The sequence below is a fragment of the Marinomonas sp. G8-14 genome (assembly GCF_055808935.1).
The window spans coordinates 2,725,616-2,782,159 of sequence record NZ_CM147891.1 but is presented as its reverse complement, the minus strand read 5'-3'; the positions used below and the strand labels follow the sequence as shown (position 1 = coordinate 2,782,159).

The 56,544-nt window shown below is 43.2% G+C and carries 55 protein-coding genes, 9 tRNA genes and 2 pseudogenes (2 of these 66 only partly in view); 47 read left to right on the top strand and 19 right to left on the bottom strand.

Going from position 1 to position 56,544, the window contains the following annotated elements; genetic code table 11:
- The 3 genes from AC0L6V_RS14290 to trmB form a co-directional block, all read left to right on the top strand.
- Positions 1-812 carry the 3' portion of a WD40 repeat domain-containing protein gene (locus tag AC0L6V_RS14290; protein ID WP_265217857.1) on the top strand. It extends 172 nt beyond the left edge of the window, so 812 of the gene's 984 nt are visible here — the last part of the coding sequence; its start codon lies off the left edge, out of view; its stop codon occupies positions 810-812.
- A 3-nt stretch (positions 813-815) separates the two neighbouring features.
- A complete protein-coding gene (locus AC0L6V_RS14285) occupies positions 816-1,232 on the top strand; it encodes a DUF423 domain-containing protein (protein WP_265217856.1) in 417 nt (138 codons plus the stop codon).
- A 154-nt stretch (positions 1,233-1,386) separates the two neighbouring features.
- On the top strand, positions 1,387-2,094 hold the full coding sequence (trmB, locus tag AC0L6V_RS14280) for a tRNA (guanosine(46)-N7)-methyltransferase TrmB (RefSeq protein ID WP_265217855.1): 708 nt from the start codon (positions 1,387-1,389) through the stop codon (positions 2,092-2,094).
- 82 nt (positions 2,095-2,176) lie between these two features.
- Here trmB and AC0L6V_RS14275 read toward each other — a convergent pair whose 3' ends face one another.
- Positions 2,177-2,575 carry an H-NS histone family protein gene (locus AC0L6V_RS14275; protein WP_265217854.1) on the bottom strand — a complete coding sequence of 133 codons (399 nt, stop codon included), beginning with the start codon at positions 2,573-2,575 and terminating at the stop codon, positions 2,177-2,179.
- A 360-nt stretch (positions 2,576-2,935) separates the two neighbouring features.
- On the opposite strand from AC0L6V_RS14275, the gene AC0L6V_RS14270 reads away from it, so the two are divergent.
- A complete protein-coding gene (locus AC0L6V_RS14270) occupies positions 2,936-5,098 on the top strand; it encodes a Tex family protein (protein ID WP_409418694.1) in 2,163 nt (720 codons plus the stop codon).
- Positions 5,099-5,184: 86 nt separating this feature from the next.
- Here the strand turns inward: AC0L6V_RS14270 and AC0L6V_RS14265 are convergent, their stop codons facing one another.
- The gene (locus AC0L6V_RS14265; protein ID WP_265217851.1) at positions 5,185-5,778 is read right to left on the bottom strand and encodes an FMN-dependent NADH-azoreductase; all 594 of its coding nucleotides are present in this window, start codon (positions 5,776-5,778) and stop codon (positions 5,185-5,187) included.
- 157 nt (positions 5,779-5,935) lie between these two features.
- Here AC0L6V_RS14265 and AC0L6V_RS14260 point away from each other — a divergent pair, with 157 nt between their 5' ends.
- Complete coding sequence (locus AC0L6V_RS14260; RefSeq protein WP_265217850.1) at positions 5,936-6,877, top strand: LysR family transcriptional regulator; 942 nt, start codon at positions 5,936-5,938, stop codon at positions 6,875-6,877.
- A gap of 35 nt (positions 6,878-6,912) precedes the next feature.
- Here AC0L6V_RS14260 and AC0L6V_RS14255 read toward each other — a convergent pair whose 3' ends face one another.
- Complete coding sequence (locus tag AC0L6V_RS14255; protein WP_265217849.1) at positions 6,913-7,464, bottom strand: MSMEG_1061 family FMN-dependent PPOX-type flavoprotein; 552 nt, start codon at positions 7,462-7,464, stop codon at positions 6,913-6,915.
- 169 nt (positions 7,465-7,633) lie between these two features.
- Here AC0L6V_RS14255 and AC0L6V_RS14250 point away from each other — a divergent pair, with 169 nt between their 5' ends.
- The 8 genes from AC0L6V_RS14250 (at position 7,634) to ppnN (ending at position 19,760) form a co-directional block, all read left to right on the top strand.
- Positions 7,634-8,299, top strand: coding sequence for a glutathione S-transferase family protein (locus tag AC0L6V_RS14250; protein WP_409418692.1), 666 nt, complete (start codon positions 7,634-7,636; stop codon positions 8,297-8,299).
- Between the two features lie 152 nt (positions 8,300-8,451).
- On the top strand, positions 8,452-8,970 hold the full coding sequence (locus tag AC0L6V_RS14245; protein ID WP_265217848.1) for a sigma-70 family RNA polymerase sigma factor: 519 nt from the start codon (positions 8,452-8,454) through the stop codon (positions 8,968-8,970).
- 5 nt (positions 8,971-8,975) lie between these two features.
- Positions 8,976-9,959 (top strand): DUF4880 domain-containing protein, encoded by a 984-nt coding sequence (locus AC0L6V_RS14240; protein ID WP_265217847.1) that lies wholly within the window; start codon positions 8,976-8,978, stop codon positions 9,957-9,959.
- Between the two features lie 114 nt (positions 9,960-10,073).
- The gene (locus AC0L6V_RS14235; protein WP_265217846.1) at positions 10,074-12,800 is read left to right on the top strand and encodes a TonB-dependent receptor; all 2,727 of its coding nucleotides are present in this window, start codon (positions 10,074-10,076) and stop codon (positions 12,798-12,800) included.
- A gap of 97 nt (positions 12,801-12,897) precedes the next feature.
- The gene (locus AC0L6V_RS14230; RefSeq protein ID WP_265217845.1) at positions 12,898-15,735 is read left to right on the top strand and encodes a M16 family metallopeptidase; all 2,838 of its coding nucleotides are present in this window, start codon (positions 12,898-12,900) and stop codon (positions 15,733-15,735) included.
- 165 nt (positions 15,736-15,900) lie between these two features.
- Complete coding sequence (locus tag AC0L6V_RS14225) at positions 15,901-17,121, top strand: MFS transporter (protein ID WP_265217844.1); 1,221 nt, start codon at positions 15,901-15,903, stop codon at positions 17,119-17,121.
- 7 nt (positions 17,122-17,128) lie between these two features.
- Complete coding sequence (gene zapE, locus AC0L6V_RS14220) at positions 17,129-18,256, top strand: cell division protein ZapE (RefSeq protein ID WP_265217843.1); 1,128 nt, start codon at positions 17,129-17,131, stop codon at positions 18,254-18,256.
- Positions 18,257-18,386: 130 nt separating this feature from the next.
- Positions 18,387-19,760, top strand: a complete 1,374-nt coding sequence (gene ppnN / locus AC0L6V_RS14215; protein ID WP_409418691.1) for a nucleotide 5'-monophosphate nucleosidase PpnN — start codon at positions 18,387-18,389, stop codon at positions 19,758-19,760.
- A gap of 79 nt (positions 19,761-19,839) precedes the next feature.
- On the opposite strand, the gene glsB is transcribed toward ppnN, so the two are convergent.
- The 4 genes from glsB to AC0L6V_RS14195 form a co-directional block, all read right to left on the bottom strand.
- The gene (glsB, locus tag AC0L6V_RS14210; protein ID WP_265217841.1) at positions 19,840-20,751 is read right to left on the bottom strand and encodes a glutaminase B; all 912 of its coding nucleotides are present in this window, start codon (positions 20,749-20,751) and stop codon (positions 19,840-19,842) included.
- A gap of 205 nt (positions 20,752-20,956) precedes the next feature.
- Positions 20,957-21,763, bottom strand: a complete 807-nt coding sequence (gene nudC, locus AC0L6V_RS14205; protein WP_265217840.1) for an NAD(+) diphosphatase — start codon at positions 21,761-21,763, stop codon at positions 20,957-20,959.
- Positions 21,764-21,836: 73 nt separating this feature from the next.
- Positions 21,837-22,862, bottom strand: coding sequence for an L-threonine 3-dehydrogenase (tdh, locus tag AC0L6V_RS14200; protein ID WP_265217839.1), 1,026 nt, complete (start codon positions 22,860-22,862; stop codon positions 21,837-21,839).
- Complete coding sequence (locus tag AC0L6V_RS14195) at positions 22,859-24,070, bottom strand: glycine C-acetyltransferase (RefSeq protein ID WP_265217838.1); 1,212 nt, start codon at positions 24,068-24,070, stop codon at positions 22,859-22,861. The genes tdh and AC0L6V_RS14195 overlap by 4 nt, the downstream gene beginning before the upstream one ends.
- Positions 24,071-24,263: 193 nt before the next feature.
- Here AC0L6V_RS14195 and AC0L6V_RS14190 point away from each other — a divergent pair, with 193 nt between their 5' ends.
- The 9 genes from AC0L6V_RS14190 (at position 24,264) to AC0L6V_RS14150 (ending at position 26,172) form a co-directional block, all read left to right on the top strand.
- Positions 24,264-25,334 (top strand): polysaccharide deacetylase family protein, encoded by a 1,071-nt coding sequence (locus AC0L6V_RS14190; RefSeq protein ID WP_265217837.1) that lies wholly within the window; start codon positions 24,264-24,266, stop codon positions 25,332-25,334.
- A 61-nt stretch (positions 25,335-25,395) separates the two neighbouring features.
- A tRNA-Ser gene (locus tag AC0L6V_RS14185) sits at positions 25,396-25,486 on the top strand.
- Positions 25,487-25,527: 41 nt separating this feature from the next.
- Positions 25,528-25,603: transfer RNA gene (locus AC0L6V_RS14180), tRNA-Asn, on the top strand.
- 1 nt (position 25,604) lies between these two features.
- Positions 25,605-25,681, top strand: a tRNA-Pro gene (locus AC0L6V_RS14175).
- Positions 25,682-25,708: 27 nt separating this feature from the next.
- Positions 25,709-25,784: transfer RNA gene (locus AC0L6V_RS14170), tRNA-His, on the top strand.
- 13 nt (positions 25,785-25,797) lie between these two features.
- Positions 25,798-25,873, top strand: a tRNA-Lys gene (locus tag AC0L6V_RS14165).
- A 41-nt stretch (positions 25,874-25,914) separates the two neighbouring features.
- A tRNA-Asn gene (locus AC0L6V_RS14160) sits at positions 25,915-25,990 on the top strand.
- A 1-nt stretch (position 25,991) separates the two neighbouring features.
- A tRNA-Pro gene (locus AC0L6V_RS14155) sits at positions 25,992-26,068 on the top strand.
- Between the two features lie 28 nt (positions 26,069-26,096).
- A tRNA-Lys gene (locus tag AC0L6V_RS14150) sits at positions 26,097-26,172 on the top strand.
- A gap of 503 nt (positions 26,173-26,675) precedes the next feature.
- Here the strand turns inward: AC0L6V_RS14150 and AC0L6V_RS14145 are convergent.
- From AC0L6V_RS14145 to AC0L6V_RS14110, 8 genes are all read right to left on the bottom strand, one after another.
- A tRNA-Tyr gene (locus AC0L6V_RS14145) sits at positions 26,676-26,759 on the bottom strand.
- Between the two features lie 53 nt (positions 26,760-26,812).
- Complete coding sequence (locus AC0L6V_RS14140) at positions 26,813-27,772, bottom strand: ProQ/FinO family protein (protein ID WP_265217836.1); 960 nt, start codon at positions 27,770-27,772, stop codon at positions 26,813-26,815.
- A 13-nt stretch (positions 27,773-27,785) separates the two neighbouring features.
- A complete protein-coding gene (locus tag AC0L6V_RS14135; protein WP_265217835.1) occupies positions 27,786-27,953 on the bottom strand; it encodes a hypothetical protein in 168 nt (55 codons plus the stop codon).
- Positions 27,954-27,981: 28 nt separating this feature from the next.
- Positions 27,982-28,455: a hypothetical protein gene (locus AC0L6V_RS14130; RefSeq protein ID WP_265217834.1), complete on the bottom strand. Its 474-nt coding sequence runs from the start codon at positions 28,453-28,455 to the stop codon at positions 27,982-27,984.
- Positions 28,452-28,682 (bottom strand): cell division protein ZapB, encoded by a 231-nt coding sequence (locus AC0L6V_RS14125; protein WP_111608127.1) that lies wholly within the window; start codon positions 28,680-28,682, stop codon positions 28,452-28,454. Before AC0L6V_RS14125 ends, AC0L6V_RS14130 begins: the two co-directional genes overlap by 4 nt.
- Positions 28,683-28,791: 109 nt before the next feature.
- Positions 28,792-29,616: a flagella assembly protein FlgT middle domain-containing protein gene (locus AC0L6V_RS14120; RefSeq protein WP_265217833.1), complete on the bottom strand. Its 825-nt coding sequence runs from the start codon at positions 29,614-29,616 to the stop codon at positions 28,792-28,794.
- A 112-nt stretch (positions 29,617-29,728) separates the two neighbouring features.
- Entirely contained in the window at positions 29,729-29,935 is a 207-nt protein-coding gene (locus AC0L6V_RS14115) for a flagellar assembly protein T N-terminal domain-containing protein (RefSeq protein ID WP_418138372.1), read from the bottom strand.
- A gap of 3 nt (positions 29,936-29,938) precedes the next feature.
- The gene (locus AC0L6V_RS14110; protein WP_265217831.1) at positions 29,939-30,565 is read right to left on the bottom strand and encodes an LPP20 family lipoprotein; all 627 of its coding nucleotides are present in this window, start codon (positions 30,563-30,565) and stop codon (positions 29,939-29,941) included.
- 385 nt (positions 30,566-30,950) lie between these two features.
- Between AC0L6V_RS14110 and dinB the strand changes: the two genes are divergently transcribed.
- The 10 genes and pseudogenes from dinB to AC0L6V_RS14060 all read left to right on the top strand — a co-directional run bounded on the left by dinB (position 30,951) and on the right by AC0L6V_RS14060 (position 38,406).
- A complete protein-coding gene (gene dinB, locus AC0L6V_RS14105) occupies positions 30,951-32,012 on the top strand; it encodes a DNA polymerase IV (protein ID WP_265217830.1) in 1,062 nt (353 codons plus the stop codon).
- 74 nt (positions 32,013-32,086) lie between these two features.
- Entirely contained in the window at positions 32,087-33,067 is a 981-nt protein-coding gene (locus AC0L6V_RS14100) for a hypothetical protein (RefSeq protein WP_265217829.1), read from the top strand.
- Between the two features lie 102 nt (positions 33,068-33,169).
- A complete protein-coding gene (locus tag AC0L6V_RS14095; protein ID WP_265217828.1) occupies positions 33,170-33,838 on the top strand; it encodes an alpha/beta hydrolase in 669 nt (222 codons plus the stop codon).
- Positions 33,839-33,870: 32 nt separating this feature from the next.
- Positions 33,871-34,683 carry an inositol monophosphatase family protein gene (locus AC0L6V_RS14090; RefSeq protein WP_265217827.1) on the top strand — a complete coding sequence of 271 codons (813 nt, stop codon included), beginning with the start codon at positions 33,871-33,873 and terminating at the stop codon, positions 34,681-34,683.
- A gap of 158 nt (positions 34,684-34,841) precedes the next feature.
- The gene (locus tag AC0L6V_RS14085; RefSeq protein ID WP_265217826.1) at positions 34,842-35,300 is read left to right on the top strand and encodes a DUF2489 domain-containing protein; all 459 of its coding nucleotides are present in this window, start codon (positions 34,842-34,844) and stop codon (positions 35,298-35,300) included.
- Positions 35,300-35,671: a hypothetical protein gene (locus tag AC0L6V_RS14080; protein WP_265217825.1), complete on the top strand. Its 372-nt coding sequence runs from the start codon at positions 35,300-35,302 to the stop codon at positions 35,669-35,671. The genes AC0L6V_RS14085 and AC0L6V_RS14080 overlap by 1 nt, the downstream gene beginning before the upstream one ends.
- 68 nt (positions 35,672-35,739) lie before the next feature.
- On the top strand, positions 35,740-36,570 hold the full coding sequence (locus AC0L6V_RS14075) for a mechanosensitive ion channel family protein (protein WP_265217824.1): 831 nt from the start codon (positions 35,740-35,742) through the stop codon (positions 36,568-36,570).
- Between the two features lie 111 nt (positions 36,571-36,681).
- Positions 36,682-37,190: pseudogene (gene greB, locus AC0L6V_RS14070) on the top strand (transcription elongation factor GreB).
- A complete protein-coding gene (locus AC0L6V_RS14065) occupies positions 37,187-38,050 on the top strand; it encodes a DUF72 domain-containing protein (RefSeq protein ID WP_265217823.1) in 864 nt (287 codons plus the stop codon). The pseudogene greB and the gene AC0L6V_RS14065 overlap by 4 nt, the downstream one beginning before the upstream one ends.
- Positions 38,051-38,097: 47 nt before the next feature.
- On the top strand, positions 38,098-38,406 hold the full coding sequence (locus tag AC0L6V_RS14060; RefSeq protein ID WP_265217822.1) for a YqfO family protein: 309 nt from the start codon (positions 38,098-38,100) through the stop codon (positions 38,404-38,406).
- Positions 38,407-38,498: 92 nt separating this feature from the next.
- On the opposite strand, the gene AC0L6V_RS14055 is transcribed toward AC0L6V_RS14060, so the two are convergent.
- From AC0L6V_RS14055 to AC0L6V_RS14045, 3 genes are all read right to left on the bottom strand, one after another.
- A complete protein-coding gene (locus AC0L6V_RS14055; protein WP_418138371.1) occupies positions 38,499-38,933 on the bottom strand; it encodes an NUDIX hydrolase in 435 nt (144 codons plus the stop codon).
- Positions 38,934-38,943: 10 nt separating this feature from the next.
- Complete coding sequence (locus AC0L6V_RS14050) at positions 38,944-40,200, bottom strand: HlyC/CorC family transporter (RefSeq protein WP_265217820.1); 1,257 nt, start codon at positions 40,198-40,200, stop codon at positions 38,944-38,946.
- Positions 40,201-40,282: 82 nt separating this feature from the next.
- Positions 40,283-41,050 (bottom strand): cytochrome C assembly family protein, encoded by a 768-nt coding sequence (locus AC0L6V_RS14045; RefSeq protein ID WP_265217819.1) that lies wholly within the window; start codon positions 41,048-41,050, stop codon positions 40,283-40,285.
- Positions 41,051-41,180: 130 nt separating this feature from the next.
- On the opposite strand from AC0L6V_RS14045, the gene ffh reads away from it, so the two are divergent.
- The 10 genes from ffh (at position 41,181) to AC0L6V_RS13995 (ending at position 50,489) form a co-directional block, all read left to right on the top strand.
- The gene (ffh, locus tag AC0L6V_RS14040; protein WP_265217818.1) at positions 41,181-42,557 is read left to right on the top strand and encodes a signal recognition particle protein; all 1,377 of its coding nucleotides are present in this window, start codon (positions 41,181-41,183) and stop codon (positions 42,555-42,557) included.
- 182 nt (positions 42,558-42,739) lie between these two features.
- A complete protein-coding gene (gene rpsP / locus AC0L6V_RS14035) occupies positions 42,740-42,988 on the top strand; it encodes a 30S ribosomal protein S16 (protein ID WP_111608144.1) in 249 nt (82 codons plus the stop codon).
- Between the two features lie 15 nt (positions 42,989-43,003).
- Positions 43,004-43,549: a ribosome maturation factor RimM gene (rimM, locus tag AC0L6V_RS14030; RefSeq protein WP_265217817.1), complete on the top strand. Its 546-nt coding sequence runs from the start codon at positions 43,004-43,006 to the stop codon at positions 43,547-43,549.
- Positions 43,550-43,571: 22 nt separating this feature from the next.
- Complete coding sequence (gene trmD / locus AC0L6V_RS14025) at positions 43,572-44,324, top strand: tRNA (guanosine(37)-N1)-methyltransferase TrmD (RefSeq protein ID WP_265217816.1); 753 nt, start codon at positions 43,572-43,574, stop codon at positions 44,322-44,324.
- 69 nt (positions 44,325-44,393) lie between these two features.
- On the top strand, positions 44,394-44,756 hold the full coding sequence (rplS, locus tag AC0L6V_RS14020) for a 50S ribosomal protein L19 (protein WP_111608147.1): 363 nt from the start codon (positions 44,394-44,396) through the stop codon (positions 44,754-44,756).
- 104 nt (positions 44,757-44,860) lie between these two features.
- Entirely contained in the window at positions 44,861-45,580 is a 720-nt protein-coding gene (locus AC0L6V_RS14015) for a thioredoxin fold domain-containing protein (protein WP_265217815.1), read from the top strand.
- 174 nt (positions 45,581-45,754) lie between these two features.
- Complete coding sequence (locus tag AC0L6V_RS14010; RefSeq protein ID WP_265217814.1) at positions 45,755-47,056, top strand: homoserine dehydrogenase; 1,302 nt, start codon at positions 45,755-45,757, stop codon at positions 47,054-47,056.
- A gap of 12 nt (positions 47,057-47,068) precedes the next feature.
- The gene (thrC, locus tag AC0L6V_RS14005; RefSeq protein ID WP_418138370.1) at positions 47,069-48,454 is read left to right on the top strand and encodes a threonine synthase; all 1,386 of its coding nucleotides are present in this window, start codon (positions 47,069-47,071) and stop codon (positions 48,452-48,454) included.
- 88 nt (positions 48,455-48,542) lie between these two features.
- Positions 48,543-49,262 (top strand): 16S rRNA (uracil(1498)-N(3))-methyltransferase, encoded by a 720-nt coding sequence (locus AC0L6V_RS14000; protein WP_265217812.1) that lies wholly within the window; start codon positions 48,543-48,545, stop codon positions 49,260-49,262.
- 120 nt (positions 49,263-49,382) lie between these two features.
- Positions 49,383-50,489, top strand: a complete 1,107-nt coding sequence (locus AC0L6V_RS13995; RefSeq protein WP_265217811.1) for a GGDEF domain-containing protein — start codon at positions 49,383-49,385, stop codon at positions 50,487-50,489.
- A gap of 77 nt (positions 50,490-50,566) precedes the next feature.
- Here the strand turns inward: AC0L6V_RS13995 and AC0L6V_RS13990 are convergent, their stop codons facing one another.
- On the bottom strand, positions 50,567-51,799 hold the full coding sequence (locus tag AC0L6V_RS13990; protein ID WP_418138368.1) for a sugar MFS transporter: 1,233 nt from the start codon (positions 51,797-51,799) through the stop codon (positions 50,567-50,569).
- A gap of 362 nt (positions 51,800-52,161) precedes the next feature.
- Between AC0L6V_RS13990 and recJ the strand changes: the two genes are divergently transcribed.
- The 5 genes and pseudogenes from recJ to AC0L6V_RS13965 form a co-directional block, all read left to right on the top strand.
- The gene (gene recJ / locus AC0L6V_RS13985; protein ID WP_265217809.1) at positions 52,162-53,889 is read left to right on the top strand and encodes a single-stranded-DNA-specific exonuclease RecJ; all 1,728 of its coding nucleotides are present in this window, start codon (positions 52,162-52,164) and stop codon (positions 53,887-53,889) included.
- Between the two features lie 124 nt (positions 53,890-54,013).
- Entirely contained in the window at positions 54,014-54,856 is an 843-nt protein-coding gene (gene folD / locus AC0L6V_RS13980) for a bifunctional methylenetetrahydrofolate dehydrogenase/methenyltetrahydrofolate cyclohydrolase FolD (protein WP_265217808.1), read from the top strand.
- A 78-nt stretch (positions 54,857-54,934) separates the two neighbouring features.
- Complete coding sequence (locus AC0L6V_RS13975; RefSeq protein WP_265217807.1) at positions 54,935-55,525, top strand: UPF0149 family protein; 591 nt, start codon at positions 54,935-54,937, stop codon at positions 55,523-55,525.
- A 65-nt stretch (positions 55,526-55,590) separates the two neighbouring features.
- Positions 55,591-55,895 (top strand): annotated as a pseudogene (locus AC0L6V_RS13970) (aminopeptidase P N-terminal domain-containing protein); the annotation flags it as partial.
- A gap of 138 nt (positions 55,896-56,033) precedes the next feature.
- Positions 56,034-56,544, top strand: the 5' portion of a protein-coding gene (locus AC0L6V_RS13965; RefSeq protein ID WP_418139093.1) for a M24B family metallopeptidase. It continues 353 nt past the right edge of the window; the window shows 511 of its 864 coding nt (coding positions 1-511); its start codon is at positions 56,034-56,036; the stop codon falls past the right edge of the window.

Genomic DNA, 56,544 nt, shown 5'->3' with positions numbered 1-56,544 from the left:
AGCATGGTGGTAGCTATTGGTTAAATGCTGTTAATGAACGGCGTTTTAATTGGAACCATGCAGCGGGTGAATATTCATCAATTATAGGTGTTGATATTGATCCTAGTGGTCTTTATGCGGCAACAGGTGGCGCTCGCACATTAGTTCTTTGGAATACAACAACGGGTATGTCTGAAGGTTTTTGGGCGACGCCTGGTGATATTCAGTCGTTAAAATTGACCCAAAATGGCAGCAATGCTCTCATTGGTCTGAATGATCAAACCGCTCGTTTTTTTGACATTAAAAATGGCGGTATAAAGCAGACCTTAAGAACGGGGGCAACGGTTCGGGCCGTGGACGTAATGTCGGATGGTACCATTGGAATAACCGGTGATGATTTATCGAATGTTATTTTATGGAATTTGCAAACTGGTGAAAAAATACATCAGTGGACATTAAGTAATGATATTTCCAGTGTTGCATTATCAAGTGACGGGAAATATGCCTTTGGTGCAGCCCAGCTTGGTAACGCAAAAATTTGGTCCACGCGTGATGGCAAAGAGTTGACGAGTATTGACACTGGCGCTTTAAAGTATCGTAAAGTGACGCTTAGCCAAGCCGTATTTTCAAAAGATAATCGGTTTATTCTTGTCGGTGGTGTGAATAGTCAAGTTTCTCTTATTCAAGTCAGTACTGGTGCAATACAGAAAGAATGGCGTATTTATTTACCTAAAGGTCGTCCTGCAGGGGCGAGTGTATTGGCCTTGTCTTTTGCTCCGAGTAATCGTTATTACGCCATCGGAAGTAATGGTTATTTAAACGTTTTGGAATAATGCATGTCTCAATCTTCTGACCCACTTTTGTTATCTAATCAAAGGGAACGCTCAATTTGGGCGGCATTATTTGCTGCGCAAGCGGCTATTGCGGTTGCGGCAGGGGCGTTCGGCGCACATGCTCTTCAGAGTATGCTAGACGTGAAGGCGCTGGGTTGGTGGCAAACTGGCAGTCAATATCTTATGTATCATGCATTGTCTGGTTTGATTGTTTCTACTGTGCTTTTGTCTTTGTCTTCTAGAAAATATATTTTATGTCTATTTTTTATCGGTAATATTTTATTTGCAGGCAGTTTGTACGTGATGGCATTAACGGGCTACCGATTTTTAGGTGCAATCACACCTTTGGGTGGTCTATGTTATATGTTGGCGTGGTGTTTTTTGGTATATCGCTTATGGTGTCTAGGTAGAGGTCAGTAGGTTATCTATGTGGCAAACGCTTTTGAAAAGGAATAACAAAGCAGGACATCGCATGGTTTTTCCGGTAGTATGCGTGCCGAATTAATGATCGATTTAGGCTGAGATGATGGCCTATTTTGGCTTGTCACATAGTAGAATTAAGCGATACGAAACCATGCAAGAACACGATACAGAGGCTCAAGAACCGTTTCACAAACGCACTATCCGCAGTTTTGTTGTACGCGGTGGTCGAATGACGGAAGGTCAACAAAAGAATTATGAAGCAAATTGGGCCGTATACGGTTTGAATCTTGCTGATGGTCGAATTGATTATGCGACAGTATTTGGTCGTGAATCCGATGTTATTATTGAAGTCGGTTTTGGCATGGGATCTTCTCTTGCTGAAATGGCAAAAAACGCCCCAGAAAAAGATTTTATTGGCATTGAAGTACATCCACCTGGGGTGGCAAAACTGATGATGTTAGCAAAAGAGCAGGGCATTACCAATTTACGTGTATATTGTGATGATGCTATAGAAGTGATGGCGAACTGCTTGCCACAGAACGTAGCCAGTGCTTTCCAATTGTTTTTTCCAGACCCTTGGCATAAAAAGAAGCACAACAAGCGTCGTATTGTTCAGCCTTTATTTGCAGAACAAGTGGCCAATGTATTGAAAAATGGTGGGCATTTTCATATGGCAACGGATTGGCAGCCATATGCTGAACATATGATGGAAGTTATGGAAGAGCAGGATTTGTATGAAAATGCCGCCGGAAAGGGCTTATATCATCCACGTCCAGAATGGCGACCGCTTACTAAGTTTGAACAGCGCGGTGAACGCTTAGGTCACGGTGTTTGGGATTTGATTTACACTAAAAAGTAATTAAGCTACATGTCCAGATAGGACAACAGATAATAAAAAAGCGACTCAATTGAGTCGCTTTTTTATTGGTGAAGTGTTGAAATTATTTAATCTCAACGCTCTCACGACTATTGCCAGCATCAAAATATTCTTGGAATACTTTTGGTGTACGTCCACGACCAGTCCATTCATGAACTTCGCCATCGACAGTTAAGCGATATTTTGGTTCAACTGTTTTGCCTTTTGTCGCGCCTGCTTTTGGTGCCGTCAATAAAGCGATTTCTTCCATCGTTAGGCCGCTTTTTGCGATTAAAGTGGCAATTTCTTCTGCACGAGCAGATTTCATTGCTTGCTCAGCTTCGCGCGCAGCTTCTTCTTCTTTGACTTTTTCAAGTGCATTGTTGAAGCCGGCGATTAGGTTTTCTAACTGTGCAACGGTTAGTTCTTTGGCGGCCGCGCGTGCTTTTGCTTTGTTGCTTGCTAATTCTAGTAATAAACTCATTAGTGTCCCCTATTTATCTGTTAAGAACTGGTTGTCTCTTAATAACTGGTTGGTCTTGCACTGAAAAAGAGATCCGTCTTTTACATCCAGTGGCGCGTTTAAATTAATAATTTTAAGACAGAGAAACTTTATTTTCTGTCTGATAATCGACCTAAATCAGATGTGAAAATGAACTTTACCTTGTAATGCTAACTCAATATTAACGTAAACCTGTAAAATCTTGAATGGCTTGCTAATACATTGTGGTGTGATCTTATACTATTTCAAGTTTGAGTTGTGGATTTTAATAAAAAATACTCTAACATGCTAATCAAATAATGCGTTGGAATCGTTAGAAAAGTGTAAACAATAGGATAATACATGAATTCTATATCAGATAACTTAAGTTCAGAGTTTTCTATATTAAAAAAATACAGTGACAATATTATTCAGTTATTTGAAGAGGGGGCAACGGTCCCTTTCGTCGCTCGGTATCGAAAAGAAAGTACGGGCGGTATGAGCGATATAGATTTACGTTCTTTTTACGATAGATGGCAATATCTTGTAGAATTTAAAAAACGTCAAGAGAGCATTCTTGCTATATTATCACAGGACTCAGCGGTTCCTGTTACGGTGCTTAATAAGCTGCGTCAGGCAACGTCCAAAAATGAATTAGAAGATCTTTACTCTCCTTACAAGAAAACACGTAAAACGAAAGCAGATGAAGCGAAAGAGCAGGGTCTTCTGCCTCTGGCTACACTGATTTGGACGGGGCGTCAGGCAGACACTCTTTCTGCGGTTTCAGCTTGGTGTCAGCAGAATGCGATTAGTATGTCTGCTGAGTCTGCATTAGAGGGCGTGACAGAAATATTGAATGAAGCCATTGCAAATGACAGTGACGTTCTGAAAAAGGGGCGTGAAGAACTACTGAAAGACGGCATTTTAACCAGCCGTGTTTTACGTGGAAAAAAAGAGCAAGGTGAAAAGTTTAGAGATTACTTTGATTATCAAGAAGCGATCAATAAAGTGCCTCCTCATCGATTGTTGGCTCTTTTTCGAGCCAAAAAAGAAGCCATTCTTAAACTCAGTGTGTCTTTAAAAGAGACAGTGGGTTATCCCAATAGACTCATTTTTCCTCACCTTAATCAGTTACTTGATGATAAAGCACCTGAGTCTCAACGAATGACTCCCTTGCAGTGGCGCTATTTAAATACGGCGTGGGAGAATAAATTATTGCCGAAATTAGAAGCCGATGTGCTTTCGCAATTGAAAGAGCGTGCTGAGGAGGGGGCTATACAGGTTTTTGCTAATAATCTTCAGGATTTATTGATGGCCGCTCCAGCTGGTGCTCACCGAGTGTTAGGTATGGATCCAGGCTTTCGCAATGGTGTTAAGTTAGCGGTTATTAATGAGCAAGGCTCTTTATTAGATCATGACGTTATTTACCCTCATGGGCCTCAAAATCGCATACAAGAAGCGAATGCCATTCTGTCTAAGCTCATACATCAGCATCGCATTGGTTGGGTGGCAATTGGGAACGGTACGGCTTCAAGAGAGACTGAAGCGTTAATCAAGGCGCTGATAAAAGATTCTAACTTAGAGTGCCGTGCTGTTGTCGTTAGTGAAGCGGGGGCGTCTGTGTATTCTGCTTCACCAATAGCAATAGAAGAATTTCCTGACCTCGACGTCACTATCCGAGGTGCTATTTCTATTGCCCGTCGTTTTCAAGATCCGCTTGCTGAATTAGTAAAAATTGATCCACAAGCGATTGGCGTTGGTCAGTATCAACACGACGTTAAAGTTTCTCAACTGTCCAAATCACTTGCTAATGTTGTGGAAGATTGTGTGAACCGAGTGGGCGTCGATATTAACCTCGCTTCTGTCTCTTTACTGTCTTATGTGTCAGGTTTAACACATCGTTTGGCACAGAATATTATCGATTATCGTCAACAAAAAGGTCGTATAGAATCCCGTGCCGAGTTATTAAAAATTAAAGGTATTGGCGATAAATGTTTTGAACAGTGTGCGGGTTTTTTAAGAATACTAAACGGTAAGGAAGCATTGGATCAGTCAGGTGTTCATCCTGAGTCCTATCCTTTAGTACAAAAAATGGCGGCGCAATTAAAGTTAAAAGCGCATGATTTGCTGAATAATAGCGGCGCTTTACAGCAGTTAAAACAATTAGCGCCAAGTTTGTCCCAAGCGGGAAATTTTACGTATTCGGATATTCTTAATGAGCTTGCTAAACCAGGTCGAGATCCTCGGCCTGAATTTCGCTATGCGTCATTTGATCAAAGTGTGCAAACGTTAGAAGACCTTCAACAAGGAATGGTTCTAGAAGGCGTTGTGACCAATGTGGCAGCCTTTGGTGCATTTGTGGATTTGGGTGTGCATCAGGATGGGTTGATTCATATTTCTCAGCTGGCAGACCGTTTTGTGAAAGATCCACGGGATTTTGTTCGAGTAGGTCAGGTCGTTAATGTGACAGTGTTAGAGATTGATGTACAGCGTAAGCGTATTGCTCTAAAAGCCAATGGGCTTTGACTAAATCTTCAAAAAAACCGATTAGAGGGCTCTAATCGGTTTTAGGGTAGCGTATAACATTAATATAAAAGGGATAACAAAGAATCTTAAACTGCTACTGCGATTTGTGCTTTTGCTTCATTGAAAGCTTCTTCGCCAGGTGCGCCCATTGCTTGACCGCCAGCGATAAAAGTTTCTTTTACATTTAGGCCAATGAAGCCTAGAAATGTTTGGATGTGTGGCACTTGGTGATCAAATGGTTCACCTGCTGAGAAGCTACCGCTTGCACTAAAGATGTAGGCATCTTTGTTTACAAGGCCAACTGGTCCCGTTTCTGTGTATTTAAAAGTACGGCCAGCGCGCGCAATATAGTCAAAATAAGACTTTAAAGTAGAAGGAATGCCAAAGTTATACATAGGAGCAGAAACGATAACCACATCTGCGGCTTCTAATTCGGCAATCAGTTCATCACCAATAGCGACAATGGCTTTTTGCTCTGCAGAACGGCTTTCTTCAGGCGTAAAAAGTGCACCTAGCGTCTCGCCAGTAAAGTGTGGTAGAGGGTTCGCAGTGACATCGCGAGCAACGACTTTACCGTCAGGGTTTTTTGCCAACCATTTTGTAACAAATTCATTCGCCAATTGACGAGATTTTGAGTTTTCGCCAGAAGCACTAGAGTCGATACGTAGTAATGTAGTCATATAAAAATCTCCGTTGTTAAACCAATATGGTGTGTTAATTGATAATGACGGCATCTTATAACCAAATTATTTGATTAAAAAGTGACATTTTTTGGAGATATAGATCGAAAAATGCGATAAATTTATTGTCCACCTAATTAAATCTAAGAGAATTATCTTGAAAGCCCCAAGAGTCACCCTAGAGCAATGGCGTGTGCTGCAATCTGTTGTTGATAAAGGCGGTTTTGCCCAAGCCGCCGAGGCCCTACATAAAAGCCAATCTTCTGTGAGCTATACGGTTGCCAAACTGCAAGAACAGTTAGGTTATCCTTTATTGATTATAGAAGGTCGTAAAGCCAAGCTGACTGAGCGCGGTGAAGTATTATTGCGTCGTTCACGGCACCTTTTAAAAGAAGCGATTGATTTAGAAGAGCTTGCACATACCTTGGGACAAGGTTGGGAGCCAGAATTAGAGTTGGTTGTTGATCAGACATTTCCAACACCGGCTTTATTACGAGCATTAAAGTTATTCGAGCCACAAAGTAAGGGAACACAAGTTCAGCTTAAGGAAGTAGTGTTGAGTGGTGGTTTAGAAGCGTTAAAGCAAGGTCGGCCAGATCTTGTATTAAGCGCGATCGTGCCAAAAGGGTATCTTGCGGATCCTATCGTTGAGGTTGAATTGCTTGCGGTTGCTTCTCCACAGCATCTTTTGTTTCAGGAGGAGGGGTTGATAGATAACGAGCGACTAAGTCGAGAATTGCAGTTGGTGATTCGAGACTCTGCTGTGGAGACGTCTATGGACGCAGGCTGGTTGGGTACTGATCGACGTTGGACTGTATCTAGTGTGCAATCAGCATTAGAAATTGTAGTTAGTGGTATAGGGTTCGCTTGGCTACCTAAAGCTGACATACATGACGAATTGGAAAGTGGTAGGCTACAAAAATTGAATTTGGTCTCTGGCAGTGAGCGTAACTTTCACCTTTATGCCATTTTTGGTAAAGGCGAACGTACTGGCCCTGCGACACGGCTGCTTGTGGAACTACTTCAAGCTGAATGCAACAATTGTCCAAAACGTTCCGCCATCACAGCCACAGCAGATAACACTTCGTTTTTAAAATGATAAAAAGTGTTATCTATACAGAGTGTTTAATACGGCTATTCGTTAGTTTGATCTTGAATGATGCGGAGCAACGATGGAAGAAACGCACGATCTACGTGATTTTCCATGCTCCATAATTTTGCTATAGCAATGGCTTTGGGGCAGTGGAAAAATGTTGTCTCTATATGGACCTTAACGACGAGTTTGGGTGTTTTAGGATCGCTAAAGAGTGATAGAAGATCTTTATCTCGATGTAAACTGGCAATGCCTTTTACACGAACAACCTCGCCAATACCGGGAATCATAAACAACAAACCAATTTCTGGTTTTGCCAATATGTTTTTTAGACTATCTAAACGGTTATTGCCTGCAGAGTCTGCAAAAGCTAACGTTTTTGCATCCAATACTTTCACAAATCCTGCTTCTCCACCGCGGGGTGATATGTCCGCGAAGCCATTTTTATCGGTGGTAGAAATAAGAATAAAAGGACTATTTTTTATAAAGGTAATGGCGTGCTGTTCAAGCTCGGTGATTTCTTTACTTACAGCCAGTGGATGAGGCTGATCGTAGAGAGTTTCTAGTTGCTCTAGTGATGTTATTTGGCTCATGCCAGTCCTTTCGTCAGTATGGTCGATGTTTGATTTTACCGTAGAGTTCATTCTATAACACTACTGCCATCATGAGGAGGTCATCTAATTAGCATTTTTCTGCGTAGTAAGAGAGTCTGAAGTGGTTTTTGAATAAGTTACATTTACTTTTTATAGCAAAGGAGGCGATATGATTACAGTACATCATTTAGAAAACTCAAGGTCTCAGCGTATCTTATGGTTGCTCGAAGAGCTTGGTTTAGCGTACGAGATTGTGGAATATAAGCGCGACCCAGACACAGCGTCAGCGCCAGAATCGTTAAAAAAAGTACATCCTCTTGGTAAGTCACCGGTTATTACCGATGATGGGTTAACGATAGCGGAATCGGGCGCCATAATAGAATATTTATTAGATAAATATGATGTAGAGAAACGTCTAAGGCCAACTGATGGTCAGGCTTTGTTAGATTATCGTTATTGGCTACACTTTGCGGAAGGTTCGTTAATGCCTCTATTGGTGATGAAGTTGGTGATGATGAAGGTCCCGCAAAGTCCAATGCCCTTTTTTGTAAAACCAATCGCAAAAGCATTAACGGATAAAATCCAAGAAAAATTTATTATGCCACGGATTCAGCCGCAACTGCTTTTTATTGAAAAAACCTTAAGTGAGCATACTTGGTTGGTTGGTAACACATTAACGGCTGCTGATATTCAGATGAGTTTTCCCTTGCAAGCTTCAAGTACGCGCATGGATTTGGCTAAATTTCCTAATATTGCTCGTTTTATTAAGCAAGTCGAAGCCGTTCCAATGTATCAAAAAGCGATAGAAAAAGGTGGTGCGTTTACAACACTATAGTCGTTCGTTGACAATTTATGCACCAAACTGGTGTTTTCTTTATTAAAAACATCAGTTTGGTGTTTAATTTTTGCACTGTTTATTGATATTCGTTCTCATTAAGTGTATTTTTCACCTCTTAGTTTTTTATTTAAAAGAGGTTCAACGGATCAATGGCACCTGAGCACCAAGCTCCCCAAAATGTTGGTGAGCTTTATGTGGAACACAGTTCGTGGTTAACAGGATGGATCCGTAAACGGTTAGGCTGTCAGGAATTGGCAGCAGACATTGCCCAAGATACCTTTGTTCGATTACTCAAAAAGCCAAAATATTTCGCCAATATTGGTGAGGTTAGAGCATTTTTAAGCACAGTCGCTAAGGGATTATATATTGATCAATGGCGTCGCAAGCAAATAGAGCAGGCTTGGTTAGAGTCGCTCGCACACAATGAGGAAGTATTTTATCCTTCCGCAGAGCATTCTGCGTCTATGATAGAATTGCTTTGTGAGTTGGATGCGATGATTGCCAAAATGCCCAAAAAAGTAGCCAACGCTTTTATTTTATCTCAAATACATGGTTTAACGTATTCAGACATTGCGCAGCGTTTGTCTGTCTCCGAAAGAATGGTAAAACGCTACATGGCGCAGGCCATGCTACACTGTGTTTTGCTTAAATCTGACTTGTCTTTGTAACTATTATGACTTCATCTCAATCTGTCACCTATGCCCATCTTGAGGCCGCTTCTGAGTGGTTTGCTGTTTTATCTGATACACCTGTCTCGGAGGTTGATCAGGCAGCGTGGCAGCGATGGCTGAATGAAGACGATATGCACCGTAAAGCGTGGCAACAAGTGGAGTCAGTCAGTGTTATGTTTTCTTCTTTTCAAAACCCTGAGTCTCAACAATCCGCGAGTTATGTATTAGACAGAACGCACACAGTTGGTCGGCGTCAGTTTATGAAAGGGGTGCTTGGCTTGGCCGGTATTGCCTCGTTGGGGTGGGTGAGTTGGCAAAAAACTGCATTGCCTTCAATGGTGGCGGCGTGGCACGCCGATTTTCATACCTCGGTGGGCGAGCAGTCTTCCTTCTCTTTAGATGACGGTTCCCATGTGTGGTTAAACACCAACAGTGCAATGACACCTTATTATACCGCCGCTATTCGACACTTATCCTTGTTGTCGGGCGAGGCTTTTGTGGAGCTAGCAAACCAAGATAGTCGGCCTTTTGCCTTGTCTTGTGGTAAAGCTACTGTGCGCCCAATGACTAACAAGGCGCGGTTTTGTCTACGACATTTACCTGACCAGCAAGCCATCCTCTCTGTGTATCATGGTACTTTGTCTATTGCCTTGAACGAATCGACAGTCACCAAAGAAATTCATGCTGGGGAATCCGTTATTTTTACTCCACAATCCTTTGATGAGGTCAGGCCAGCGTTGGCCTTATATGAATCTTGGGTAAAAGGCTTGTTGGTCGTAGAAAACATGCCTTTGTCTGACTTTGTCAACGAGCTGAGCCGCTACCGCCACGGTTTTATTAACGTTGACCCAACTATTGCAGACTGGCGTGTGGTTGGAACGTATCCTGTGCAAAATACTGATGTGATATTTAGCATGCTAGAGAGCAGTTTTCCTCTTCGCGTTAAAGAAACGCTGCCTTGGTGGATCAGTATTTCTCCTGTTTAATTCACCATAAAGCGACTGTATTAAATATTTATTGAAAAGCAGGCTTTTTCATGTCCCCTTTTTCTCCCTCTGTTCGGTAATAGTAGTAATTAGCATTACTATTACGGAGTTTATATGTCATCTCGTCCTGCAATACCGTCTTTTAAGCGTCGTGCAACCCCAAGGCTACTGGCGTTGCAGATTGCGTTAGTGAGTAGTTTTTCTATATTGCCTGCGTCTATTGTGTATGCCGAATCTGTGTCTGCAGATATGCGTTATTACAAGATTGGCGCTGGATCTTTGTCTAAAGCGGTTAATGCTTTTGCTGCAACCTCCGGTCTGTTTTTGGGTGGCAGCGCGCAACTTCTGAGTGGTAAGCAAACGGTAGGTTTTGAAGGCGAATACTCGACGGAACAGGCATTAGAGCTATTGCTAGTAGGAACAGGGCTATCTTATCAAAGAGGGGATGGAAACAGCGTCGTGTTAGTTGATGAAAACTCAGTAACACAGACGGAAGACGGCGTTAGTTTGTCGCCTTTGATGGTGAGAGAAATGAAGAACCAGAAAGAGGTGGGTGTTCAGGTAATTGGCTCGGAAGATATTGAAGCCATGCCGACCGAAGGGGGAAATTTAACCGATCTGCTTCGTACCAATACAGCGGTTAACTACAGTCGCTCTAGTAGTAGTTCAGCAAGCAGTGCGAGTCTTCGCCCTGATGAAATATCCATTCATGGTCAAGATTATTATCAAAATGCTTTTATGATCGATGGTGTGGATACATCTAGTGATTTTGATCCAGGTTCGAGTGGCAGTGGCGATACGTATACAAACCCTATTAATCCCGCAAGTTTATCGACATTGTCAGGTGGTTCTCCACAAAGTTATTATGTTGATGCTGACGCCCTAGGCGAAGTAAAAGTTTATGACAGTAATGTCCCTGTGGAATACGGTGGTTTTACTGGTGGTGTTGTGGATGCAAAGTTAAAAAAATACGCTGGCGAAGATGAGCTGTTTATAAAATACGGTCTTACTCAGGATTCTTGGGAAAAATTTCATGTCGACGAATCTCTCGTGGAGGATTATGCCGAAAGTGGTGTTTCAGATGGCTCTTATACACCGGATTATAAGAAACAGAATTATTCAATTACGGCTCTAAAGTCACTGACGGATAATATTGGAAGCTCTGTTACTTTCTCCCGTAGAACCTCTAAATTTAAGCAAAATTATATAGACTTGAGTACAAGAGAGGAGAGAGACGTTTATTATGATGATACCGTAGATAACATTATGGGACGTATTGATGCCAAAGTATCTGATCGTCTTGACTTAGGAGCCAATTTTAAATACTCAAATCGTTATTATACAGGTATAACTTCTACATCCTATACAGCACCATTTGAGCGTTCTCATGAAGCGTATGGTGCTTCTACGGAGGCCAATTACCACTTTGATAGCAGTTTATTAACTATAACAGGTGGATTTGATCGCTCTATCGATGCGTTAGATAGCGAATCAAGTGTATATACTTACGATCCTCGTACCAAAGCTTATTCAGGGGGGTATGGTGATATTACCCAGCAACAGGATAGGTATACTTTAGGTTCAAAATGGGTTCATGATGCTTTTTCTATTGGTTCAACCAGACACTTAGTGACTTTCGGAACAGAACTAAAGTATACAAACTCTTTTTATAGTGTGGATGGTGATATTACGAATAATATTTATCGCTGTAATCCGACAAATTGCCGAGGAGATGCTAGTAGAGATTATCTTTGGAGAGTGACTGAGACTAAAGCTGGGAAGTTCGAAAAAGACTATGAAAACTACGCTCTTTATTTACAGGATGAGGTTGCAGTAGGTGATTGGACGACAACGATTGGTGTTCGCGCAGACAAAGAAACTTTACTGGGTAATACTAATGTTGCACCTCGGGCGAAAGTGGAATGGGATGTATTTGGGGACGATAACACTCGTTTAGTTGCTGGTGCAAGTCGTTATTATGGTCGGAATTTTTTGAAATATGATATTAATCAAACACTTGCTTCTTGGAAAACTCGTACGACTTACAGTACGAATGGTTCGGTGAATCAGGTATTAGAATACGATGATACATCGTTAAAAGATTTTGATTTAAAGACACCCTATTCTGATGAGTTAATGCTTGGCTGGATGCAACGAATGGGACCATTTGATGCTGCGTTGAAACTGGTTAATAGGGAAAGTCGTGATGGTGTTCATCGTGATCGAGATGAAAGTGGTAAATATTTTTATGATAATACTGGCCGAAGCTCAACAAATGACGTGTCACTAGAGTTTGAACAGCATGACCCTTTCAATTTATTAGGTACTCAAACCAAATTAGCTTTCTCAATTGGCTGGCAAGAAAGCACATCTAACTCGCAAGGCTCTGATGCTTATGATGAAACAACGGAAGAGGATCCTGTTTATTATGATGGGCAAGTTACGGCCTTTGAGAACTTACCTGCGTGGGATTACGCGATTCCATTTACGATTAAACTAAGCTCCGCTACCCATATCCCTACATGGCATATTATGTGGAGTAACTTCGTGAATGTGAAAAGCGGTGGAACTGTCGCTCAAGATAGCGGAGAAGATTATACTGATGCTAATGGTGTAAAATATGCTATTTATGAAGACAAAGACTTTGATGATCTAATCACTGTTGATACTCAAATACAGTGGACACCCCCTTTATTTGCCAAAAGTGAAGGGTATGTTCAATTGAAAGTCACTAACTTATTCGATGATGTTGTATCGACAACAACTTCCACGTCTTCTACAGCGACTCAATCTTACACCTCGGGTCGAAAAATTTCTATGGAAGTCGGCATGCGTTTCTAAGCTGATGTTCTTTCTATCTCCTTTCTTTTTATAAACAAATGCTCCATTGAGCATTTGTTTATGTCTTTATATGAATGATTTCTCTATGAGCGGTTTTATGCTTTTTCTTCAGAATATTTTACGTGTGGTTGGATTAACGTGTGCGGTGATGTTTACGCTTCAGGCGTTTGCAAATGACGATGAAGGATTACCTTGGGATAAGCGTGTTGTTCACGGCACATTAGACAATGGTTTTCAGTATTATTTATTTGATTCAAGACAGGAAAAAGACGCGCCAGAAGGTCTGACTTTGGCGAATTTAGTGGTGCTTTCTGGTGCGATCGATGAAAAAGCAAATCAGCTCGGTGTGGCGCATATGGTGGAGCATATGGTGTTCCATGAAAGCGCAGGATTACCGAATGGTACTCGGCAAGCCTTGTTCGATATGGGGTTTAAGCAGGGGCGTGATTTTAATGCCATGACCAACAGTGAAAATACGCGTTATATGGTGAATCTGCGTAACACTACACCGGAGCGGCTCTACAGGGTGTTGGACGTGTATCAGCAAATGGTTTTTCACGCTGATATTAGAGTGACGTCGTTAGATAAAGAGCGCTTGATTATTCAAGAAGAGTGGCGTGGAAAATTGAGTCATCGAGCGCGAGTGAATGATGAGAAAAAAGCCTTGTTACGGGTTGGCTCATTGTATCCAGAGCGCCCTGTTATTGGCACGCAGGACACGATTAAAAACACCCCCGCTGAGCAACTGCAGGCTTTTTATCGAGACTGGTACGCGCCAAATAATATGGCGTTAGTCATTTATGCTCCCGTTGATAGTCACGGTTTAGAGACACAAATTAAAAACGTTTTTAGTGCTGAGCCTAGGCGGATGCTACCAGAACGGCACTCAAAAGACCCTATATTAGATGATCTTCTTAAAATGGGTCAGTTGCGCGACGCCGGCAGCAAAATCAATCAGGTTGCTTTTTTATATCGATTTGGTAGCGAGTCTTTTGATACGGACGAGGGCCGACGTGACGGATTGATTGATTATATGACGCGTAACTTGCTCACTGAACAAATACGGCGCCAAAGAGATGTCTTACCAGAGCATGTTCGTGCTTTATCCAGTACCAAAGGAACTGTGTCACCCAACGTGGCAATTTTGGGTTTTTCGGTGAATGTTGATGAAGGTTACCACTCGCTAGGTTTAGAAACGTTAATTCAGGAACTAGAGCGGATTAAAGCGCATGGGTTTTATCAGCAAGACTTTGATAAAGTTTATAAAAAAGTCATTGATACCGCAGAAGCCAATAAAGAAGCGGCAAAAAATCGTGGCACTATTTGGGCTGTCAAAATGGTGGATGCGGTGACGTCAGGCAAAAAATTACAGGATCCAGTACTAAGCAATGATCGAGTATTGCGCCTAGTGAGAAATATTTCTCTTGACGATGTCAATGCGCGTTTGCGTCAGTGGTTGTCGGCTCCGGATCGTATTCTGTATACGCAAGCCGTTGGTGGAAAACGTGTTGATATAGGCTCTGTGGAATCGGTTGAGGCGATGTTTGACACCATCAATAAACAAGATCTTGCGCCGTTGGAAGAGGAAAAAGTGGTGGCCGAAAAAATGCTGCCTGTTGTCACTCAATCCGGCTCGTTGTCTTTGATATCAAGAGAGGCGGAATTAGGGGTATCCAATTGGTCTTTATCTAACGGGGATAAATTAACCTTGTTAGATCCAAGTGTATTGGCGGGGCGTTATCAAATTGAAGTGTCAGAGGATGACAATAAAAGTTATTTTACGGCGTTTTCAGCCGCTGGCTATAACGTCACACAAGGTTCGACATGGGCAGAACAAATTGCGGTGCAACTGTCGGATGCAACGGGGATTTATGGTTGGAGCGACGAAGAGTATGCGCAATGGCGTCGACACCACCAAGTGTTTTTATCGACGAAGCAAAAAGCACAAAGTCTGACTTACCGAGGCGCGACAGACGATGAGGCCTTTGACAAACTATTGGCTGTTTATCGTGTTAATCAAGTTACACCCAAAATAGATGAGGCTGTCTACGATAGTGTGATGGCAAGCTTGAAAAGAAGCCTGAATATTGAGGTTGTTCGTCCGATTGAAGTGTTTACAAAGCGTATGGCACAAGCCCGTTTTGGGCAAAAAGAGATGTCACCAAGCCTTACGGATTTAACGTCATTGTCGTTAGAGACGTTAGAGCAGACACGAATGAAACAAGTCGCTTTGCCCGTACATTATTTCATTGTGTCGCGTTTGCCAGAAACGGATATGACAGAACTGGCTGCAAAATACCTTGCCTCGATTCCTCGTGATACGTCTGCTTATCGTACTTCTGACTACGAAACACTACCGGTGTTGCAGTTGTCTGGCGAGTCAGTCGTTGACATGGCATTGAATATTGAGCCAAAGGCGGAATATCGCATGTATGCCTACCAGTCTATGCCTTGGTCACCGATTGCTGCCCTGCAATTGACCTATTTGGGTGAGCGTTTAGAGGCAAAGTTAAAACAGCGGCTGCGCAGTGAAGCTCAAGGGGTTTACAGTGTAAGAGTCGGCTTGGAACTGAACAAAGACACCCACCGTGCGGAGTTGAGCATTCAATATTCCAGTGCGCCAGAGCGATTAAACGATTTGGCGGCAATGACTAACAAAGCGTTATCTGAATTACCTGAGATGGTCACAGCGGCGTGGGTAGATGAAATACAAGACGCTTTTGCTGATGTAGAGGAAAGCCGTCTAGAAAAGGATTTCGATGGCACGTTAGCACACCGACTGGAATTAAGTGAAACCTTATACGGTGATGCGCGTTATCTTAATGATATGGACCAGCTGAGCACAGGATTAACGCAAGCTAAGTTGAAAGCCTTGGTAGAGACGTTGACCTTTAATGACAGGGTGACGGGTTTTTATCGTCCTTTGACGCCTTAGTCTTGCTGGTGTGTTGATAATGCCTAGCCGCAACGCGGTTGGGCATTTTTTTTGCGTATTTAGAACTGGTTAACTTGGTGCAGGCTCAAGCTCGACTTATGGTCATGCTATGAATATGATAAATCGATCATTTTATCGTTGGGCTACTATAAAAAGGGCAAGTGGATGTCTCGTCCAGTAAAATTACTGAGTGTTTCTATTGTTTTGATTTGCCTCTTATTGGCGTTGAACTTTGGTTTGCGATCATCAATGGGCTTTTTTATGTCGCCTATCTCACAAGAGTTTGGCTATGGACGTGAGGTTTTTGCTTTTGCATTGGCGTTGCAAAACCTATGCTGGGGCTTATTTCAGCCTGTTGCTGGTGCTTTTGCTGATCGTTACGGCACCTTAAAAACCTTGTTTATTGGTGCGGCTTTGTATGCTCTTGGTTTATATGTAACGGCTGGAGCAGATGGTGTTATAGGGCTGAATATTGGCGCTGGTGTATTGATGGGAATGGGCATCGCGGCGACGGGTTTTGGCGTGGTGTTGCCTGCTATGGCGCGTATGGTGTCGCCTGAGAAACGCTCCTTTGCTCTAGGTCTGGGCAGTGCTGCTGGGTCTACAGGTCAGTTACTTGTTGTGCCAATAGCGCAAGATTTTATCGCGGCTTACGGTTGGAGTAATGCGCTACTGTTGATGGCATTGTGCGCTTTGATGATGGTGTTGTTATCGAGTCCTTTCCGCCAAGAAAAAGTGAGCATGAGTGCGAACACTGCCGTCACAGAAGTAACACAAACTATGAAAGAAGCTCTACATGAAGCGAGTGCTTACTCGCATTATTGGCTTTTAGTTGTGGGCTTTTTTGTTTGTGGTTTTCAGTTAGCGTTTATTACAGTGCACATGCCAGCGTTTTTATCTGACCAAGGGTTCTCGTCTGATATTGCTGTCGCCAGTTTGGCGCTTATTGGTCTGTTTAATATTTTTGGTTGTTTGTTGTCAGGCAGTTGGGCAGGCAAATACTCGAAGAAAAAACTATTGACTATTATTTACGCGCTAAGAGCGTTAGCCATTGCCTTGTTTATGACCTTGCCGATGACGGATATGTCTGTCTACGTGTTTTCTATTGTTACTGGGCTGCTTTGGTTAGCGACAGTGCCGCCAACGTCTGGTTTGGTCGCACAAATGTTTGGTTTGCGTTACATGGGATTGTTATATGGCATCGTATTTTTAGGCCATCAATTAGGCTCGTTTAGTGGGGTTTGGTTAGGTGGTTATTTGTATGATAAAACAGGCTCCTACGATGTTGTTTGGTGGGCCGCTTGTATCATTGCCTTGATTACGGCGTTGATTCATATCCTAATTGATGAGCGTCCAGTAGCACGTTTGCGTGCGGCAAGGGTGTAAGATTTTGATGTCACCTTTGTCGTATTACCAAGACAAGCTCGAGCGACAGGATGTGTTGTTTGATGTTCATCAGCAGCCCGCGCTATATGAATTAGAACGTGTTTATCAGTTACTAATGTCGAATCTATCAAACGCAGATGGGGTTGAGTCAATCCAAGGAGTTTATCTCTGGGGGGATGTGGGCCGTGGTAAGACGTTTCTGATGGATTTGTTTTATGGCTGTTTGCCAGATGGTATTGGGTTGAGGCTGCACTTTCACCATTTTATGGCACGTTTGCATCGAGAATTGAATCTTGCCTTTGGTCAAAAAAATCCGTTAAAAGGCATTGCCAAGCGGTTAGCGTCAGAGTGTCGTGTGCTGTGTTTTGATGAATTTTTTGTCACAGATATTGGCGACGCTATGCTGCTAGGCGGATTAATCGAGGCCTTGTTTGACGAAGGGGTTGTGCTGGTAGCAACGTCGAATATTGCTGTGGAAAATCTTTTTCAAAATCAGTTACAAAAAGAACGCTTCGCGCCGGCCATTGCCTTGTTACAGCAAAATGTGAAGAGTCTTCATCTTGGTGGCGAAGAGGACCATCGATTACGTCATACCGGTTGTTCGCCGATCTTTTTCGTCAAACATGAGCAAGAGATGGCCGTTTTGTTTAGGCAGTTAGCAAAAGGCACTGTGAATCAGCAACCGCTGCTCATTTGTCGTCGTGCGATTGCTGTGATTGAGTCAGCAGAGAATATCGCCTGGTTTGATTTTCACGAACTGTGCAATGGCCCAAGATCGTCGTTGGACTACATTGAATTAGCGAAAAGCTATCCATTCATCATGCTGACGGCGATTCCCGAATTAAGCAGTGAACCTTTTGAGCATATCAAAGCGCGGGGCACAGAAGACGGTGCCGTTGGCTCAGGAAAAACGGGTGATCGTGCTGTGTCTTTGGGTATCAATGACGATGCTGTGCGACGTTTTATCAGTTTGGTGGATGAGTGCTACGATCATCAAGTGGTGCTTTTGTTGAATGCAGATGTGCCACTTGAAGATTTGTATTTAAACGGTTCTTTATTATTTGAGTTTCGTCGGACTTACAGTCGTTTAATTGAAATGAAGTCTCTTTATTATCAGCAACTACGTGTTAAATAATTGATTTTGTTCTGACTATTTTTAATAACTTGTTTGTTAAGACTTGATAAAAAACCAATGCGCGACCACTATGTTTGTATGAAAGTTTATGTATCTTAAAGACAACAACCCAGAAGTAAGGAGGGCGATCATGCAGTATGAAGATCGCGTTGATGCGTTAGTCGCACCAAAGGGTGCGTTAGAGATGTTATCTCAAAATGAAATCTCTCGTCTGTCAGAAGAGTCAGGCCCACTTCATGATTTATTCCATCGTTGTGCTTTGGCTATTTTGAACTGTGGTAGTGATTCCGATGATCCGCAAGCGGCCATGGAAGAGTTTAAAGACTTTGAAATTCGCATTGTACAGCAAGAACGTGGCGTGAAGTTGCAGCTTAAGAATGCGCCAAGCAGTGCGTTTGTTGATGGCAAGATGATCAGCAGTGTGCGGGAAATGCTGTTTAGCGTATTACGCGACATTATTTTTACTCAGCATGAGTACCTGCTTGCCCGTGGCTTAGAGAATGCCAGCTCAGAGAAATTGACCAATGTCGTCTTTGAACTGTTGCGCAATGCGAATGTCTTCCGCCGAATTCAGAATCCCGACATGATTGTATGTTGGGGCGGCCACTCTATTGCACGTCACGAATACGATTATACCAAGCGTGTAGGTCATGAGTTAGGCTTGCGTGAACTCAATATTTGTACGGGTTGTGGACCGGGGGCCATGAAGGGGCCAATGAAAGGTGCGGCCATTGCTCACGCTAAGCAACGTATTAAAAATGGTGTGTATTTGGGTTTAACAGAGCCTGGCATTATTGCTGCAGAGTCACCGAATCCGATTGTCAATCAGCTGGTCATTATGCCAGATATCGAGAAGCGGCTTGAGGCTTTTGTTCGTGCTGGCCATGGTATTGTGGTGTTTCCAGGCGGTGCGGGTACGGCCGAAGAAATTTTGTATATTTTAGGTATCCTGTTGCACCCTAAAAATGCCGATGTTCCTTTTCCTTTGGTGTTTACAGGTCCAAAAGAAAGCGCAGATTACTTTGAGCAAATTCACGCTTTTATTGGTGATGTATTGGGCGTAGAAGCGCAAAATAAATACCGCATTATCATTGAAGATGAAGTGGAAGTGGCGCGCACTATTAAGCAAGGAATGGAAGATGTGCGTCAATATCGTAAAGCCCATCAAGATGCGTTTTACTACAACTGGAAATTGCATATTCCAGAAGAGTTTCAACACCCGTTTGAGCCAACTCATGACAATGTGCGTGGTTTAAACCTGCACTTCAATCAAGAAACGCATTTGTTGGCGGCGGATTTGCGTCGTGCCTTCTCATCTATCGTCGCAGGTAACGTAAAAGCCCAAGGCGTGGCGTATATCAAAGAGTTTGGGCCATTTGAGATTCATGGTGATAAAGCTTTGTTGGCGAAATTAGACGCTTTGTTACAAGCCTTTGTTCGTCAACAACGGATGAAGCTGCCCGGCAGTGCGTATGTGCCTTGTTATAAAGTGGTGACAGATTAATTTAATATTAGGGGTTTGACTGATATTGGTAAAAGGGCCTTGATTGGCCCTTTTTTATGTCTAGAAATATGCAGGTAAATCACCCAAAAACCGACCAACCAATACTTTCGGACAAGGCTTCGAGAGCGGCCATGCCGGCAAGCGAATTGCCAGATTTATTCAGTTCAGGCGACCATACACAAACGGAAAAGCGATTAGGGACAATAGCAATTATACCGCCACCAACACCGCTTTTACCGGGTAGGCCGACACGATAAGCAAAATTTCCTGCTTCGTCATATAGTCCACTCGTGGCAAGTAATCCATTTACCTGCGTGGTCTCTCTAGGGCTAAGCATTTGCTCACCAGAATGCCGACAGTAGCCTTTATTTGCTAAGAAACTAAAGGCTTTCGCCAGATCGACACAATTCATGCGCATAGCACAATTATCAAAGTAGCTGTGTAACACCGCCTCGACATCATTATGAAAGTTGCCGAATGCCTTCATAAGATAGGCCATTGAGGCATTACGGGCGCGAAATTCGTACTCTGAATCGGATACTATTTTATCTGAGCGTAATTCTGGGTTATCGGCTAGGCGACGTATAAATTCTCGCATCGCATAATGGGGAGAGGCAAAACGTGACTGATTCATGTCGCTGATCACCAGCGCCCCTGCGTTAATGAAGGGGTTACGGGGCACGCCTGCTTCGTATTCTAATTGCACTAAGGAGTTAAAAGGGTTGCCCGACGGCTCACGACCAACGCGCTTCCACATGTCTTCACCATAATGTTTGATGGCAAGGGTCAAGCTAAAGACTTTAGAGATACTTTGTATAGAGAAGTCTGTATACGCTTGGCCTGCATGGTAAAGCTCACCATTATTGCTGTAGATGGCGATACCAAATTGATTGGGATCGACATTGGCTAACGCGGGAATGTAGTTTGCGACCTTGCCTAAACCGATTAATGGTTTTACTTTTTGTTCTATTGAATGCAGTAAATCTTCCACATCATTCTCATTAAACAGGGTTAAAGGGGGCGCCTAGTATAGAGAAAGTCGTTAGGAAACCCCAGTGGAATTTGGTTTGCTGTCGATCATAAAAAAGCCCCCAAAAGAGGGGGCTGGCAGTGTCGTAATAAACGGTTATTTTTTGGGTGAAATACCGTAAACAAAGGACAGTAAGTGTTTACCTACAGTCCTTTCATCACTGGTATTAAGAGCGTTGGGCTTTAATGTTCGCCACATGCGCGTTGATCAGTTGTCCCGATATGGTCGCATTGTTCGGGATATTGGGTAGGGCATCAATGGAATACCAATTGGCCTCTTCAATTTCACCTGGGGCTGGAGCGATATCACCACTCTTATAGTCAGCAAAAAATCCGACCATCAGCTGATGAGGAAAAGACCAAGGTTGGCTGTCGACATAACGTATATTGGTTATTTCTAAGCCGACTTCTTCTTTTACCTCGCGAGCGACGGCTTGTTCTAGGGTTTCACCTGCTTCAACAAAGCCTGCGATATTACTGTATCTGTCTTTTGGGGCAAGGGGGCCGCGAGCTAATAAAATTTGCTCTTCTTTTCTGATCGATACAATAACACAGGGTGAAATTCTTGGATAATGGCGTAAATTGCAAGATGGGCAGATTTTTGTGTGCTCTGCAGCGTGTTTTTCTTCCATTGCGGTCCCACAGCGACCACAGAACTGATGGTCTCTATCCCAAGTCGCGAGCTGGTGGGCACGGCTTAATAAAATGTAGTGATCCTGATCTTGCAAAAAAAGCAGCTCTCTTAGTCCAGTTTCGCGAAACCCTTTGGGTATGGACTCAAAGCGACAAACAAAGATATCCTGACCATGCCATTTTCCACAATACACTGCGCTCATATTGGCGTTGGGCTGAAAATGGGTAAAAGGAATAAGAAATTGGTTTCCCTCTTCCGTCAGAACTTGATTGCGGTATAGCAAAATATAAAGCGCGTCTTGATGGGGGCGGGGATGAGCTTGAGTGCCTATCTCTAACATGTTGTTGCTCTGTTTGCGTCTAAAAGAATGACGCTAACGCGATCACTCTTTAGACGCAATAACTAAGATGGATTTAATTCCAATCCAAGATCACTTTGCCTGATTTTCCTGATCCCATGGTGTCGAATCCTTGCTGAAACTCATCAACTTTAAAACGATGGGTAATAATTGTGCTGATGTCTAAGCCAGATTGCAACATAGCGATCATCTTGTACCAGGTTTCGAACATTTCTCGTCCGTAAATACCTTTAATGATTAGGCCTTTAAAGATGACTTGGTTCCAGTCAATCAAGGTATCTTTGCTGGGGATGCCGAGCATAGCGATTTTTCCACCATGATTCATGCATTCGAGCATGGCACGAAAGGCGGTATCGTTGCCAGACATTTCCAGACCCACATCAAAGCCTTCAGACATGCCTATTTCACTCATCACGTCTTTTAGCGATTCTCGACTGACGTTGACCGTTCGCGTGGCTCCCATTTTCTTCGCCAAGTCCAAGCGGAAATCATTGACATCCGTTATAACAACATTACGCGCGCCAACATGCTTTGCAATCGCTGCGGCCATGGCGCCTATTGGGCCAGCACCGGTGATGAGCACATCTTCACCAATCAAATCAAACGATAAAGCCGTATGTGTCGCATTGCCGAAAGGGTCTAAAATTGCCGCTATGTCGTCGCTGATATTGTTAGGGATCTTGAAGGCATTGCTTGCGGGGATAACCAAGTATTCTGCAAATGCACCGTTGCGGTTGACTCCTACCCCAAGGGTTTTTCTGCAGAGGTGGCGTCGTCCTGCACGACAATTTCGACAATGTCCGCAGGTGATGTGGCCTTCACCTGAAACGCGATCACCGATTTTAAAGCCTGTTACTTCTGGGCCAATTTCTACGATTTCGCCAACAAATTCGTGTCCTACCGTCATTGGCACTGGAATGGTATTCTGTGCCCAATCATCCCAGTGATAAATATGCATGTCGGTTCCGCAAATAGCCGTTTTGCGTACCTTGATAACCACATCGTTATGACCACATTCTGGGTGAGCAACGTCAGTCATCCAAATGCCTTTTTCGGCATGAAGTTTTGCAAGTGTTTTCATTCTTTATTTCCCTCAATAATGCCCATTTCGCGGCCGATTTTTGCAAAGGCAGTAATGGCGCGATCGAGCTGTTCCGTGGTCAATGATGCGGACATTTGCGTGCGTATTCTTGCTTTTCCCATTGGTACAACGGGGTACGCGAATCCTGTTACGAAAATGCCTTCTTGGTACAACGCATTTGCCATTTCTTGTGCGATCTTTGCGTCGCCTAAAATAACAGGAATGATAGGGTGATCGCCAGCGACAAGATGAAAGCCTAGGGCACTCATTTGAGTGCGAAAATATTGACTGTTTGCTTTTAATTGTTGGCGTGCGGTTGTGCTGTTTTCCAGTGATTTAATGATGCTTAAACTGGTGGCGGTGATAACAGGTGCAAGCGAGTTGGAAAACAGGTAAGGACGAGAGCGCTGGCGTAACCAGTCGACAATGCTTTTGGAAGCGCTGGTATAGCCTCCTGATGCACCACCAAGGGCTTTGCCTAAGGTTCCGGTGAGAATATCTACTCGACCTAGCACATCGCAGTACTCGTGGCTGCCACGACCATTGTCGCCCAAAAAGCCCACCGCATGGGAATCGTCTACCATAACTAAGGCGTCATATTGATCGGCAAGGTCGCAGATGGATGTTAAATCGGCGATAATGCCGTCCATAGAGAACACCCCATCGGTAACGATGAGTTTGGTTTTTGCTCCGTCTTGATCGGCTTGTTGAAGCATGGCTTCCAATTCGGTCATGTCATTATTGGCATAGCGATAACGTTTAGCCTTGCAGAGTCGAATACCATCAATGATGCTGGCGTGATTGAGTGCATCACTAATAACAGCATCCTCTTCTCCTAACAAGGTTTCAAACAACCCTCCGTTCGCATCAAAGCAAGACGAATACAAAATGGTGTCTTCCATTTGTAAAAAGTCACTCAAACTTTTTTCTAACTCAGTATGTATGTCTTGAGTGCCACAAATAAAGCGCACAGAGGCCATGCCATAACCATATTCGTCTAGCGCCTTGTGGGCGGCTTGTGTGACATCATGGTCATTAGCAAGCCCAAGGTAATTATTGGCGCATAAGTTGATTAAAGGGGCGTTGTCCGCGGTTTTGATTTGACTTGCTTGTGGTGTGATAAGAGGGCGCTCTATTTTGTAAAGACCTTCTTGTTTAAGGGATTGGAGTTGATTTTCCAAGTTTTGATAAAAAGCTGATTTGCTCATATTTTGTCCTCTTGTGGAGATGTGTCCTTTTTATTATGAAGTCCTTATCTTATGAGTGTAGGTGGACAGACGGATTGTGAGTAGATGCAGTGACATAGAGAAATGGGCATAACAGTTGTGGGTTGTGGCATGCTGGTCATGTCGCTGCTTCGTCCGTAGAATGAGGGCAAAGATTAAACAAAAAGGAAAAGATATGTTATCAACGGTTCGCTTTAGTGGTCTTGTGTTAGGGACGGCGCTCAGCGCCAGTATAACGGTTCAGGCGCAAGATTATTTGCCCATTCTGCAATACCATCATGTTAGCGTGAGTTCGCCTGCTTCAACGTCAGTGACGCCCGAGCAGTTTACGGAACATATGGATTATCTTAAAAGCTCAGGATTTCAGGTTGTTGATCTACGCTCCGCATTGGATGATTTAAAGGCGAATAAGCCGTTGCCGGACAAAGCCGTTGCTATTTCCTTTGATGATGCATATCAAAGTATTTATCAAGCGGGTTTTCCAATATTAAAAGAAAGAAACTTCCCTTTTACGGTTTTTATCAATACCGAGCCAGTAGAGCGTAACAGTTCAAGCTTTTTGACCTGGGAGCAAATGAAAGAGATGCAAGCCTATGGTGGAGTGTTTGCTAATCATACTGTTAACCATCCTTATATGTTGAGAAAGGAAAGCGGTGAAAGCGACCGTGATTGGCTAGCGCGCATGGAAAAGGAGGTCGATACAGTGGAAGCTCTATTGACGAAGCATTTAGGTCATTCCCCTAAAATGTTGGCTTATCCTTATGGCGAATCAGATCGTCAAATTCGTGCCATGATGAAGGCAAAAGACATTATCGCTTTTGGGCAGCAATCTGGTGTAGTTAGTAGCGATTCAGATTTTGAGAATTTGCCGCGTTTTCCGGCGTCAGGTGTCTACGCTAATTTATCGACGTTAAAAACGAAGTTGGGCGCAAAGCCGATGCCTTTATTGTCCGAGAAGACGGGAGGGGATTATGCAACCAATCAGCCTGTTACCATTCAGTTAACTTTCAAGGAAGGGAAATATCGTTTTAAGGATTTAATCTGTTACGTGTCTGGACAGGGTAAAGCTAAATTAGATTGGGTTTCGGATTTTGAAGTGGTTGCCACTGCAGATAAGCCGTTCGGCGTGGGCCGAGGCCGTATTAATTGCACTATGCCGGACGAATCAGGGCAGCATTACTACTGGTATTCTAATGTTTGGATACGTTCTTCCCCTGAACAAGGCTACGTAAGTGAAAAAAGTTAAACTTTTTTAAAAAAATGTTGCACTGAAATTTCAAATCAGTATTATACACCTCGCTCGCAACGGAGGGGTGGCAGAGCGGTTTAATGCACCGGTCTTGAAAACCGGCGTAGGTTAGTAGCCTACCGAGAGTTCGAATCTCTCCTCCTCCGCCATCTTACTTAGGTAAGTGTGTTGCAGCAAAGATAAAATTAGTTCCTCGATAGCTCAGTTGGTAGAGCAAATGACTGTTAATCATTGGGTCACTGGTTCGAGTCCAGTTCGAGGAGCCATCGGAGTATAGCGCAGTCTGGTAGCGCGCCTGCTTTGGGAGCAGGATGTCGGGGGTTCGAATCCCTCTACTCCGACCATTAATTTTATCATCACCGTTAGTAATGGTGGGCGTAGCTCAGTTGGTAGAGCTATGGATTGTGATTCCATCGGTCGTGGGTTCGAGCCCCATCGTCCACCCCATTACTTGATAGTTGGGTCGTTAGCTCAGTTGGTAGAGCAGTTGACTTTTAATCAATTGGTCACTGGTTCGAATCCAGTACGACCCACCAACTATCTCTTAAAGCTTTTATTCTGTACTAGCCTGATTAATTCCTCGATAGCTCAGTTGGTAGAGCAAATGACTGTTAATCATTGGGTCACTGGTTCGAGTCCAGTTCGAGGAGCCATCGGAGTATAGCGCAGTCTGGTAGCGCGCCTGCTTTGGGAGCAGGATGTCGGGGGTTCGAATCCCTCTACTCCGACCATCAATTAATAAAGAATTCTTCATAGAGCGGGTCGTTAGCTCAGTTGGTAGAGCAGTTGACTTTTAATCAATTGGTCACTGGTTCGAATCCAGTACGACCCACCATTCTATTTTGTCTATTCTCTTCATCTTTTACATTTCTCGTTTTCTCTGTATTTTGAAACTTGCCTTGCTGTTCTTTGTTACGGCTTTTGTCGTGTCTCGTTAAAATATCAAACTTTGTATTTGTGGTTTTGAGTTGGGTGCTAGCTCGTCTCTGGCTTCTTGTGTTGCCCTGATTGTAGAGTAGGTAAGTCTGCTGTTAGTAGCTTCTAGCGTGCTCAGGTGGTTTGCTGCAGCGTTTGATCGCTATTGTGGTTGGCTTTGTTGGATCATTAACTTGTTGTCTTTGGCGGGATTCTTCTTGGGGGGGCTATAGGCGTGGTTTTGCTTAGATGGTATGTTGGTGTCTTGTTTTGTGGGAGTTGTTTGTCGTCTTTTGCTTGCGTGTTGATTTTTGATGTGGTGTTTATGTTCTGTCTGGATGTGTTTAAAATTTGATGTCTTGAGGATTTTTATTGCAGTATGATTTTATAGATAAAAGATTGATCTATAAAGAAAAGAATTAATGGTGGAGGGAGGTGGATTCGAACCACCGAAACTTTCGTGGCAGATTTACAATCTGCTCCCTTTGGCCACTCGGGAACCCCTCCACAGCAGCGCGGCAAATAATATATGCCGCGCTTCTATCTGTAAACACTTTTTTCTATTTTTTTAATAATTTTTCCAGTTTTGCTTTCATGCGCTCTTCTGGCGATAAATTATCATAGGCTTCATCTTCACGGCTTTTTATTGGCTGTGATTTTTGTGACGGCTTGCCTTTTGGGGATGGGGTGCTTTGAGGTTTTTTATTGTGGGCAGGGCGGTCCACTTTAGGTCGATCGGTTGTTTTAGGGCGGTTGAATGGTTTTTTCTCTTTCTTGGGTATCATGGACTCAGGAAGAGCGGCTTCATCATTTACAGCGATGCCTTCAAGATCAACACGAGGCTGTCCTGATAGGAGACACTTCTTATAGCGATCAGAGCGTGTATAAGCGGCTAGAGCACGTTTTTGTTTGCTGGCATTGAAGTCGTCGTCCAATGTCATGTCTTTGTCTATACCAACTTTTAGTGGCTTAGGTTGATTCCAGTCGAACGCTTTAGGATAACGGTCTTCAAGCATTTTTATTAGACGGCGATTATTCTTTTGATTTTTTTGACGTTTTTTTTGTTCAGACGTCAAAGTTGCTGTCTCTGTAGTGCTGTCACTTGCTTGTTGTACGCTAGTGTCGCTATCGACTAGTTTGTCGTCGTCTTGCAAGCCGTTAAGCTCAGTTTGTTGTGTGGTCATGTAATCAATCTGTTCTATTGTCGTGGTTGTGATGCTGCTGTTGTCAGCATGCTCGTGCAATAAATCAAAGTTAAGTTGCTGTTCAACTGGCTTTGTTTTTATTACTTGCTCAGGGGTCGATAGGGCACCCAAGAGATCAAGAGAGTCTTCTATATAGAGCTGTAGTTGATCTTCGGGTGAGCGATCGGCCATATGTTGCAATAAATCCATTGAGGCGCTGTACTCAATGGGAAGGTCGTTCTTTTCCTTTAGTTTTTTTATTTCCTCGTTTGCATTTTCTAGCTGTTTTGTCAGCCAGTTAATTTTCGCTTCGAGTTTGGCAATAAGTTGTTCCATAAAGACACAAGGCTCAGTTTTGTATTGGAGTCAGCGGAATACTGGGGGTATTGCTTGTGCCAATCATCTCTTTTCGCTGATCGTCACTTGGTAGCGTAACGGTAATAGTTTTGTCATTTTGCCACCAAGTGTAAGTTGTTGCGATCACAAAGCTTGCGACGAAAATGGGTGTTAGCTTCATCTTTGTTTTGGGTCTTATTTTTACTTAATTAAAAGGTTAAGCCTGCACCGATCATCACGTGCTTGTCATAAGTATCGCTGCTACTGTTAAGTACTTTTACAAATACGTCTAGTCGAGATACATCTGATATGCCGATACGAAAGCCTGCTTCTGGATAATAGACCGTTTCATCTAAGAATGAGACACCGCCACCGATAAACGACCACATAGGAATACCAGGTAAGATCTGTAATGCTGGTGTTGCGCTGTAGTATCGAGAGCCTATTGTGAGAGCGTTTTCGAATTTTTCCCCAATGACAAAGGACAGTCCGCCATAAAAAGAAATATTCTCTGGCAGAGTGTATTCCATATTGGCCCCAATGATGGAGGTAACGTTTGTTTCTCCATCCGGTGTGGTTGGGCGCGCGGCGGCAGATTCAAAATTTATTAAACTCGCAATTTGACCTTCTGCTGATGCGTTTGCACTGACAAGAACTAAAGCTGCAAGTAAAAGTGGTCTCATTGTTTGTTATCCATTTGGTTGAGGCGATTCAGCATTTGAGAAAGAGAAGACTCCCAGTTCGATTGCTGTTCTTTTGTTTGGTTTAGAGAGTTTTGAATCTCACTTTTTTCTTCGCTAAGTTCATAGTTCTGCATTTCTAATTCTGAAATACGTTTGCGTAATGAACCAATTTCTTCAACGGCTTCGTTGATGCGTTGTTCTAGATGGTGTAGTAGTTCGTTGTTCATTGTATCTGTCCTAAAAATAAAAAAACCGCCATTTTGTGTAAAGGCGTATAGTTGTGAAAATTACCAAGCAATCACGACATCTCGTTGTTGCACGTTAAGTATGTGAGAGTCAACAACGAGCCTCCCCAACAGAGAAGTTAGGTTGGACTTGTTTGATTGTAACACTGATATTGGCATTATTCAGCTGTGTTTGGGTAGACTGTAACTGATTAAATACCTCGTATCGTCGATAAATATTGAATTTATCTCCTTGTTTTATACCCGCTATTGACCCTGCAGATATGTGTATTCTGTTGCCTTCTGTGCGGAAAATATTAGCAATAAAAGGCTGGCATCTAAGCTGTTCACTTGCATCTAATGCGCTTTCTTTTAGCGCTTGTTGGACTACTTTGCCATAATGTACTGACCAAAATTTTGCACTACCAAAGCCAATTCTTGCGTGGTCAGATATGTCCCAGTTGCCGATTTCATTGTATCTGTGTTCAAACAAAAGCGCGCCACTAAAACCATCATAAATGTATATATCGACCACGAAGTTTCTTTCTTTATCGATTTCTTCAGAATCGTCTTTTGCATTTTTGTCATTAGGGTGTCTAAGGTAAACTTCGCTAATGTCTCTAATGACACCACTAATGATGTATTGAACACCAAGCTGCTCACTGATTCTGGTGAGATTAGTTAGTGATCCATCAGCGTTAGTTGAAGAGGGGGCGTTAATAACATCGGGGTAAATAGCAATGTTAGTAGCCGTGAGGGCTTTTAAGTAGCCTTGTCTGTTTATTTCATCGGCTAAGTTTTTGGGCAGCTCTCTTGAGATGTTGCTAAGCTCACCCAATGCCGCTTGTTGTGGAACTTGCAACTCAAATCCAGTGACTCCCACGGTTTTTTTGTAATACCGCGTTGGTCCTGTACTGCATTGGGAGTCGGCGGTCACGTCAACACGGGCAATTACTCTAAGAAAGTCACCGTTTTGTTCTTCTGAGAGGATACGCGCTTTTTGAACATAACCAGAACTACGTATTTCTAAGTTTGATTCTACTTCACCATTATTGAGCCTCGTCTTTAACGTTCACTCTCGAACCAGATTCCAAAACGGCTTGTTTGATGGCTTGTTGAGTGGCTCTGTAACGAGCATCGGCGATATCATTATTATAGATAATGGCTTCACCAACAGCATCAATGCTGTTGGCAAAAGTGGCAATTGGCAAGGTGAGGAATAGGGCAGTAATGAATGCGCGTTTTAAAGTAACCATCGGTTATTCAATGCTGTAAAAATTAGTTGTTGGGGTGGCGTTTTGAACATTAATGGCGCGATAGCCTGGTTGGACTTTGCAATTGGGGTCTGCTTGCACATTGTTAGAGGTTACACATTGACGAAAGTTTTCTTGCAGTGCCATTTCTACCACGGTTTCAAATGTGCCGTCTTCGTGCTCTCTTTGTGAAACGACCTTTGCCCCCACTAAATAAGCATCCACATAGGTTCTTAGCTCGTCATTTTGCATGACCATATTGCTTAGAGAGCTTGAACCATCGATTTTTAGTCCATAAACCCGTTCCGATAGGTTTCGGTAGGCATCCAACATTGAGCTACGCATCGTCATGATACGAGCTTGGGATTGTGTTAGACGCTTACTTGTCATCGTGGCGGCATAACCCGTAGCGGTCACAATAATAGGTTCTTGTTTCACAATGACGACCGTATTGTTGGTGTTAAGCGCGCTGTTTTGCGTGTATGGGGTAGATGGGCTTCCAACAACGTTTCCATTACAAGGTGCAACGGTGGTACAAGGCTGTCCTGTGGCGCTCTGTTGGTTAAGACTTTGACAACCCGCAAGCGTTACTGCACCTATGGCGATTAAAATAATGTTAAATGGTCGTATCATGGTGTGCCCTTTGCCTTTAAGTGTAAGCCTTACGAGGCTTTTATCTTTTGTTGAAAAGCTGAGAGTTCATTGCCTAGCTCTTATTGGGTAATGCCTTATCACAAGTAATAGTGTGCTAGAGGGTTTTTCAGCTTTTCAATATTGTTAGTTTGATCAACAAAATGTAAACCATTTTACGCTCTAGCGTCCATGTTTGCTTGCCTAAAAAGTGTTTTTTATTGATTTTAAATGGCGAATTTGTTTTTTTCTTGTGTCAGATTCGATCATATCAAGGATTTTACGTTGAGGATGTTTTTTCGAGAAGAATCTTTACATGTTTATTTGATGGATGAATGATGAGCCAAGATAGAATATACTGTTTTTTTGTACAGTAAAAATTAGTGTTATGTCATCGAATCGCAAGATTATTCATATTGATGCCGATTGTTTTTACGCCGCAATAGAGATGCGGGACAACCCAAAGTTGCGTGATATTCCTATTGCGATAGGAGGTGCGGCTAGTGGTCGCGGTGTATTGTCAACGGCGAATTACATTGCCCGTGGTTATGGGGTGCGTTCTGCTATGCCAACGTCGGTGGCTACGCGATTGTGTCCTTCGTTACTGGTTCTCCCTGGTGATATGAATAAATATCGCGAAGCATCTTCTCAAATGCAGGCTATTTTTCGAGAGTTTACTTCTATTATTGAGCCGTTGTCGTTAGATGAGGCCTATCTTGATGTGACCGATTCCGAATGCTTTCAAGGAAGTGCAACACGAATAGCGGAGAAAATACGCAGCAGAGTATTAAAAGAGATAGGCATTACTGTGTCTGCTGGGGTGGCAACAAATAAGTTCATTGCAAAGGTAGCCAGTGATTGGGATAAGCCAGACGGCTTAACCATTGTAACGCCAGAAAAGCAGTTCGAATTTGTTTCCTCTATTCCGGTTAAGTTTATTTCTGGAATAGGCCGTGTTGCTCAAGATAAGTTGGCGTCATTAGATGTGTTTACATGCGCTGATCTACAGAAACTGGATTTTGTTGTATTGCAAAAGCATTTTGGCAGCATGGCATTTCGACTGTCTCAATTCGCCTTAGGGATTGATAATCGACCTGTTATGACATCAAGAGAAAGGAAGAGTATCTCTGTAGAGCATACATTTTCGGCCGATCTGCTTGATTTAGCCGCATGCCAAGCTGTTATCCCTAAGCTTTTGATGGAGTTAGAAAGGCGTATGGCAGGACGACATTTTGAAACTCAGTTAAGTAAATATTATTTGAAGATAAAATTTGATAACTTTAAGCAAACTACAATAGAACTGCCTATTAAAAATAAATTATCCAATACTATCTTTTTGACTCTTTTAGAGCAGGCTTATGCTCGATTTCGTCGCCCTGTACGCTTGATTGGTGTGGGGTATCGTTTATCTCCCCCAAAGCCTCAGCAACTGATTTTGCCTTTCTTCTGATTGATTGTGTAAATTATGATCAACTGTTTACTGCTTTACTATACTTAAGTTAAGAACAGTTTGGAGGGGGCGTTATGTTTAAACAAGAGCGTAAGTTTAACGAAGTAAACTTGAATATGCCGGGGCCTTTATCTCAGCGGCTACGATTTGAGGTAGAACAAACTTTGGGGCGTTTGTATGCTGATCCATCGTTGGTCGATCAATTAGATCGTCTGTATTTGCCTTTTGCGAGCTGGCTAAGTGAGAAGGCTCGTGTTGGGCATGGACCATTGGTTGTGGGGCTTGGCGGTGCTCAAGGCTGTGGAAAAACGACTTTTTGCAATGTGATAAGTCGAATAATGAATAAAGGCTTTGAGTTAAATTGTATAGTGCTCAGTTTGGATGACTTATACAGCACTCGTCATGAACGACTTAAATTTGCCAGTCAAACGACTCCGATGTTTTCTGTTCGAGGTGTACCTGGAACGCACGATGTGAGCTTGGCACTAGTGCTTTTTGAAAGGTTGAAAAACCTGAAAGATGGCGAAGTGATGAAGTTTCCTTGCTTTGATAAATCTGTCGATGACCGAAAGCCTGTACATTTATGGCAGGAAGTTCAAGGTCCTGTTGATGTTGTGTTGTTTGAGGGGTGGTGTGTTGGTGCGCCGCCCATGCGAGGCAATATACAGCACCCAATCAATGGACTTGAAGCGGATATGGATGCAGATTGCTTGTGGCGCAATAAGGTTAATCAGCTTTTAAAAGACGATTATAAAAAGTTGTTTGCGAAAATAGATCTCATGGTTTGGATGCAAGCGCCTAGTTATGATGTGGTTTATGGCTGGCGAAACAAACAAGAGCGAGTTCTAGAAAGCCATCTTCATGATATACACGGTGTCTTATTGGATACCATTGATTTAAAAGTGATGTCATCGGATGAGTTGAAGGAGTTTATGCAGTATTACGAAAGGCTGACTCGACATATGTTAGCGGTCATGCCTGAGCGAGCTGATGTGTTGTTCCGATTAAATAGAGAGCAAGGTGTTGTGGAAATGCGATTTCCTATAGAGCATTAGGTTTGGCGGTCATGATTAAGTTCAGATGACAGTCGAGCGATAAATGGCAAATATGATAGGCTATGGCAAACTGCTATAGCCTATTTTTTTGGAGTGTTAAAAATGACTGAATTATTGCCATCTGTTCTTGTTGAAACGAGCGATCAACCTGATGCAGCCATTATTTGGTTGCATGGTCTTGGGTCGGATGGTCATGATTTTGAGTCTTTGGTTCCCGCCTTGTCTTTGTTGCCTACGCTAAAGGTCCGTTTTGTGTTTCCTCATGCGCCGCGCCGTCCTGTAACGGTCAACGGAGGTATGATGATGCGAGCTTGGTATGACATTTACGAAATGACGTTAGAGCGAAAAGTGGATTTGGCTAATATTGCAGAATCCAGTTGTCAGATTGAGCAATTGATACAGGATCAAATTAATCAAGGTATCGCCCCAAATCGTATTGTATTAGCGGGCTTTTCTCAGGGTGGCGTTATTGCTTATCAGACGGCACTTCAATCTAAGCATGTATTGGCAGGTGTTTTAGCATTATCGACTTATTTGGTTAATGCTAATGAGGTGGTTGAAGCGGATGTTTGTCCTAATGGTCATACTCCTATTCTCATTCATCACGGTTTGCAAGATCCAGTGGTTGCGCCAGTTTTAGCGGTGCAAGCAAAAGATTGCCTGTTATCCAAGGGATATTCTGTGTCATATCAGACTTATAATATGCCTCATTCAGTTTGCCCTGAGCAGGCGCAAGATATTTCGCACTGGCTAAATACTGTATTAGCTTAGTGTTAATAAGTAGGAAACGTTAGGAGTTCTTTGTGTCCAACAACTATACCGAGTGGTTAGAGTTTGCGAAAAACCTTGCTATAAAAGCAGGCGATATGATTGCGGAAGCGCGTAAGAACTCAAGTTTCGTGCGTGATTATAAAATGGACCATGAGTTAGTGACTTCGACTGACATTGCGGTAGATCAGTTTATTTGCGGTCGTATTCGTGAGCATTATCCTAAGCATTCTATTTTATCAGAAGAGTCATCTCCTCATATGGACCTTAGTGCTATTGCCGACAATGTGCCTGTGTGGGTGATTGATCCAATTGATGGTACGGTGAATTTTGCCCATGGGCATCACCATGTCGCGGTTTCAATTGGTCTTTATGTCGGCAGAGAGCGTATTTTAGGGGTTGTGAACGCGCCATTTTTAGGGGAATGCTTCTGGGCGTTAAAAGGTTCAGGTGCCTTTTGTAATGGCAAACCTTTGGCTGTTTCTGGTGCAAAACAGTTAAGGAATGCGTTGGTAGCAACGGGGTTTCCTTATCAAAAAACAGCGTTATTGCCGATTGTAGATCGTGTATCACGTATTTTGCATCATTGTCAGGATATTCGTCGCAATGGCTCGGCTGCACTGGATTTGTGTTGGGTGGCGGCTGGACGTTTAGATGCTTATTTTGAAAGTGTGAAACCTTGGGATATGGTGGCTGGAGCGTTAATTGCGGAAGAGTCGGGGGCGGTCGTGGGATATTATTTACCCCATACTTCAATTTGGCCTGAAGTGGTTAATGGAGAAGGGTTAATTGTGTCGACGCCTCACTTGTTTAAAGAGCTTCTGGTCTTGATACGTTGTGAAAAATAGACTGGGACTTTGAGGGTTTTATGTTTATTAATATGCCGTAAAAACAAGCATAACAATATGCATTTATATCTGAACAGCGTGGGTGATGGGTTGCATTAATCGCAACTTGGTATACTTAAGTCTTCGCTTGATTACTATTTATTTTGATTGGATTGATTATGTCTTTTACTGCTTTTTTGATTATGTTGCTGTGTTCATTGCTTGTTATCGTGGCTTCGCTTTGGTTTATTCGGCATCAGCTTAAATTAAATAAAATACGAGAAGAGAAGGTTCAAGCAGGAGAAGACCGCTTTCTTGAAGAGCGTCAAAAAAGGATTGATAGTATCAGGGTGTTGTTGAGTGTGGCTGGGACTGATGAGGTTAATTGGATTGAAGCCAGCATTCGAATCAAAAATTTATTGGATCAGTTGAGTGAAGATTTGTCGGAACATGACGATATTTCCGCTTTTTACATTATGGCTGAAAAAACACAGCACATTCCAACCCACGAGCAGTGGGGGAGTTTGCCAAAATCTGCGAAAATAAAATTTCGACGAGAAATGGATGGATATGAAACGGAATACGCTGAGCATTTGCTGCGGGCGAAAGCATCGCTAATGGCTCATGATTTCAAATAATGTTTATTCAACTGCTGGTTTCTATTGTTTTCTTATTTTTATTGCTGATTTTGTTGGTGTTGTTTTTTATTCGTCATCAATCGAAAGTACCTTATTATAGGTTAACACAAGAGCAGTGTGTTGCTTTGCTTAAAAGGGCGATACAGGGTGTTTTGCCTGAATATGAATGGCATGCCTTTCTTGGTATGACGGTGAGAGACGATGATGCACTGGATGAATTAAGAGAGCGGTGTTTGCTGATTGATGAGTTTGGAATAAAAGGGACGCAATTAATAAATGGTCAGTTTTGTATCTCTTTTAACAAAAAAGGGTTATCACAGCTGGAATTGTTACTTGATGAGTGGCAGCATAAATTACACTATTTGGTCTGAGGCCATTGGCACGGTTGTCGTGAAAAAGGTCTAAATTTTAAAATGGAAGAGCATAGGGTTTAAACATTATGAATGAGTTAGAGGCGTTGTTTGAGCAGGGATCTGAGTGGATGCCTTGGTTAGTTGATACAGTGATTAATTTATCGATTGGTCTCATTGTTTTTTTTGTGGGCAAATTTGTTGCCGCCAAAGTGTCTCATTGGTGTGAAAAACGCTTACTCAAAGCGTCTGTTGATCAAGCGGTGGCGGGCTTCGCATCGAGCATTTTATATGCTTTGATGTTTGCTGGTGTGGCTTTAATGGCGCTGGGGCAAATCGGTGTTGAAACGACCTCTTTTATTGCCATTCTTGGTGCGGCCGGCCTAGCCGTTGGTTTGGCTTTGCAAGGTTCTTTGTCTAACTTTGCGTCGGGTGTGCTTATTATTTTATTGCGCCCGTTTCGGTCGGGTGACTTTATTGATGCTGGTGGCCAAATGGGCACAGTGAATCGTATAGAGCTATTTCATACATATCTTAAAACACCAGATAATCGCGTTATTATCATGCCAAATTCGTCGATCATGGACGGTTCTATTGTGAACTTTTCGCGTGAAGCCACTCGTCGTCTCGACCTTGTAATTGGTATCAGTTATGACGCAGATATCCGTTTGGCAAAACAGATTATGGAAGACATTGTGAGTGCTGACGAGCGTATTCTAAAAGAGCCTTCTTGTTTAATTGCCGTGTCTGAATTGGCTGACAGTTCAGTCAATTTCTTCTTGCGACCTTGGGTGGCTTCTGGAGATTATTGGGCTGTGCGCGCCGATCTCTTAGAGAAAATTAAATACGCTTTTGATGAGCGTGGTGTCGGTATTCCATACCCTCAAATGGATGTTCACGTGCACAAGCAAGAATCTTAAGCTTATATGGTGTAATTTCTTAGCACTATAACGCTCATAATGCCGCCAAGTAATCATTGGCGGCATTTTTGTTTTTACTGTTGTTTTTAATCATTGAAAAGGTGGCTATTAATGAGTCGATATCGTCCCCCTTCACCACCAAAATCTGCTTATATTACTCAAGAAGGTGCTCAGGCTCTGTTGGCAGAGCTAAAATATTTGTGGAAAGAGAAGCGTCCTGCCGTGACTGAAACTGTTCGGGAGGCTGCTGCACAAGGTGACCGTTCAGAGAATGCCGAGTATATTTATGGCAAAAAACAGCTGCGTGAAATTGACCGTCGCGTACGTTATTTAGAGAAGCGTTTAGACATTTGTACGGTTGTTGATCGCTTTCCTAGCGATCAACAACGAGTGTTTTTTGGTGCTTGGGTGACACTAGAAGATGAAATGGGAAGCATAAAAGAGTATCGAATTGTTGGGCCAGATGAACTGGACCATAATCCAAATTATATCAGTATTGATTCTCCGGTGGCCGGGCTTTACTCAAAAAGCAAGAAGGGGATGAGGTGGTTATTCGCCTTGCCGGTGGAGAGAAAACCTACCTTATTGATGCTGTTGAGTACCGACAAGTAACAGCATGACTATTTATTACGGTATGGCACAATGGCAACATCCAGCTTGGGTGAATTGGCTCTATGCTGCTTCTTTATCCGCTGGAGATAGAATTGGTCGATATTCGCAAGTGTTTTCAACGGTTGAAGTTGGCAGTACTTTTTATACTAAAGTCGATGATACTCAGTTATTGCGTTGGTATAACTCAGTTGGCGAAGGGTTTAAATTTAGCTTTAAAGCACCGCAAACAGTAACGCATCGATTATTGGAACGTCCATGGCTTGATGTTCAGCAGGATTGGGTGGCCTTTATGCTTTCGCTGCAACCGCTACAGAATAAGCTTGGCCCAACTATGCTACAATTTCCTGCAATATGTGATGAGCGGGCTTTAGATGCTATTTTGGCGTTGTGTGATATGTGGACGCTTTCTACACCTTTGTCTGTAGAGGTGCGAAACTTAGCTTATTTTGATAAGGCTCATATCGAGCCGCGTTTTTTAGCTGGCTTGTCCGATCGTCATGTAAATCGTGTGGTGATGGATTCTAGGCCAGTTTTTTCTACGGAAGCTTATTGTGAAAGTCTGGTTGATGCTCAGAAGAAAAAGCCGAGAGTGCCTTGTCATCCCGTTGCGACTGCGAGTCATCCAGTTGTGCGTTTTATTGGTCATCCGGATTTGCCGCGTAATGAATTGTGGTTAGATCAGTGGGCGGCTAAATTGTCTCAGTGGCTATCTGAAGGACTCACGCCAAGTGTGTTTGTGCATTCATCGGATAATATCGCGGCGCCCACTCTAGCGGCACAATTGGATAAAAAGGTCCGTTTATTAACACCCAATTATCAGAGCGCTTTACTTCTGCCGCAAAGTCAGGAGCAGGCTAGCTTTTGGTGAGCTTAATAAGTTGAGTTTTTGCTTTTGTAGAGCTGTTGGAAAATAGTATGTATTCGTTAGTGTTTTATGTACCTGAGTCTCATTTAGAATCTGTCAAACAAGCTGTGTTTTCGGCTGGTGCAGGTTCAATGGGAAACTATGATTCTTGTTGTTGGCAAGTAAAAGGGCAGGGGCAGTTTAGGCCGAAAAAAGGAGCGGCACCTTTTCTTGGTAAGGTCGATGAATTAGAGCTTGTTGATGAATATCGGGTGGAAATGGTGTTGAGTGAGGAAGTTAAGGCGAGTGTTTTGGCGGCTTTGTTGTTAGCGCACCCCTATGAAGAGGTGGCCTACCATTTTATTCAGATACAGTGTTAAAGTGAATGGTGTCTTCATGAAAACCGTACTGGCCTTTTTTGTGGTCAGCAATGAAAAATTCTATGGTTTTAGAAACACTACTGAACGCCAGTTCATCCCAAGGTATTTCGTCCAGCCCAAACAGTGCAACTTCGGAGCCTCTCTTCTGTTGCATGAAAGTCGTCCTTTTCTAATTCTGCGATATAAAAAAGATGAACTTGGTTGATTCTAGGGATGCTGATCATGCTAAAGGCTTGTTTACAGATTGCCGTGGAGCCACTTTCTTCTAGTGTTTCACGCAGAGCACCTTCGCGGGTGGTTTCTTGGTTTTCCATAAACCCGGCAGGTAAAGTCCAGAAGCCAAGGCGTGGCTCTATATTGCGTCGACATAATAAGACTTTGCCGTCAAATATGGGTATTGTTCCTGTGATCAGCCTAGGATTGTCGTAATCGATATGCTCGCAATTTGGGCACACCGCTCTGATGCGATTATCACCAGATGGAATGGTCATGTTGACGGAATGACCACATTGCGGGCAGTATCTCATGAGTTTTTCCTTAACGCTTTAATTGGAGTTTTGCGTATTTGACGACTTTGTCTTCAATTTCTTGGATTTCAATCATGTAATGTCCGACCCATAGGCTAATAGGGTGCTCAGGGATAAACTCCAGTGTTTCAATAATGAGGCCATTTAATGTTTTTGGTCCATTTGTCGGCAAGTGCCAATTAAGCGTTTTATTGATTTCGCGGATGTGCGTTGATCCTTCTATTCTAAAAGAGCCATCATCGAGACTTTGTATCTCTTCTTCTTCGTCTAGTGTTGGTGGTGTAAATTCACCAACGATTTCCTCCAGCACGTCTTCTAAGGCTGCTATGCCTTGCACGTCTCCGTACTCATCCACTACGATTCCCATTTGTTGGTGATCCTTTTGGAAATTGAGTAGCACCGTGTTTAATGATGTGCTTTCTGGAATGAAATAAGGTTCAACCGTTGCTTTTAACAAGGCCGCTTTGGATGGCATTGGGTCGCGTAAAAACATGGCTGCATGTCGTGCGTGTAGGATACCGATTATTTTGTTTATTTCGCCATTGTAGACAGGCATGCGTGTGTGTCTGCTTTGGCAGATCTGTTCAATGATTTCTTCTATCGAGTCTTCAAGGTCAATACCGATGACTTCGTTTTTAGGAATCATGATGTCTTCAACAGAGACTTTTTCTAAATCTAATATAGACAGCAGCATTTCTTGGTGGGCTGCAGGTATTAAGCCGCTTGCCTCGTTGACAACAGTTCTTAGTTCCTCAGAATCTAAAGTGTCATGATTGGTTTGAGAGGCATGAACGCCAATTAAGCGTAACAGTCCATTTGACAGTGTGTTGACTATAAACACGAGTGGATACAAGGCTTTTAGCAAAACAGACAAAACCCATGATGCGGGGAAAGCGATTTTTTCTGGGTGTATAGCGGCTAGTGTTTTTGGTGTGACTTCAGCGAAGATCAAAATCACCATGGTGAGTGCGCCGGTTGCTATGGCAACACCAGCATCACCCCAAAGACGAACGGCAATGATAGTGGCAATAGCAGAGGAGAGGATATTTACAAAATTGTTACCAATTAATATAACACCAATGAGTCTGTCAGGGCGCTCTAATAAGGTGCTTACTTTCATTGCGGAACGGTTCTTGCTCTTCACCAGATGTTTCAGTCGATATTTGTTTAACGACAACATCCCTGTTTCGGAACTCGAAAAGAAAGCGGACAGTATGATTAGACAAAAAAGTGTTCCACCAAGAACACTTAAGGGGATATCGTTCAAAAAGGGATCGCCTCAGTTATGTAGATAAAAGGATTATTCGTATTTAGGATCTTAGTGTCAAATGACTTTGTGTCTTTGTTTATCATGACAATAAAATTTGCAGCACTATTTGGCTGCCAAAATAGCCGAGCATCAATAGAAAAAAGCCGCTTAACGTTAGCTTGACAGCTAGTTGACCACGCCAGCCAGCTATGTATCTTCCTAATAATAGCCCTGCAAACACAAACCAAGAGGCGATAGTGAAAAACGTTTTATGAACAAGATGCTGTGCAAACATGTCTTCAATAAAATAAAAACCTGTTGCTATAGTAATGGTCAATAAAATGAAAGCAGCCCAAATGAATTCAAACATTAAACGTTCTAGTACTTGCAGTGGTGGTACTCTAAGTAGTTGCTTTAATTTGTGATGCTTCAGTTGATATTCTTGCATGGCAAGTAAAATGCCGACACCGCAGGCTGTCGTAAATAAGCTGTAAGCCACGGATGCGATCAGAATGTGAGCGCTTGTACCCCAGGAGTTACTGTGTAAGGGGGTTAAGTTCCAAGGTTCGATGGCATTTAGTGCAATAATGACCGAACCGAGAGGGAAGGCAGCGCCAAGCAGCAAAGACAAATCTTTGTCACGATTACTAAACCACAGTAAGCTATTTCCGATTAATGCAATCAGTAGTCCAATGGTCAAGAAATTAAAGCCGTCTCTACTAAGCAATAATTGTGTGAGTGATAAGGTGTGCAGGGCGATTGCAATCGCTCCAATATATTGAGTGGCACGATTTCTTGGACGTAGGTAATACGCTGTGCCAGCAATCAAACAAGCGATACAAGCAAGCCAAAGCGATAATTGAGTCATGAAACTAAAGGTTCCGCAGGGTAAAGGTATAGGGTGATAATCATTTATCCGTTATAATAGAGACAATTTCACCTTGGATAAACTGAAACCGTAGGTTTTTTCCATTCAGAGCCAAAATTTGAGGGCAAATATGTTCGACAATTTATCGAATCGCTTAACTTCCTCGCTTGATCGTATTCGAGGTCGAGCAAAATTAACCGAAGACAACATACAAGACGTGTTGCGCGAAGTACGCATGGCATTACTTGAAGCGGATGTTGCACTGCCTGTAGTTAAAGACTTTATTGCGGCTGTCAAAGAGCGTGCGATAGGGACGGAGGTCTCAAAAAGCTTGAGTCCTGGTCAAGTCTTTCTGAAAATTGTTAAGCAGGAACTTGAGAGTGTCATGGGTCAGGCCAACGATGGCCTTAACCTTCGTGTGGCGCGCCCTGCTATTATTTTGCTAGCGGGTTTGCAAGGGGCGGGTAAAACCACGTCTGCGGCAAAGTTAGCAAAATACTTAAAAGAGCGTGAGAAAAAATCGGTTTCGGTGGTGAGTGCGGATATTTATCGTCCAGCCGCTATTAAGCAACTTGAAACACTGGCTGGTGAAGTGGGTGTTGATTTCATTCCCAGTGACTTATCGCAGAAGCCGATTGATATCGTTAATAATGCGATCGATTATGCTAAGAAGGCCCATAAAGATGTTTTGATCATCGATACTGCCGGGCGTCTCGCGATAGATGATGAGATGATGGCGGAAATTAAGGCCTTGCATGCGGCTGTAAACCCCATAGAAACCCTATTCGTCGTCGATGCAATGACAGGTCAAGATGCGGCGAACACAGCAAAGGCATTTGGTGATGTGTTACCACTGACTGGGGTGATATTAACCAAGACTGACGGTGATGCGCGTGGCGGTGCTGCATTATCTGTTCGCCACATTACAGGCAAGCCGATTAAGTTTTTGGGTGTAGGTGAGAAAACCGATGCTCTAGAGCCGTTCCACCCAGACCGTTTGGCCTCTCGTATTCTTGGTATGGGGGATATGCTTTCTTTAATAGAGGAAGCAGAGCAAAAGATTGATAAAGAAAAAGCTGAGAAACTTGCTGGCAAGCTCAAAAAAGGCAAAGGCTTTGATCTGGAAGATTTCAAAGAGCAGCTTCAGCAGATGAAAAACATGGGTGGCATGAGTTCCATGTTGGATAAGCTGCCGGGTATGGGGCAGTTAGGAAATATCCAAGATAAGGTGAATGACAAGATGTTTGTTCAAATGGAGGCACTTATTAACTCTATGACGCCCGCTGAACGACGTAACCCTGATGTCATTAATGGTTCTCGTAAGAAGCGTATTTCTACGGGGGCTGGATTGCAAATACAAGACCTGAATCGTTTGTTGAAGCAGCATAAGCAGATGCAAAAGATGATGAAAAAGTTTAGTACCAAGGGCGGTATGCAAAAAATGATGCGCGGATTAGGTGGAATGATGCCTGGCGGCTTCCCTGGTGGCGGTGGTTTTCCGAAATAATCAATGTTATTTCGTTGTTTTTATTGGAGGTTGTTAAAAAACTTTCAATTAAAGTGTTGGGGCGAGTAAATCGCCCTTTTGTTTTTCTAGTTTATCGACTAGAATATGCCGCCTTCTTGTAGTATGAGTCAAAAATTCGACTCGGCAAGGGGTGTTTCGTTAAGCAATAAGGAACCAATCATATGGTAACTATTCGTCTTTCTCGTGGTGGCTCTAAAAAGCGCCCATTCTATCATTTGAACGTGGCTGATAGCCGTCGTGCTCGTGATGGTCGTTATATCGAGCGTTTGGGTTTCTTTAACCCTGTTGCTCGTGGTCAAGAAGAACGTTTACGTGTTGATCTAGAACGCGTAAATCATTGGGTTAGCCAAGGCGCTCAACTTTCTGATCGTGCAGCACAGCTTGTTAAAGAAGCTGGTAAAAACGCTTAATACTGAGGTAGTGCTATGTCTGAATTAAAACAAGCGGCCGCTCCAGAGCAAGCCCTTGTGGTTGGACGCATTACATCAGTTTATGGTGTTAAAGGGTGGGTGAAGTTATATTCGCACACCGATCCAATGCAAGGGATCTTTGATTACAAGCATTGGTGGTTGAAAACTCCTAGTGGGTGGAAGACTGTAGAATTAAGCCAAGGTCGTTTGCAAGGACGGGGCTTGGTGGCATCAGTAAAAGGTTATAACGACAGAGATCAAGTAAAAGATATCTGTGGTATGGACATTTATATAGATGCAACAGAACTACCAGAATTGGAAGAAGGTGATTATTACTGGAGCCAACTGGAAGGACTGAGGGTTATTACCAAAGAGGGTATCCTCTTAGGGAAGGTTTCTCAACTTATGGAAACTGGTGCGAATGATGTTCTCGTTGTCCGCGCGTGTGAAGGTAGCTTTGATCGTGAAGAGCGACTGATTCCTTATGCCCCAGGCACTTATGTTCTAAACATCGATTTAGAGCAGCAGGAAATGGTGGTGGATTGGGATCCAGAATTTTAAACCGATAAGCTGAGGTCACAACGTGAAGGTTAGCGTTATATCGCTCTTTCCGGAGATGTTTCAGGCCATTACTCAGTATGGAGTAACAGGCAGAGCCATTAAGTCAGGGTTAGTTGAGGTGGATTTTTTTAATCCCCGTGACTTTACATATGACAAACATAAGACTGTTGATGACCGACCTTATGGTGGTGGTCCAGGGATGCTGATGAAAGTTCAGCCTCTCAAAGATGCGATTGCGAGTGCCAAATTATCGGTACCCAATGCAAAAGTTATTTATCTATCCCCTCAAGGGCGTACGCTAACGCAAGAAGGCGTGCAACAACTTGCTAAACAAGCAGAATTTATTCTGGTAGCAGGTCGTTATGAAGGCGTTGATGAGCGTTTGATTCAATCTGAGATTGATGAGGAATGGTCCATTGGCGACTTTGTCCTAAGTGGTGGTGAGTTGCCGGCAATGGCGCTTATGGATGCTGTATTTCGTATGGTACCAGGAGTGTTAGGAAAACAAGCGTCTGCGGATGAAGATTCATTCTCTGATGGTCTGTTGGACTGTCCGCATTATACTCGCCCAGAAGTGCTTAATGGTGAACCTGTGCCATCGGTGCTGCTTAGTGGCAACCACGAGGAGATTAGACGCTGGCGTTTAAAGCAAAAGCTCGGAAGAACTTTTCAGCGCCGGCCAGACCTTCTGCAGAACCTTGAGTTGGACAAGGAACAGCAGTTGCTGTTAGAAGAGTTTATTCGCGAAACTGAAGATTCAACCTCGGCAGAGTAGGGATTGCGAGCTTATCAGAAAGAAGAACCTTCATGCTGATAAGAAACCATATCATTAGGAGTCACATCCATGAGTAATAAAACTAAACTGATTCAGCAGTTAGAAGCTGAACAAATGACAAAAGAAGTCCCAGCCTTCGGTCCTGGTGACACTATTGTTGTTCAAGTTAAAGTTAAAGAAGGTTCACGCGAGCGTCTACAGGCCTATGAAGGCATTGTAATCTCTAAGCGTAACCGTGGTCTTAACTCAGCATTTACCGTTCGTAAAATTTCTAGCGGTGTTGGTGTTGAGCGTGCTTTCCAAACGTACAGCCCTTTGGTTGAAAGCATCGAAGTTAAACGCCGCGGTGACGTGCGTCAAGCTAAGATCTACTACCTACGCGAGCGTTCTGGTAAATCTGCACGTATCAAAGAAAAATTGGCTAAGCGTTAATTTTTCTTATTTAAAAAAGGCGACGAGAGTCGCCTTTTTTTATGGAACTAACCCACCTAGGTATGGCCTAATAGAGACTATTTATCATGTCTTTGAGGTTTTTCATGACGAAGTCTTCTCGTAAGTCTTTTCTCGTTACTGCAATGAGTGTATTTTTATTTTCATTATCAAATACCGTATTGGCAGATCAATCAGCGGTTTTATCTTCAGTACAGGCAGCTTTACCTCAATATGAGATTGAAAGTACGGAGCTGCACCAAGGTGCAGGTTTGTATGTGGTTGTTTTAAAAAATGGTCCTACGTTGCATGTCACTCAAGATGGAAAATATTTTGTTGCGGGAGATCTTTATCGCATTGATGGTACCAAGCTTGAGAATGTGACAGAAAAAGCAAAGTTAACTAAGATTGAAGCGCTTCCTGAGTCTCAAATGATTGTTTATAAGGCTAAGAATGAAAAAGCGCATATCACAGTCTTTACCGATGTTGATTGTGGTTACTGCCGAATGTTGCATAAAGAAGTGCCAAAGTTAAATGACGCAGGAGTGACGGTTCGTTACTTGGCCTACCCAAGAGCGGGAGTCGGTTCTGAGGCGTATCGTAAGATGGTAAGTATTTGGTGTTCAGCAGACCCTGAAGGGTGGCTTACTAAGGTTAAGCAGGGCGCTGAAATTCCTGAAAACAAGTGTGTTAACCCTGTTGCGGATCAGTATAAACTGGGTAATGAAGTGGGGGTACGAGGTACGCCAAGTATAGTGCTAGATAATGGCGCCTTTTTGCCAGGATATTTGCCTGCAGCCGAGTTGGTAAAAGAGCTTGGTTTATAGTCTTATCGCGAAATATTTCACTAAACATGAGTGTTCTTCAGCTGTTTCTACGTTGGGTTTGAAAATTACAGGCGTTATAATAAATCTAGTTTGTCACTTAAGCAGGCACGAACACCTTTTTTTGCGTCAACTAAGTGTCCTATAAAAATTAAATTATCTCTGTGGGGTATTGTTTTGAAACCGGTAAAAGTCGGAATTTGTGGGCTGGGGACAGTGGGATCCGGTAGTTTTAATATTTTGCGTAATAATGCAGAAGAAATTACACGACGTGTTGGCCGCAGTATTGTTATCGAACAGGTTGGTGCACGCCGCGATAATGACGTATGTGATACCACTGGTATAAAAGTCACCCGTGATATTTTCGATGTGGTTAATAACCCAGAGATTGATATTGTTCTTGAGCTGATTGGTGGAACCTCTGTTGCGAAAGAGCTAGTTCTTACTGCCATTGCAAATGGCAAGCATGTTGTGACAGCAAACAAGGCATTAATCGCAGAGCACGGGAATGAGATTTTTGCCAAGGCTCAAGAGAACGGTGTGATTGTTGCGTTTGAAGCGGCTGTTGCAGGTGGCATCCCGATTATTAAGACACTGCGAGAGGGTTTATCCGCAAATCGCATTGAATGGTTAGCGGGCATCATCAATGGTACAGGAAATTTCATCTTAACGGAGATGAGTGAAAAGAATCGAAACTTTGGTGAAGTGTTAGCTGAAGCACAAGCGCTTGGCTATGCAGAAGCAGACCCAACCTTTGATATTGAAGGAATAGACGCGGCACATAAGCTGACGATTTTAGCTTCCATTGCGTTTGGTATTCCATTGCAGTTTGAAAAAACCTATACCGAAGGCATCAGTCGTATTACCTCTGAAGACATAGAGTTCGCTCATCAGCTCGGCTATGCGATTAAGCATCTTGGCATTGCGCGCCGTACCAAGGCGGGTATTGAGCTTCGCGTTCACCCTACGCTGATTTCTCGTAAGCAGCTACTTGCTAATGTGAATGGCGTCATGAATGCCATTATGGTTCAAGGTGATGTGGTGGGACCAACCTTGACCTATGGTGCTGGCGCTGGCGCATTGCCGACCGGCTCGTCTGTCGTTGCTGATGTGATTGATGTTGCTCGTGCTTTGACGGCGGATCCAACCAATCGAGTGCCTCATTTAGCATTTCAAGCAGACTCTTTGTCTAACATGCAAATTTTGTCAGTAGAGGAAATTGAATGTGGTTTCTTCCTGAATATGACGATAAAAGACCGCGCAGGTGTGTTGGCTAATATTACTCAGATTTTGTCGATGAACGACATTAGTATTGAGTCTTTGATTCAGCGTGAGCGCGAAGGCAGTGAGTTGGTGCCATTGGTGGTAATGACCCATGATGTTAAAGAGCGCAATATGAATGCTGCAATAGCGGCGATTGAAGCCTTGCCGGATGTTGCGGGAACTGTGCAAAGAATCCGTGTTGAAAACTTGGCGTAAGAGAGAGCAAATATGAAATACATTTCTACTCGTGGTAAAGCGCCAGCGCTTTCTTTTGGTGACGTATTATTGGCAGGTCTAGCTAACGATGGCGGTTTGTATGTGCCAGAAACCTTGCCCCATTACAGCAAAGAAGAGATCGCCTCTTGGGCGAACCTAAGTTATCAAGAGCTGGCTTTTAAGGTAATGTGGCCTTTTGTGGAAGGTGATATTCCAGCTGACGCTTTTAAAACGATGATTGATGATGCTTATGCGGGTTTTAATCACAGTGCTATTGCGCCTATGGTTCAGGTTGGTAATAACGAATGGATCCTCGAATTGTTCCGTGGTCCAACTCTCGCATTTAAAGATTTTGCCTTGCAGTTGCTTGGTCGTCTTATGGATTATGTTTTGTCCGAGCGCAAAGAGAAGTTAGTTATCCTAGGTGCAACATCGGGTGATACTGGTTCTGCAGCGATTGAAGGTTGTCGTCATTCTGACCATTTGGATATTTTCATTTTGCACCCTTATCAGCGTGTTTCTGAGGTGCAGCGCCGCCAGATGACAACCGTGATTGATAACAATGTTTATAACATTGCCGTTAAAGGCAATTTTGATGATTGCCAAGGTATGGTGAAATCCAGCTTTGCTAATCAGTCTTTCTTGAAGGGTGCCAAGTTAGGTGCGGTTAACTCGATTAACTGGACTCGTATCATGGCTCAGATTGTTTACTATTTCTCTTCTGCTTTGTCTGTTGGTGCGCCACATCGTAAGGTGTCTTTCTCTGTTCCGACTGGTAACTTTGGTGATATTTTTGCGGGATACTTGGCGAAGAAAATGGGCTTGCCGATTGATCAACTTGTCGTGGCGACCAACCAGAACGATATCTTGCACCGTGTGATTGCAGAGAATGACATGAGTCGCCAAGCCTTGAATGTGACCTTGTCTCCAAGTATGGATATCATGGTTTCTAGTAACTTTGAGCGTCTATTGTTTGATGCGCATAATCGCGATGGTGTTCAGGTAGATGAATTGATGGCGCGCTTTAACAAAGGTGACGTGACCTTGAATGACAAAGCATGGTCTTATGTTAAAGAGCATTTTGATAGCTACAAGGTGGACGATAAAAAAACCTGTGAAGTGATTGCCGATGTCTTTGCTGATACGCAATATCTGCTGGATCCACATACTGCCATTGGCTTGGAAGCAGCCCGTCATTGCTGGAAAGATAAGTCTGTGCCTATGATTACTTTGGCAACAGCGCATCCAGTGAAGTTTCCAGAAGCTGTAGAGAAAGCAGGCTGTGAATCTCCTTCACTGCCTGAGCACATGAAAGATTTATTCGAGCGTAAAGAATCCTATGACGTTTTGGATAATGACTTAAGTGCAGTTCAAGCTTTTGTTGCCAAGAATATTTAAGCGCAGCCAAACTGCTTTTTAGATCGACTGAAACGGCCAATCTTAGATTGGCCGTTTCTTTTTCCTTTACTCTTTTTGTGCTTTTTAGATGAATATCATATTACTCGATCCCCATTGTGCCTTAAAAGATGGCTCTTATACGTTGACTGAGCGTCAGCAAGCTCATGTCAGTAAAGTCATTAAAGTCCAGCGTGGTGATAAGCTGAGAGTGGGGGTGTTGAACGGCAATATGGGTGAGGGTATTTATGAGCCTGCCAGTGACGGTAAACCTGCTTATATTCATTCCTTGCAACTGTCGTCACCGCCACCAACCCCTTTGCCTATGGTATTGGTGATGGCGCTACCACGACCGAATATGCTCAAGCGTACCTTGCAGAACATTGCAACAATGGGGGTGAAGGAGTTATACCTGATTCATTCTGCCAAAGTGGAAAAAAGTTACTGGCAAAGCCCTGTTCTACAGACAGAATCGATTCAGCAGTTTTTATTAGAAGGTCTTGAGCAAGCTAAAGATACTATGATGCCAAAGTGGTCTTTAATTCCTAGGTTTCGTCCTTTTGTAGAAGATCAACTGCCAGATATTTTAAAAGGTAAAATAGGACTGCTTGCGCACCCTTATTTAGCTAAACGCTGTCCAGTTGATATTCAAAAGCCTTGTGTTTTAGCACTTGGCCCTGAAGGTGGATGGAATGAATTTGAAGTGAGTAAATGGCATGAAGCAGGCATGGAGTCGGTTCATTTAGGTGATAGGATTCTAAAAGTAGAAACAGTGGTTCCTGTTTTATTATCACGCCTGTATCCGGCTTAATAATCGAATGTTGTTATTTGTAAAGCGGAGGTGTTATTAGAGGAGCTATTTAATACTTTGGTGTAGGATTGGGGGATATTAGCCATATACGACTTAGAGACGCTGGGTCGGAGAGTATGCATGACGAACCAATTAGATAAATTGAAAGCTGAAAATACGCTTAAAAATAAAGCCAAATCGTCTTGGCTGACTTTTTTCTACGTAGGGACTACTGACGATGTTTTTTCAGAAGATGTTCGTCGAGTATTTATTATTAATCTGTTCGCCTCGGTCGGTGTTCTTTTTACCCTTCCTTTGGGTCTTGTTGCCTTGTACGAAAGAAAGCCTATTTTGGGTTGTTTCTTATTATTGATCGCCTTTTTATACACAGTTAATCATATTTATTTACGCCGTACTCATAATCATGCCTTTTCTGGTAATTTCGTTATTTATCCACTGTATATTTTGATGATTTATCTTGTTTATACAGGTGGCGTAAAGGGGACAGGGCACGTTTGGATTTATTGTGTTCCAGCGGTTTCTTTGTTTTTGCATGGGATGAAAAGAGGCTTGATTGAGCTGAGTTTTTTCACCCTTGCCTTAATTATTACCATGTTTTTTACCAATAACCATTTTGACGAATTTGGATATGATCCTAGTCTAAAATCTAGAATTCTGTTTTCGTTTATTGTTGTGGTTTTCCTGTCTGGAATATACGAATACTCCATGTCTCGTTTTAACCAAGAATTGAAAGAAACTTCTGCTAAGTTGAAGTTAGTAGCCTACAGAGACCCTGTGACAGAGCTATTGAATCGAAGAGGTATGCTGCAACGTTTAGAGACGAGTTCTTATTCTAGTTTTCATTTACTTTTAGCGGATGTTGATTTTTTTAAGCGAATAAACGACGAATATGGTCATGATGTTGGAGACTATACGCTGGTCGAGCTAGCGAATCTTATTCAGGCGTCGCTTCCAGAAAAGGGTCTAGCATCTCGTTGGGGAGGAGAAGAGTTTTTGATTGCTGTGTGTGATTGCAGTGAGTCTGAAGCTTATGCATTAGCAGAAGGTATACGACAACGAGTGCAGCAACATGAATTTGTCTATTTGGATCATAGGTTTCATATGACTCTAAGTTTTGGTGTGGCGACGATGAACGAATCCACACCGTTGCGAGAAGCCATTACGTTAGCGGATAATCATTTATATAACGCAAAGAGAGCGGGTCGTAATCAAACTCGAAGGGGGTAGGGAATGTCTTGTAACCCCATCCAATATCATAATCCCTTTTTAGTGGCACTCTAAAAAGGGATTATGTTTGCGGGTAATTATTCTGCTTTTGGCTTAGAACCTAGAATGCCGTAGTAAGTCACATATACATAACAAAGTATCGGTATGATAAAGGATATTTGAAGGCCGATAGAGTCTGCCATGTACCCTTGTAGAACCGGTAATATAGCGCCACCAACAATGGCTAGACAAAGTAAACCGGAGCCGCGACTGGTTTGTAGGTACAGATCTTTTAATGCAAGGCTAAAGATCGTTGGGAACATGATTGAGTTAAATAGACCAACTAATAGAATAGACCACATAGCAATATAGCCATCGTTTAGAATGGCGCTCGCAATTAACGCTATTGCCGCGACAGCGTTAAAGGAGAGCAGAGCCCCAGCAGAGATGCGCTGCATGAGAGCTGCGCCAATAAAGCGTCCCACCATGGCGCCACCCCAGTAATAGGCAACGTAATGGGCAGCATCCATTTCCGCAAGTCCCGCAATATTCTCAAGTCCAAAAAAATTAACCAATAAACTGCCGATGGCCACTTCGGCACCAACGTACATGAATATAGCAATGGCGCCCAAAGTAAGGTGGCGGTGTTTGAGAATACTAGCGCTTGGAGTCTCTGTTGTGTCTTCTTCTATGTTAGACGGTGTTGGAAGGCTAATTCTGGTGAAAATAGCCGCTAACAGCACAAGCAAAATGGCCAAAGCAATATAAGGAATAATAACACTTTCGGCTTCTTGGGCTTTGGTCTCATATTGTCCGGCAACAGTAAACAGTAGGGTGCCACCAATGATTGGGGCTACGGTTGTACCTAGCGCATTAAAGGCTTGAGAAAGCGTTAGGCGACTGGATGCCGTTTCCGTTGGCCCCATCACCGTAACCAGCGGGTTGGCAGCCACCTGAAGAATGGTAATACCTGCTGCTAATACAAACAGTGCGGTTAAAAATATACCGTATTGTTGTGCTTTTGCGGCTGCAATAAAAAGTAGGCAGCCAGCCGCGGCAATCATTAAACCTATGCCTATTCCACGCTGGAAACCGACTTTTTTCACCAGGTTTCCTGCAGGGAGTGAGACGATAAAATACGCACCGAAGAAGCACATTTGTATCATCATAGCTTGTGTGTAGCTAAGGTCGAATACCGCTTTTAAGTGAGGGATCAAGATATCATTTAGAGAGGTGATGAATCCCCACATAAAAAAGAGTGACGTTAGAGCGATGAGTGCAAACCTTTGGTTTGACTGTGGCTTATTAGCCTTGGATGCGTGGTTGTTCATGTTTTTTTCCGATCAGTGAAAACGAGTACAGCTCAATTTTTATCTTTAGAAGAGTTATCCAAATCAAAAAAGTGCGGCATCATAGCACCGAATATCTTAACTTTCTGGTCAGGTTCCTACTCAGGAGACGGATAGTCTAAAACATTCCTTTTTTGCGTGAGTTTTGTAAGAAAGTCTCTCTTTTTAGCGGCGAATGTAACAAAGCCTAATGGTTTTATGGGGTTGATTTTTAAGCATTTTATTTTTTTAATGAAGCGGTCGTGCGATGTAAGAGTCTTTGTTCTAGAGACGGCAAGTCGCGCGTGAGTGGCCATTTTCGTGTTATTCTTAGGGAATCTGCTAATCCCGATTTTGAGATAAATATGCGTATTGAACGCCGAGTGTTACCAGCCACCAAGCCAAATGACTTTCCTTCGACTATGTCTGCGACGTTACAGCGAGTCTTTTTGTCTCGTGATGTGATGTCTGTCGCTCAGTTGGACTATCGTTTACCGCACTTGTTAAGACCGGATTCTTTGTTTGATTTAACCGCTGCCGCGAAAATTTTGGCCGATGCTATTATGGCGGGTCAGAAAATTTTGATTGTTGGTGACTTCGATGCTGATGGGGCGACCAGCACCAGTTTAGGCATATTGGCTTTAGAAGCGATGGGGGCCATTGCACCTGAATATTTGGTGCCAAATCGCTTTGAATTTGGCTACGGACTAACACCTGAAATTGTGGAGGTGGCACAAGCGCGATCTCCAGATGTTTTGGTGACAGTTGATAATGGCATTGCCAGTATTGATGGTGTGTTGGCGGCCAAAAATTACGGCATGAAAGTGGTGGTGACGGATCATCATTTGCCAGGCGACGCTTTGCCAAGTGCGGATGCGATTGTCAATCCCAATCATCCTAATTGCAGTTTTCCAAGTAAGAACTTAGCGGGCGTTGGGGTTATTTTCTATGTGATGTCGGCACTGCGTGCAGAATTAAAACGTCGAAATTGGTTTGTCGAGCAGCATATACCCGAACCAAAAATGGCCGATTATTTGGATCTCGTGGCGCTTGGAACCGTGGCTGACGTGGTGCCTTTGGACGCTAATAATCGCATTCTTGTTCAGCAAGGCATCAAGCGTATTCAAGCGGGTTTGGCACGTCCCGGCATTCTTGCTTTATTAGAAGTAGGGCGTCGTGATTATACTCAGTTAAAAGCATCGGATTTGGGTTTTGTTGTTGGTCCGAGACTGAATGCAGCAGGTCGTCTGGATGACATGTCGATTGGCATTGAGTGTTTATTGGCGGTGCATCCGCATCAGGCGCGTGATTATGCACAGCAGTTGGATCAATTTAACCGCGAGCGCAAAGCCATTGAATCAGACATGAAAGAGCAGGCAGAGTTGGTACTGTCATCCCTGTTAGATGACGAGCAAGACATGCCAAACGGCATGTGTTTTTACGACGCGGACTGGCATCAAGGAGTGATTGGGATTTTGGCATCGCGGATGAAGGATAAGTGTCATCGTCCTGTCATTGCGTTTGCCCGCGTTGGTGAAAATGAATTAAAGGGGTCAGCACGCTCTATTCCTGGAGTGCATATTCGTGATGCGTTGGATTTATTGGCCAAACGCTATCCACAGTTGCTTAGTAAATTTGGTGGTCACGCTATGGCGGCTGGCATGTCCATCAAAGAATCGCATTACGAAGCGTTTCGTTTGGCGTTTGATGCCATTATTACGGAATGGGTGACACCAGAGCAATTAGAAGCGACATTATTGACCGATGGACCACTGGCGCCAGAAGATTTTAGCTTGAGCTTTGCAGAGCAAGTCCGTCTATCTGGCCCATGGGGACAGATGTTTCCGGAACCTTGCTTTGATGGTGTGTTTGATATTTTACAGCAGCGTATTGTCGGTGAAAAACATTTGAAACTTATGGTTCGTGAGCCGAGCAGTGGACTTTTGTTAGATGCGATTAGCTTTTTTGTCGATCTAGATCAATGGCCCAATGATAAAGCGACACAAGCACGTTTGGTTTATAAGCTAGATGTTAATGAATTTCGTGGGCAGCGTAATTTACAGTTGCTGATAGACTATTTAGAACCTGCTTAGCTGAAAATAAGGGATTCGCGCTTTTGCCGAACAAATTGGCTTTGGCACTGCGTATCGAGGCAAAAGTTGAGGTATAATGCGCCTCCCTCAATACATCACTGTTTTATTTACTGGAGCCTCATTCATGACTGCACTGGTTCTTGACGGCAAACTTTGCGCCAAAGAAACTGAAAACCGCCTACAGGCTCAAGTTACCGAGCTTAAAGAGCGCACCGGTTGCACCCCAATTTTAGCGACAATTTTAGTGGGAGCGGATCCAGCATCTGCCACTTATGTGAAGATGAAAGGCAATGCCTGTCGTCGAGTTGGGATGGACTCTATGGCCATTGAGTTACCCGACACAACAACTACGCAGCAGCTGCTAGATAAGATTGATGAGCTGAATAACAACCCAGATGTACACGGTATTTTGTTGCAACACCCAGTACCTGAGCAAATTGATGAACGCCTATGCTTTGATGCGATTGCGGCTCATAAAGACGTAGATGGTGTCACATGTCTTGGTTTTGGTCGCATGGCAATGCAAGAGCCTGCTTATGGTGCCGCCACGCCAGCTGGCATTATGCGTTTGCTTAAAGCGTACGATGTGAACCTAGAAGGTAAACATGTTGTGGTAGTAGGCCGTAGTCCTATTCTTGGTAAACCTATGGCGATGATGATGTTGAACGCCAATGCGACCGTGACGATTTGTCATTCTCGCACGCAAAATTTGTCTGAGTTTGTGAAACAAGCTGATGTCATTGTGGGAGCGGTAGGTAAGCCAGAATTCATCAAAGCGGAATGGATTAAAGACGGTGCTGTGGTCGTTGATGCCGGTTATCACCCAGGTGGTGTTGGCGATATTGAACTTGCTCCTTTGATGGATCGTGTTGCGGCTTATACCCCCGTTCCTGGTGGCGTTGGACCGATGACCATCAATACCTTGATTTTGCAAACATTGGAATCTGGTCTTAAACAATTAGGCTAAGGTTCACTGTCATATAAAAGCCGCGCCATTCGGTGCGGCTTCTTTTTTAAGAATAGAACAGTAATAAGGTGACATATTATGTCCACAGAAATGTTAAAAGACGCATTAGACTTTGATTTGATCGCGGATGTATTTGTTACCGAATCCATCACGGCGTCACCGTCAGAGTTGCACGGTCAGCTATGTGGCTATCTAGCGTCTGGTGTGGCGTTGCCGTTGGAAGATTGGCTGACCATGGTGGTGGAGTTTTGTGACATCGAAGGTTGGAAAGAAGAAGCCAGTCGTGCAGTCATTATTGAGCTTTATACGGCAACGCTTACTTTGTTTCAAAATGGTGAGTTTGCGCTTGTGCCGAGCATTTCCGATGAAGATGCTGAATTATGCGAAAGAGGCGTGACTTTGGCGCAATGGGCCCATGGATTTTTAGCCGGTTATGGTTTATCAGGTCAAAAAAATAATTTGTCTGATGAAACCAAGCAAATTTTGCGTGATTTTGCCAATATTTCTGGCATGCAAGCAGAAATGCGCGCTTTGGAAGATAATAATGACAATGAAGCGGATTTAACGGAATTGGTTGAATACGTGAGATTGTCAGCGATGATGCTGTACACAGAACACCATGATATCAACCCTGATGTTGACCACACAAAACAAAATTCCTTGCACTAGATTGATGATAGCAATATTTCATCGCTATTATCGAATGGAATAACAATGACTAAGTGAGACTTTCTATGAAAATCGATACTCAAATTTATCAGGCTCGCCGTGAGCGTTTGATGCAATCTTTACCAGAAAACAGTGTGGTTATTATACGTACTGGTGAGTTGTCAACTCGCAATAACGATTGTGAGTATGAGTTTCGTCCTCATAGCAGTTTTTTTACTTAACAGGATTTCCAGAACCCAGCGCTTACGCTTTGATTCAAGCAAAGGGTGAGATGACCTTGATTACTTTACCCAAAGACCCTGAAAAAGAGCAATGGGATGGTTTTCGATTTGGTACGGCTGGCGCGATTTCTGAATTTGGCGCGACAAAAGCGGCGGTATTGGCGGAATTAGATAATGTGGCTTTTGCTGCCTTAGATGGTACCGCGCACGTAGTTTATTTGTTCAATGACACTATTTTACGTGAAAAAATAGCCAGCTGGCGTGATGCGATTGCGGCAAAGGTCAGGATGGGAGCGTCTGCTCCAACAAGCTTTATGGATCTCTCTCCTGTTGTTTCTGAAATGCGCTTGAGAAAAGGGGCTGAAGAAATAGCCATCATGGAGGTGGCTGCGCAAATCAGTGTTGAGGCGCATAAGCAGGCTATGCGTTGTGTGCGTCCAGGAATGAAGGAGTATCAGCTAGAAGCTGAATTGAATTATGTTTTTATGAAATCCGGTGCGCGCCAGCCCGCGTATAACAATATTGTGGCGTCAGGCTGTAATGCTTGTGTTTTGCACTACATAAAAAATGATGAAGTGATCGAGGATGGCGATCTGATCCTCATTGATGCTGGCGCCGAGCTTGGGTGTTATGCTGCAGATATAACGCGTACTTTCCCTGCCAACGGTAAATTTAGTGAGCCACAAGCGGCTTTGTATCAAGTAGTGCTAGATGCATACCACGCGGGTATGAAAGAGTTGACGGTGGGAACACCCTATGAAGCCTGCCATAATGCTGCGGTTCGAACGTTAACCGAGG

Bases quoted from the DNA above. Each gene is read 5' to 3' on its own strand.
- AC0L6V_RS14285 (WP_265217856.1), top strand. From the start codon at position 816: ATGTCTCAATCTTCTGACCCACTTTTGTTATCTAATCAAAGGGAACGC.
- trmB (WP_265217855.1), top strand. From the start codon at position 1,387: ATGCAAGAACACGATACAGAGGCTCAAGAACCGTTTCACAAACGCACT.
- AC0L6V_RS14275 (WP_265217854.1), bottom strand. From the start codon at position 2,575: ATGAGTTTATTACTAGAATTAGCAAGCAACAAAGCAAAAGCACGCGCG.
- AC0L6V_RS14270 (WP_409418694.1), top strand. From the start codon at position 2,936: ATGAATTCTATATCAGATAACTTAAGTTCAGAGTTTTCTATATTAAAA.
- AC0L6V_RS14265 (WP_265217851.1), bottom strand. From the start codon at position 5,778: ATGACTACATTACTACGTATCGACTCTAGTGCTTCTGGCGAAAACTCA.
- AC0L6V_RS14255 (WP_265217849.1), bottom strand. From the start codon at position 7,464: ATGAGCCAAATAACATCACTAGAGCAACTAGAAACTCTCTACGATCAG.
- AC0L6V_RS14250 (WP_409418692.1), top strand. From the start codon at position 7,634: ATGATTACAGTACATCATTTAGAAAACTCAAGGTCTCAGCGTATCTTA.
- AC0L6V_RS14245 (WP_265217848.1), top strand. From the start codon at position 8,452: ATGGCACCTGAGCACCAAGCTCCCCAAAATGTTGGTGAGCTTTATGTG.
- AC0L6V_RS14240 (WP_265217847.1), top strand. From the start codon at position 8,976: ATGACTTCATCTCAATCTGTCACCTATGCCCATCTTGAGGCCGCTTCT.
- AC0L6V_RS14235 (WP_265217846.1), top strand. From the start codon at position 10,074: ATGTCATCTCGTCCTGCAATACCGTCTTTTAAGCGTCGTGCAACCCCA.
- AC0L6V_RS14230 (WP_265217845.1), top strand. From the start codon at position 12,898: ATGCTTTTTCTTCAGAATATTTTACGTGTGGTTGGATTAACGTGTGCG.
- AC0L6V_RS14225 (WP_265217844.1), top strand. From the start codon at position 15,901: ATGTCTCGTCCAGTAAAATTACTGAGTGTTTCTATTGTTTTGATTTGC.
- zapE (WP_265217843.1), top strand. From the start codon at position 17,129: ATGTCACCTTTGTCGTATTACCAAGACAAGCTCGAGCGACAGGATGTG.
- ppnN (WP_409418691.1), top strand. From the start codon at position 18,387: ATGCAGTATGAAGATCGCGTTGATGCGTTAGTCGCACCAAAGGGTGCG.
- nudC (WP_265217840.1), bottom strand. From the start codon at position 21,763: ATGTTAGAGATAGGCACTCAAGCTCATCCCCGCCCCCATCAAGACGCG.
- tdh (WP_265217839.1), bottom strand. From the start codon at position 22,862: ATGAAAACACTTGCAAAACTTCATGCCGAAAAAGGCATTTGGATGACT.
- AC0L6V_RS14195 (WP_265217838.1), bottom strand. From the start codon at position 24,070: ATGAGCAAATCAGCTTTTTATCAAAACTTGGAAAATCAACTCCAATCC.
- AC0L6V_RS14190 (WP_265217837.1), top strand. From the start codon at position 24,264: ATGTTATCAACGGTTCGCTTTAGTGGTCTTGTGTTAGGGACGGCGCTC.
- AC0L6V_RS14140 (WP_265217836.1), bottom strand. From the start codon at position 27,772: ATGGAACAACTTATTGCCAAACTCGAAGCGAAAATTAACTGGCTGACA.
- AC0L6V_RS14135 (WP_265217835.1), bottom strand. From the start codon at position 27,953: ATGAAGCTAACACCCATTTTCGTCGCAAGCTTTGTGATCGCAACAACT.
- AC0L6V_RS14130 (WP_265217834.1), bottom strand. From the start codon at position 28,455: ATGAGACCACTTTTACTTGCAGCTTTAGTTCTTGTCAGTGCAAACGCA.
- AC0L6V_RS14125 (WP_111608127.1), bottom strand. From the start codon at position 28,682: ATGAACAACGAACTACTACACCATCTAGAACAACGCATCAACGAAGCC.
- AC0L6V_RS14115 (WP_418138372.1), bottom strand. From the start codon at position 29,935: ATGGTTACTTTAAAACGCGCATTCATTACTGCCCTATTCCTCACCTTG.
- AC0L6V_RS14110 (WP_265217831.1), bottom strand. From the start codon at position 30,565: ATGATACGACCATTTAACATTATTTTAATCGCCATAGGTGCAGTAACG.
- dinB (WP_265217830.1), top strand. From the start codon at position 30,951: ATGTCATCGAATCGCAAGATTATTCATATTGATGCCGATTGTTTTTAC.
- AC0L6V_RS14100 (WP_265217829.1), top strand. From the start codon at position 32,087: ATGTTTAAACAAGAGCGTAAGTTTAACGAAGTAAACTTGAATATGCCG.
- AC0L6V_RS14095 (WP_265217828.1), top strand. From the start codon at position 33,170: ATGACTGAATTATTGCCATCTGTTCTTGTTGAAACGAGCGATCAACCT.
- AC0L6V_RS14085 (WP_265217826.1), top strand. From the start codon at position 34,842: ATGTCTTTTACTGCTTTTTTGATTATGTTGCTGTGTTCATTGCTTGTT.
- AC0L6V_RS14080 (WP_265217825.1), top strand. From the start codon at position 35,300: ATGTTTATTCAACTGCTGGTTTCTATTGTTTTCTTATTTTTATTGCTG.
- AC0L6V_RS14075 (WP_265217824.1), top strand. From the start codon at position 35,740: ATGAATGAGTTAGAGGCGTTGTTTGAGCAGGGATCTGAGTGGATGCCT.
- AC0L6V_RS14065 (WP_265217823.1), top strand. From the start codon at position 37,187: ATGACTATTTATTACGGTATGGCACAATGGCAACATCCAGCTTGGGTG.
- AC0L6V_RS14060 (WP_265217822.1), top strand. From the start codon at position 38,098: ATGTATTCGTTAGTGTTTTATGTACCTGAGTCTCATTTAGAATCTGTC.
- AC0L6V_RS14055 (WP_418138371.1), bottom strand. From the start codon at position 38,933: ATGAGATACTGCCCGCAATGTGGTCATTCCGTCAACATGACCATTCCA.
- AC0L6V_RS14045 (WP_265217819.1), bottom strand. From the start codon at position 41,050: ATGACTCAATTATCGCTTTGGCTTGCTTGTATCGCTTGTTTGATTGCT.
- ffh (WP_265217818.1), top strand. From the start codon at position 41,181: ATGTTCGACAATTTATCGAATCGCTTAACTTCCTCGCTTGATCGTATT.
- rpsP (WP_111608144.1), top strand. From the start codon at position 42,740: ATGGTAACTATTCGTCTTTCTCGTGGTGGCTCTAAAAAGCGCCCATTC.
- rimM (WP_265217817.1), top strand. From the start codon at position 43,004: ATGTCTGAATTAAAACAAGCGGCCGCTCCAGAGCAAGCCCTTGTGGTT.
- rplS (WP_111608147.1), top strand. From the start codon at position 44,394: ATGAGTAATAAAACTAAACTGATTCAGCAGTTAGAAGCTGAACAAATG.
- AC0L6V_RS14015 (WP_265217815.1), top strand. From the start codon at position 44,861: ATGACGAAGTCTTCTCGTAAGTCTTTTCTCGTTACTGCAATGAGTGTA.
- thrC (WP_418138370.1), top strand. From the start codon at position 47,069: ATGAAATACATTTCTACTCGTGGTAAAGCGCCAGCGCTTTCTTTTGGT.
- AC0L6V_RS14000 (WP_265217812.1), top strand. From the start codon at position 48,543: ATGAATATCATATTACTCGATCCCCATTGTGCCTTAAAAGATGGCTCT.
- AC0L6V_RS13995 (WP_265217811.1), top strand. From the start codon at position 49,383: ATGACGAACCAATTAGATAAATTGAAAGCTGAAAATACGCTTAAAAAT.
- AC0L6V_RS13990 (WP_418138368.1), bottom strand. From the start codon at position 51,799: ATGAACAACCACGCATCCAAGGCTAATAAGCCACAGTCAAACCAAAGG.
- recJ (WP_265217809.1), top strand. From the start codon at position 52,162: ATGCGTATTGAACGCCGAGTGTTACCAGCCACCAAGCCAAATGACTTT.
- folD (WP_265217808.1), top strand. From the start codon at position 54,014: ATGACTGCACTGGTTCTTGACGGCAAACTTTGCGCCAAAGAAACTGAA.
- AC0L6V_RS13975 (WP_265217807.1), top strand. From the start codon at position 54,935: ATGTCCACAGAAATGTTAAAAGACGCATTAGACTTTGATTTGATCGCG.